At 44.7% G+C, this 50,096-nt stretch carries 46 protein-coding genes and 2 pseudogenes (1 of these 48 only partly in view); 33 read left to right on the top strand and 15 right to left on the bottom strand.

Annotation, left to right across the window (positions count from 1 at the left end; translation table 11 throughout):
• Positions 1-191 precede the first annotated feature (191 nt).
• The 5 genes from gatC to HP401_RS17365 all read left to right on the top strand — a co-directional run bounded on the left by gatC (position 192) and on the right by HP401_RS17365 (position 6,817).
• Entirely contained in the window at positions 192-482 is a 291-nt protein-coding gene (gene gatC / locus HP401_RS17385; RefSeq protein ID WP_007717539.1) for an Asp-tRNA(Asn)/Glu-tRNA(Gln) amidotransferase subunit GatC, read from the top strand.
• 32 nt (positions 483-514) lie between these two features.
• On the top strand, positions 515-1,987 hold the full coding sequence (gene gatA / locus HP401_RS17380) for an Asp-tRNA(Asn)/Glu-tRNA(Gln) amidotransferase subunit GatA (RefSeq protein WP_173605895.1): 1,473 nt from the start codon (positions 515-517) through the stop codon (positions 1,985-1,987).
• A 4-nt stretch (positions 1,988-1,991) separates the two neighbouring features.
• A complete protein-coding gene (gene gatB / locus HP401_RS17375; protein WP_173605894.1) occupies positions 1,992-3,428 on the top strand; it encodes an Asp-tRNA(Asn)/Glu-tRNA(Gln) amidotransferase subunit GatB in 1,437 nt (478 codons plus the stop codon).
• A gap of 133 nt (positions 3,429-3,561) precedes the next feature.
• Complete coding sequence (locus tag HP401_RS17370; RefSeq protein WP_173605893.1) at positions 3,562-5,136, top strand: YcdB/YcdC domain-containing protein; 1,575 nt, start codon at positions 3,562-3,564, stop codon at positions 5,134-5,136.
• 19 nt (positions 5,137-5,155) lie between these two features.
• Positions 5,156-6,817: a YcdB/YcdC domain-containing protein gene (locus HP401_RS17365; protein WP_173605892.1), complete on the top strand. Its 1,662-nt coding sequence runs from the start codon at positions 5,156-5,158 to the stop codon at positions 6,815-6,817.
• Between the two features lie 53 nt (positions 6,818-6,870).
• On the opposite strand, the gene HP401_RS17360 is transcribed toward HP401_RS17365, so the two are convergent.
• A complete protein-coding gene (locus HP401_RS17360; protein ID WP_173605891.1) occupies positions 6,871-8,631 on the bottom strand; it encodes an RNA polymerase sigma factor in 1,761 nt (586 codons plus the stop codon).
• A 224-nt stretch (positions 8,632-8,855) separates the two neighbouring features.
• On the opposite strand from HP401_RS17360, the gene HP401_RS17355 reads away from it, so the two are divergent.
• The 5 genes from HP401_RS17355 to HP401_RS17335 all read left to right on the top strand — a co-directional run bounded on the left by HP401_RS17355 (position 8,856) and on the right by HP401_RS17335 (position 12,683).
• Entirely contained in the window at positions 8,856-9,194 is a 339-nt protein-coding gene (locus tag HP401_RS17355) for a hypothetical protein (protein WP_173605890.1), read from the top strand.
• Between the two features lie 111 nt (positions 9,195-9,305).
• Positions 9,306-9,776: a hypothetical protein gene (locus HP401_RS17350; protein ID WP_173605889.1), complete on the top strand. Its 471-nt coding sequence runs from the start codon at positions 9,306-9,308 to the stop codon at positions 9,774-9,776.
• A gap of 28 nt (positions 9,777-9,804) precedes the next feature.
• The gene (locus tag HP401_RS17345) at positions 9,805-10,533 is read left to right on the top strand and encodes an ABC transporter ATP-binding protein (RefSeq protein WP_173605888.1); all 729 of its coding nucleotides are present in this window, start codon (positions 9,805-9,807) and stop codon (positions 10,531-10,533) included.
• Entirely contained in the window at positions 10,533-11,714 is a 1,182-nt protein-coding gene (locus HP401_RS17340) for an ABC transporter permease (RefSeq protein ID WP_173605887.1), read from the top strand. Before HP401_RS17345 ends, HP401_RS17340 begins: the two co-directional genes overlap by 1 nt.
• A gap of 66 nt (positions 11,715-11,780) precedes the next feature.
• On the top strand, positions 11,781-12,683 hold the full coding sequence (locus HP401_RS17335) for a DMT family transporter (protein ID WP_173605886.1): 903 nt from the start codon (positions 11,781-11,783) through the stop codon (positions 12,681-12,683).
• 72 nt (positions 12,684-12,755) lie between these two features.
• Here the strand turns inward: HP401_RS17335 and HP401_RS17330 are convergent, their stop codons facing one another.
• Positions 12,756-13,760 carry an ROK family glucokinase gene (locus HP401_RS17330; RefSeq protein WP_173605885.1) on the bottom strand — a complete coding sequence of 335 codons (1,005 nt, stop codon included), beginning with the start codon at positions 13,758-13,760 and terminating at the stop codon, positions 12,756-12,758.
• Between the two features lie 112 nt (positions 13,761-13,872).
• Here HP401_RS17330 and HP401_RS17325 point away from each other — a divergent pair, with 112 nt between their 5' ends.
• The 5 genes from HP401_RS17325 to HP401_RS17305 all read left to right on the top strand — a co-directional run bounded on the left by HP401_RS17325 (position 13,873) and on the right by HP401_RS17305 (position 20,096).
• The gene (locus tag HP401_RS17325) at positions 13,873-14,763 is read left to right on the top strand and encodes a diacylglycerol kinase (RefSeq protein ID WP_173605884.1); all 891 of its coding nucleotides are present in this window, start codon (positions 13,873-13,875) and stop codon (positions 14,761-14,763) included.
• A gap of 118 nt (positions 14,764-14,881) precedes the next feature.
• Complete coding sequence (gene rlmD / locus HP401_RS17320) at positions 14,882-16,327, top strand: 23S rRNA (uracil(1939)-C(5))-methyltransferase RlmD (RefSeq protein WP_173605883.1); 1,446 nt, start codon at positions 14,882-14,884, stop codon at positions 16,325-16,327.
• Between the two features lie 1,196 nt (positions 16,328-17,523).
• Positions 17,524-18,078, top strand: a complete 555-nt coding sequence (locus tag HP401_RS17315) for a GIY-YIG nuclease family protein (protein ID WP_173605882.1) — start codon at positions 17,524-17,526, stop codon at positions 18,076-18,078.
• A 523-nt stretch (positions 18,079-18,601) separates the two neighbouring features.
• Positions 18,602-19,207: a hypothetical protein gene (locus HP401_RS17310; protein WP_173605881.1), complete on the top strand. Its 606-nt coding sequence runs from the start codon at positions 18,602-18,604 to the stop codon at positions 19,205-19,207.
• A 313-nt stretch (positions 19,208-19,520) separates the two neighbouring features.
• Positions 19,521-20,096, top strand: coding sequence for a sce7726 family protein (locus HP401_RS17305; RefSeq protein ID WP_173605880.1), 576 nt, complete (start codon positions 19,521-19,523; stop codon positions 20,094-20,096).
• Here HP401_RS17305 and HP401_RS17300 read toward each other — a convergent pair.
• A complete protein-coding gene (locus HP401_RS17300) occupies positions 20,065-21,144 on the bottom strand; it encodes a beta family protein (RefSeq protein ID WP_173605879.1) in 1,080 nt (359 codons plus the stop codon). The genes HP401_RS17305 and HP401_RS17300 overlap by 32 nt on opposite strands.
• A 485-nt stretch (positions 21,145-21,629) precedes the next feature.
• Entirely contained in the window at positions 21,630-22,142 is a 513-nt protein-coding gene (locus tag HP401_RS17295; RefSeq protein ID WP_173605878.1) for an SMI1/KNR4 family protein, read from the bottom strand.
• Between the two features lie 421 nt (positions 22,143-22,563).
• Here HP401_RS17295 and HP401_RS35790 point away from each other — a divergent pair.
• A pseudogene (locus HP401_RS35790) lies at positions 22,564-22,689 on the top strand (IS256 family transposase); the annotation flags it as partial.
• 188 nt (positions 22,690-22,877) lie between these two features.
• Here HP401_RS35790 and HP401_RS17285 read toward each other — a convergent pair.
• The gene (locus HP401_RS17285) at positions 22,878-23,063 is read right to left on the bottom strand and encodes a hypothetical protein (protein WP_173605876.1); all 186 of its coding nucleotides are present in this window, start codon (positions 23,061-23,063) and stop codon (positions 22,878-22,880) included.
• A 501-nt stretch (positions 23,064-23,564) separates the two neighbouring features.
• Positions 23,565-24,008 (bottom strand): SMI1/KNR4 family protein, encoded by a 444-nt coding sequence (locus HP401_RS17280; RefSeq protein ID WP_309145135.1) that lies wholly within the window; start codon positions 24,006-24,008, stop codon positions 23,565-23,567.
• Positions 24,009-24,546: 538 nt separating this feature from the next.
• Between HP401_RS17280 and HP401_RS17275 the strand changes: the two genes are divergently transcribed.
• From HP401_RS17275 to HP401_RS17265, 3 genes are all read left to right on the top strand, one after another.
• Complete coding sequence (locus HP401_RS17275) at positions 24,547-25,200, top strand: lysozyme inhibitor LprI family protein (RefSeq protein WP_173605874.1); 654 nt, start codon at positions 24,547-24,549, stop codon at positions 25,198-25,200.
• A gap of 522 nt (positions 25,201-25,722) precedes the next feature.
• Positions 25,723-26,919 carry a hypothetical protein gene (locus tag HP401_RS17270; RefSeq protein ID WP_173605873.1) on the top strand — a complete coding sequence of 399 codons (1,197 nt, stop codon included), beginning with the start codon at positions 25,723-25,725 and terminating at the stop codon, positions 26,917-26,919.
• Positions 26,920-26,925: 6 nt separating this feature from the next.
• Positions 26,926-29,121: a tetratricopeptide repeat protein gene (locus HP401_RS17265; protein WP_173605872.1), complete on the top strand. Its 2,196-nt coding sequence runs from the start codon at positions 26,926-26,928 to the stop codon at positions 29,119-29,121.
• A gap of 139 nt (positions 29,122-29,260) precedes the next feature.
• Here the strand turns inward: HP401_RS17265 and HP401_RS17260 are convergent, their stop codons facing one another.
• The 3 genes from HP401_RS17260 to HP401_RS17255 all read right to left on the bottom strand — a co-directional run bounded on the left by HP401_RS17260 (position 29,261) and on the right by HP401_RS17255 (position 32,381).
• Positions 29,261-30,796 (bottom strand): thiol-activated cytolysin family protein, encoded by a 1,536-nt coding sequence (locus HP401_RS17260; protein WP_173605871.1) that lies wholly within the window; start codon positions 30,794-30,796, stop codon positions 29,261-29,263.
• Between the two features lie 667 nt (positions 30,797-31,463).
• Complete coding sequence (locus HP401_RS29925; protein WP_234126487.1) at positions 31,464-31,766, bottom strand: transporter; 303 nt, start codon at positions 31,764-31,766, stop codon at positions 31,464-31,466.
• A 171-nt stretch (positions 31,767-31,937) separates the two neighbouring features.
• A complete protein-coding gene (locus HP401_RS17255) occupies positions 31,938-32,381 on the bottom strand; it encodes a cell wall hydrolase (protein ID WP_173605870.1) in 444 nt (147 codons plus the stop codon).
• Between the two features lie 53 nt (positions 32,382-32,434).
• Here HP401_RS17255 and HP401_RS35715 point away from each other — a divergent pair, with 53 nt between their 5' ends.
• A complete protein-coding gene (locus HP401_RS35715) occupies positions 32,435-32,626 on the top strand; it encodes an Imm53 family immunity protein (RefSeq protein WP_173605869.1) in 192 nt (63 codons plus the stop codon).
• Positions 32,627-32,733: 107 nt separating this feature from the next.
• Here HP401_RS35715 and HP401_RS17245 read toward each other — a convergent pair whose 3' ends face one another.
• Positions 32,734-33,819, bottom strand: a complete 1,086-nt coding sequence (locus HP401_RS17245) for a glycosyltransferase family 28 protein (protein WP_173605868.1) — start codon at positions 33,817-33,819, stop codon at positions 32,734-32,736.
• A 326-nt stretch (positions 33,820-34,145) separates the two neighbouring features.
• Between HP401_RS17245 and HP401_RS17240 the strand changes: the two genes are divergently transcribed.
• From HP401_RS17240 to HP401_RS17225, 4 genes are all read left to right on the top strand, one after another.
• Positions 34,146-34,940, top strand: a complete 795-nt coding sequence (locus HP401_RS17240) for a glycosyltransferase family 8 protein (protein ID WP_173605867.1) — start codon at positions 34,146-34,148, stop codon at positions 34,938-34,940.
• Positions 34,941-35,221: 281 nt separating this feature from the next.
• Positions 35,222-36,439, top strand: a complete 1,218-nt coding sequence (locus HP401_RS17235; protein ID WP_173605866.1) for a macrolide family glycosyltransferase — start codon at positions 35,222-35,224, stop codon at positions 36,437-36,439.
• A 166-nt stretch (positions 36,440-36,605) separates the two neighbouring features.
• Positions 36,606-37,040, top strand: a complete 435-nt coding sequence (locus tag HP401_RS17230) for a HEAT repeat domain-containing protein (protein WP_173605865.1) — start codon at positions 36,606-36,608, stop codon at positions 37,038-37,040.
• Positions 37,041-37,170: 130 nt separating this feature from the next.
• Positions 37,171-37,671, top strand: a complete 501-nt coding sequence (locus tag HP401_RS17225; protein ID WP_173605864.1) for an SMI1/KNR4 family protein — start codon at positions 37,171-37,173, stop codon at positions 37,669-37,671.
• A gap of 63 nt (positions 37,672-37,734) precedes the next feature.
• On the opposite strand, the gene HP401_RS17220 is transcribed toward HP401_RS17225, so the two are convergent.
• Entirely contained in the window at positions 37,735-39,057 is a 1,323-nt protein-coding gene (locus HP401_RS17220) for an esterase-like activity of phytase family protein (protein WP_173605863.1), read from the bottom strand.
• A 322-nt stretch (positions 39,058-39,379) separates the two neighbouring features.
• Between HP401_RS17220 and HP401_RS17215 the strand changes: the two are divergent.
• The 5 genes and pseudogenes from HP401_RS17215 to HP401_RS17195 all read left to right on the top strand — a co-directional run.
• A pseudogene (locus HP401_RS17215) lies at positions 39,380-39,592 on the top strand (nucleoside transporter C-terminal domain-containing protein); the annotation flags it as partial.
• Between the two features lie 97 nt (positions 39,593-39,689).
• Positions 39,690-40,352 (top strand): CPBP family intramembrane glutamic endopeptidase, encoded by a 663-nt coding sequence (locus HP401_RS17210; RefSeq protein ID WP_173605862.1) that lies wholly within the window; start codon positions 39,690-39,692, stop codon positions 40,350-40,352.
• Between the two features lie 119 nt (positions 40,353-40,471).
• Complete coding sequence (locus HP401_RS17205) at positions 40,472-41,047, top strand: GNAT family N-acetyltransferase (RefSeq protein ID WP_173605861.1); 576 nt, start codon at positions 40,472-40,474, stop codon at positions 41,045-41,047.
• A gap of 103 nt (positions 41,048-41,150) precedes the next feature.
• A complete protein-coding gene (locus tag HP401_RS17200; protein WP_087349325.1) occupies positions 41,151-42,026 on the top strand; it encodes a radical SAM/SPASM domain-containing protein in 876 nt (291 codons plus the stop codon).
• Complete coding sequence (locus tag HP401_RS17195; RefSeq protein ID WP_173605860.1) at positions 42,016-42,261, top strand: hypothetical protein; 246 nt, start codon at positions 42,016-42,018, stop codon at positions 42,259-42,261. The genes HP401_RS17200 and HP401_RS17195 overlap by 11 nt, the downstream gene beginning before the upstream one ends.
• 304 nt (positions 42,262-42,565) lie before the next feature.
• Here HP401_RS17195 and HP401_RS17190 read toward each other — a convergent pair whose 3' ends face one another.
• The 4 genes from HP401_RS17190 to HP401_RS17175 form a co-directional block, all read right to left on the bottom strand.
• Entirely contained in the window at positions 42,566-43,426 is an 861-nt protein-coding gene (locus HP401_RS17190) for a copper amine oxidase N-terminal domain-containing protein (protein ID WP_173605859.1), read from the bottom strand.
• 95 nt (positions 43,427-43,521) lie between these two features.
• Positions 43,522-44,826, bottom strand: coding sequence for an MFS transporter (locus HP401_RS17185; RefSeq protein ID WP_173605858.1), 1,305 nt, complete (start codon positions 44,824-44,826; stop codon positions 43,522-43,524).
• A gap of 22 nt (positions 44,827-44,848) precedes the next feature.
• A complete protein-coding gene (locus HP401_RS17180; RefSeq protein WP_173605857.1) occupies positions 44,849-45,460 on the bottom strand; it encodes a TetR/AcrR family transcriptional regulator in 612 nt (203 codons plus the stop codon).
• 146 nt (positions 45,461-45,606) lie between these two features.
• On the bottom strand, positions 45,607-46,392 hold the full coding sequence (locus HP401_RS17175) for a class I SAM-dependent methyltransferase (RefSeq protein ID WP_173605856.1): 786 nt from the start codon (positions 46,390-46,392) through the stop codon (positions 45,607-45,609).
• 266 nt (positions 46,393-46,658) lie between these two features.
• Here HP401_RS17175 and HP401_RS17170 point away from each other — a divergent pair, with 266 nt between their 5' ends.
• From HP401_RS17170 to HP401_RS17155, 4 genes are all read left to right on the top strand, one after another.
• Positions 46,659-47,360 carry a response regulator transcription factor gene (locus tag HP401_RS17170; RefSeq protein WP_012684491.1) on the top strand — a complete coding sequence of 234 codons (702 nt, stop codon included), beginning with the start codon at positions 46,659-46,661 and terminating at the stop codon, positions 47,358-47,360.
• 16 nt (positions 47,361-47,376) lie between these two features.
• Positions 47,377-48,492: a sensor histidine kinase gene (locus tag HP401_RS17165; protein ID WP_173605855.1), complete on the top strand. Its 1,116-nt coding sequence runs from the start codon at positions 47,377-47,379 to the stop codon at positions 48,490-48,492.
• Between the two features lie 118 nt (positions 48,493-48,610).
• Positions 48,611-49,549 carry an ABC transporter ATP-binding protein gene (locus HP401_RS17160; protein ID WP_173605854.1) on the top strand — a complete coding sequence of 313 codons (939 nt, stop codon included), beginning with the start codon at positions 48,611-48,613 and terminating at the stop codon, positions 49,547-49,549.
• Between the two features lie 15 nt (positions 49,550-49,564).
• On the top strand, positions 49,565-50,096 hold the beginning of the coding sequence (locus HP401_RS17155; protein ID WP_173605853.1) for an ABC transporter permease. The gene runs 599 nt beyond the window's last position; the window shows 532 of its 1,131 coding nt (coding positions 1-532); the start codon lies at positions 49,565-49,567; its stop codon lies off the right edge, out of view.

The following is a 50,096-nucleotide window of genomic DNA, read 5'->3' as shown; positions in this document are numbered from 1 at the left end:
GCTAAGCGTTTTCTCCTGTTTCCTCCCCACCACAACAGCCGGACAGAGTGTTTTTACTGGTTATAATCGATCAATATTTTTTTGCCGAAAACATTATTTGTTTTCCCTGACGAAATCCCCGTGAAAATTGACTGAACCCGCTCTTTTCAAGTAAGATCAAAGTTATGTGATACGATTCGGAGGTGGAAAGAATGAGTGCCATTACTCGCAAAGAAGTGGAACACGTAGCTAATTTGGCCCGTTTGCAGCTCACTGAGGAAGAAGCGGAGCGGTACACAAAAGACCTGAATGCGATTCTCGATTTTGCAGCCAAGCTGAATGAGCTCGATACATCCAATATTGAGCCAACCAGCCATGCTACAGATGTGAAAAACGTCATGCGCGAAGACGTAAACAGACCGTCCCTGCCGCGTGAGGACGTGCTGAAAAACGCACCGGATCACGAAGACGGACAGTTTAAAGTACCGGCTGTATTCGAATAACCTACTGGATAACGAGAAGGGAGGAACCCACTGTGTCGCTGTTTGACAAGCGATTGTCTGAGATACATAGCGCTCTGCGCGCAAAAGAGATTTCGGTAACGGATCTGGTGCAGGCTTCCATCGCTAGCATCAAGGAGCATGACGGAGAAATTAAATCCGTCCTGCATGTAGATGAAGAGGGAGCCTTGGCTCATGCCCGTCAATTGGACGAGCGTCTGGTTAAGGGAAATGAGGAGCTGGGTCTTCTCTACGGCTTGCCAGCCGGACTGAAAGACAACCTGGTTACAAAAGACATTCGCACGACTTGCGCGAGTAAATTTTTGGCGAACTACGATCCTGTCCATGACGGGACGGTTTCCAAAAAGGTGAAGGATGCCGACTCGGTTATCGTTGCGAAGCTGAACATGGACGAGTTTGCGATGGGCGGCTCCAACGAAAATTCCGGCTTTTTCCCAGCGAAAAACCCGTGGAACACCGACTACGTTCCGGGAGGCTCTTCCGGTGGCTCAGCGGCGGCAATGGCTGCACGTCATTTCTACTTCACACTTGGCTCTGATACAGGTGGCTCCATCCGTCAGCCTGCTGCTTTTTGTGGCGTTGTCGGCTTGAAGCCTACATATGGACGTGTATCCCGTTTCGGGCTGGTTGCGTTCGCGTCCTCGCTGGATCAAATCGGGCCTGTGACGAAAAACGTTGAGGATTCTGCCTATGTGCTGCAAGCGATTGCGGGACATGATGAATACGACTCTACCTCTGCCAATGTGGACGTACCGAATTACTTGTCCGCATTGACTGGAGATGTAAAAGGTCTGCGTATCGGGGTACCGAAAGAGTTGATCGGAGAAGGGATTGACCCTGAGGTTCGCGATGCTGTTTTGGCAGCATTGAAGCAGCTGGAGAGCATGGGTGCTACATGGAGCGAGGTTTCCATGCCGCACACAGAATATGCAGTGCCAGCTTACTACCTCTTGTCTTCTTCTGAAGCTTCGTCCAACCTGGCTCGTTTTGACGGCGTTCGATATGGTGTGCGTGCAGACAATGCGGCCAACCTGATCGAGCTGTACAAGGAATCCCGCAGCCAAGGTTTTGGTCAAGAAGTGAAGCGTCGCATCATGCTCGGAACCTACGCGCTCTCGTCTGGTTATTACGATGCTTACTACAAAAAGGCGCAGCAGGTGCGTACCCTGATCATCCAGGACTTCAACAGCATTTTTGCTGACTACGATGTCATCCTGCACCCAACGACGCCTTCTACGGCTTTCAAAGTAGGCGAAAACGTAGATGATCCGGTGAAAATGTATCTGGAGGATATTTGTACCGTTCCTGTAAACCTGGCTGGTTTGCCAGCAATCAGCGTGCCGTGCGGATTCTCCAAAAACGGTCTGCCAATCGGTTTGCAGATCGTAGGTCGTGCATTTGACGAATCCACCGTATTGCGCGTAGCCCATGCGTATGAGCAAACCGCAGGCTTCTACGGGCGCAAACCGGAATGGGTGAGGGGGTAAGAGCATGAGCAAGTACGAAACCGTCATCGGCTTGGAGGTTCACGCCGAGCTATCGACCAACAGTAAAATCTTTTGCGGCTGCCCGACTGAGTTTGGTGCACCGCCGAATACACATACATGCCCGATCTGCTTGGGACATCCAGGTGTACTGCCTGTAACGAACAAGCAAGCGGTAGAGTTCGCGATGAAAGCAGCTCTCGCCCTCAACTGCGAGATTTCCCGTGAGACCAAGTTCGACCGCAAGAACTACTTTTATCCGGATTCCCCAAAAGCGTACCAAATCTCGCAGTTTGACCAGCCGATCGGCTACAATGGCTGGATCGACATCGAAGTAAACGGTGAGACGAAGCGCATTGGGATCACTCGTCTGCATCTGGAAGAGGATGCGGGCAAGCTGACGCACAGCGATTTTGGTGGAGAGTCTCTCGTAGACTTCAACCGCGTCGGGGTACCGCTCGTCGAGATCGTTTCCGAGCCGGACATCCGCACACCGGAAGAAGCACGTGCGTATTTGGAAAAGCTGAAAGCGATCATCCAGTACACCGAAGTATCTGACGTTCGCATGGAACAAGGCTCCCTGCGCTGCGACGCCAACGTATCGATTCGTCCGTATGGTCAAGAAGAATTCGGAACCAAGGCCGAGCTGAAAAACATGAACTCCTTCCGCAATGTGCAAATGGGCTTGGAGTACGAGGTACTACGTCAAACGGAGGTAGTTTCTTCCGGTGGCAAGGTCGTTCAGGAAACGCGCCGTTGGGATGAAGCGAACAAGAAGACATTGACGATGCGTTCCAAAGAGGAAGCACACGACTATCGTTACTTCCCAGACCCGGATCTGGTTCGCATGCAGATTTCCGAGGAGTGGATTGAAGCGGTTCGTGCAACCATTCCTGAGCTGCCAGATGCTCGTCAGGCACGCTATGTGAACGAGTTTGGCTTGTCTAAGGATGATGCCGGAGTCATTACGATCTCCAAAGAGACGGCTGATTTCTTTGATGAGACGGTGAAAACAGGAGCAGAGCCGAAGTCAGTAGCAAACTGGCTGATGGTTGACCTGTTGGCACACCTCAACGCCAACAACCTGGTGTTTGCAGATGTAAAAATGACACCAAAAGGCTTGGGTGAGATGATCAAGCTGATCGAGGAAGGAACCATTTCCTCCAAAATCGCCAAAACCGTCTTCAAAGAGATGGTGGAAACCGGCAAAGAGCCGAAGCAGATCGTCGAAGAAAAAGGACTCGTCCAAATCAGCGATGAAGGCGCTCTGCGTCAAATCGTCGTCGATGCGGTCAATTCCAACCCACAAGCCGTGGCAGACTTCAAGTCCGGAAACGAAAAAGCAGCTGCTTTCTTCGTTGGACAGGTCATGAAGCAAACCAAAGGGAAGGCAAACCCGGGAATGGTAAACAAGTTGATTCAGGAAGTATTGAACAGCCTGTAGGGCAAAACATACGACAGCACTTTCTCTGTAAGGGGAGGGTGCTGTTTTTTTGTGTTTTGATCTATGCTAAATAGTGGGAAAAAAGTAAGATAGAATGCATAGCTATCATCATAATTGATTAGGAGAAATGTTCATGACACAAAAATGGAAAAGTGCGACGGCTGCTTTTGCAGTGACAACCATGCTGTTGGGAACAGGGGCCCAAGCATTTGCTGCAAGTCCGGAAATGATTTTGAAAAATGCTGAAAATCCATCCAAAGAACAAGTCAAGCTGCCTGCTCGTGCGGTAGAGATTGTCGCTGCACTGGAGAAGCTGGAGCCTGCTTTAAAAGCTCTGACGCTCCGAGAGGTCGTTATTTCTGATTACGATGAAAATCAAGTGGATTTGTATATAAGCCATCCTGACGATACCGAAATGAGTGCATATCTGCTTTTTGATCGCCAGAGCGGTGAATTACTTGGTTACGAGGCTTCCCCATTCATTTGGGAAGAGAATGAAAAGGTAACGGACGAAGCCATCGTGCAAAAAGCTGAGAAAGCTGTGCAAGAGTTGTTCGGAGAAAAGAAGCGAGAAATGACAGATGCGCCTCAATTGTCGAAAACGGTATACGATGAAGAAGAGTTGTTTATATACCCGAATGTGTACTTTCCGATTCTGCTAAATGGTCTGGAAATAGACGAAACGCGCTTTGGTATCGATGTGGACATGGATTCAGGCGGGCATTTGTTAGGCCTATCTTTTCAACCGCTCGATTTGACGGGGATACAGGTTGCTGATCCGAAAAAAGCTGTGGCAAAAGAAGAGATTCAGAAGCAAATATTTACGCCCGAACGCCTTCGTTATGGCTATTATGTATGGGAAGGAACAGATGGGAAACCCGGTATTGAATATACCATGAGGACGTCACCAGTATTTGATGCATTGACGGGAAAGCAGATCGAAATGGAATGGGGAGCAGGGGAAGGGGATGGAAAACTCCATACATCTGATATCAAGGACATTTCCTTGAAACCCCAAGGAAAGCCATTCATTGCAAAAGACGCAACCGATCAGCAGATTTTAGAGAATTTGTTTGAGGTTGATGCCAAGAAGCTGTATACAACCTATCGAAAAGATGAACAGCAGGGCGAAATCACTTATGATTGGTCGAACCCTATCGACTTTAATCGGGCCTCTATTATGGTGAACAAAGTGACTGGCGATATCGGTGGATACGTAAATTTGGCACATATCGAAAATCTCTCAGTGCCCCTAACAAAAGAGCAATCCTTGCAAAAGGCGATTACGTTCATTGAGCCTCATGCTAAAAAAGCCGAGTGGCAAGTCGAAATGTATGAGGAAAGCAAGAAAGAGGACAAGAAATCCGTCGAGCAGTATGGCTTTTTATTTTTCGAAAAACAAAATGGGATACCGCTCATGGAGTATTCCTACGGAGTAGTAATTGATCCAAATAAGGGACAAGTCGTTGAATTCGTGGCATCAGTTCCAGCAGAGGATCGTAAATATCCTGTGCTCAAACCATCTGTAACAGCCCAACAGGCAGCAGAGATTGTTTCCAAACAGGTACCGGTCAGGTTGACCTATATCTGGCCGAGATCAGGAGAGAAGAATGCACCCATTCTCGTTTACAAACTCGATACGAGCAAAGGCTGGCCAACTGTAGATGCCGTAAACGGATCGTTTAAATGGGGAGAGTACGAGGATTAAGAAAGAAGGAGGAGATTTTATGAAACGAAATGGAAAACGCACAGCAATCGCATTGACAATAGCAATGATGTTGCCAGGAATAAGTGGAATAGCTATGGCTGCAAGTCCTGAAATCCATCCTAGCTACACTGCATCTGCAACAAAAAGCGAGGAAAAGCTCCCGGAGCGGGCCACTCAAATCGTAGCTGCTTTAGAAAAGCTGGAGCCTGCATTGAAAACGTTGACGAAACGAACGATTGTGAAAAGTGAGATGGATGAAAATCTGTTAAATCTCAATCTGGAAAGTCCCGAATCCAATGACATGAGTGCCACTGTTGTCTTTGACAGAAAAACAGGTGAGTTGTTCATGTACAGCGCCAGTTTGCATATTTGGAAGCAAGGTGAAATTGCGACAGACGAGATTATTTTGCAACGGGCAGAAAAAGCAGTGCTTGAGTTATTAGGGGCAGACAAAAGAAAACAAGCAGGCTCGCCTACATTATCCAAAGCTGTTAACAAGGAAGACCCTGAAGATTTGACTGATAACTCAACAATATACCGCTCCGTTTATTATCCAGTTGAACTAAATGGGCTGGAAATATTGGGGAATAGGATGGGCATATATGTGTCGACGGATTATGCTGGTCATATCTTGGGTGTATCCAGTGAGCTACTTGATTTGAAAGAGACCAAGGTCCCAGATCCGAAAACGGCACTGACACCAGAAGCTGTCAAAAAGCAGTTTTTCACTCCTGATCGTCTTGAATTGGGCTATGTGCTGGAAGGGAAAGATGCCAAGCCGGGCATGCAATACTTATGGATGAATAACGCTTACATCGATGCCGTGACAGGAAAGCAGATTGACTTCACTCATGGAACTGAATTAGCCGGGAATGGAAAAAGAAATCCTGACAACCTGAAGAATATTACGCTATCGCCAAAAGGAGAGCCGCTTATTGTCAAAAGCAGGGCAGATGGAGAAAAAGTCACGGCGAGCCTGTATGGCGTAGATACGAAGAAGATGTTCACAGAATACTATACAGAAGAAGTTGATGGTGAGGTCATACATTCCTGGAGAGATGATGAGTTTGGGTATGAAGGCGTTTCTATTTCGGTGGATGTTTCTACGGGAGAGGTCACTAGTGCGGATATTTTTATGGAAACAAAAAGCTTGCCTGTCCCCTTATCGAAAGAAGAAGCCTTGAAAAAAGCAATTTCCTTCATCGAGCCATATGTCGATAAATCCTCTACTGAATGGCAGGTTGAGATATTTGATCCATATAAACAGCCGAAATTGGCCGATTGGATGGTCGAGTTGAATGAAGGAGAGGGTAAAGAGGAGGAGGATACAGGAACAGGAACGTATACTTTCATTTTTTATGAACTGCACGATGGTTTGCCTGTGTTCGACCGTTACTATTGGATGAAGATCGATATAGAGAATGGACAAGTATTTACTTTCATTGTAAATTTGCCGGAAAAAGAGGGCACTCTTCCCATCCTGAAGCCATCCGTAACGGAGCAACAAGCTGCTGAAATCGTAGCTAAAAATCTCCCTGTAAAGCTGTCCTACTTCTTGCCAACCTACGAAGGCAAACAAGCTCCTTTTCTCACCCTTGTCTATACGGTTGACAAGAGCAAGGGCTGGCCTTACGTAGATGCTGTAAAAGGCACACTTGAATGGGGCGAATACGAGGAATAATTCGAACGAAAAAGAACGCAGCTTTTCTGACTGCGTTCTTTTTTCTGTCCCTTTTATGTGGATGCCTGATTTGCAGTGAGTCCCGTCTGTATTTGTTCCAGTACCGATACGGCAGCACGCTCATCTCGCTCAATAGCCTGCAACAATGCAATAGCCTGCCTGCCCTTCTCCGCATCATTCGGCTCGCCCCCAGCCGGGAATGGGAAAAGCTTGCTTAACGTGTCAAAGCCATCAGCAATCGCCCCGTACAAGCCAGCTGCTTCTTTCATCAGCGGACGAACCTCATCAAATACAGAATCTGTCCACGTATCAACGATTTCGCTCCAGAAAAGAGAGGCGTAGCGACGTGCATCCCCGTTCACCACGGTCGTATACGAGTTGCCATTCCGCTCAACCGTTCCCTTTTCATAGGCTTCCTGCCAAGCAGCATAGGCCGCTAGACCATTGACGCAGCTCGGGTCCTGCGGTTCTTCTCCACGATAATGAACGAGTGCAGAGTGGAGAGCATTTGTAAGCATCGTGTGTTGGTCGACCGGAAGCGCACGGTCGATGGCAAGGACAAATAACTCCTCGACGATACCCCGCCCCAAGTTTTCATAGGGAATGGTACTGTCGTTTCGGCAGTTGTCTCCTGCGTAAAACACTCTTTTTTCATCATCATAGCCGTAGATCAAGCCGAACTCCGGCATGAACAGATCCCAAGCAAGCACAGGATGCCCTTTGTCGATGGAGCGGTGAACCAGCTCTAACGCTTCCGGCAAGAGGACAGACAGCTGGCGCTTTTCACGGGCCTCTTGGCTTAATAGCGAGGGAGCAACTTGATTGGCATTCATGCTTGGTTCGCAGGAAAGATGATACGAGGTGACGGCACGAGATTCAAAGCCCATGTTTTTCAAACCCTGCTGCAAGACTCGTTGAAAGTGAAACATTGTCGGGCCCGCAATATGGATATTTCCAGGAACGATCGTCAAGCGAAAGGCATGGCCGCTCAGGCCAAGTATCATCGGCAAAGACATTTTTCGTTCGGTCGATTCTACCATTCCGTATAGTGCCGCTGCGCAAGTAACCCAAGTAGGCATCGTGAATGCTTCTGGCTTATTCAATACTGCTTGTTTCATACTCCCCGCAACCTTTCTCGTCTTCATGTATTGATCAACAACGACACGAGTTTTTTCCTGAATCAGTTTTTTGCGAGAACGCGATAGCACTTGATACACATTTGCCTGGGACATCTGGAACATGTGGGCGATCTCATGAGGGGCCAAATGATCAAAAAAATGAGATTCCACAATGCGTCTCTCCCGAGGATTGAGGCAGTACAGCAGGCTCCTGATCGTCTCAAACAGTTCACGCCGCACCATGACCTCTTCGGGATTGGTGTTCTGCGCAGAGTTCGACCAAGATCGTCCCAGCCTGTGCAGGATACTATCGAGGTCCTCCCAGTCAGTCGGTTCCTGCTCATGCGTTTGTTTGCCCATACTCGAGAAGACTGTTTCCCTTTTTTGCGGCCCCTTCGAAAGCCGTGTGTACGCCTGATTGCGCACAATCCGATGCAGCCAAGGAAGGAAACGTCGGCTGTCCACCAGCGTTCCCAGGTGCAAAAAAGCACGAATGAGAGCATCCTGAACGATGTCTTCGGCAAGAAAGGCTTCTTGTGTATACGACCGTGCATAGCCGTATACTTTGGAGCGATGACGCCTGACCAGCTCGCTAAACGCCTCCTGATCTCCTGCTTTCGCCTGCTCTACCAGAGCCTCGTCTTCTATCTGGGTGTGTTCCTCATGAGTCTTAGGCTTGATTATCAAGTGATCCATCGCAAAAACTCCTCGTGATTTGTTGATTTACTGTGTAGACTTCTGGTTCACGGATTTTCTGACACGGGATGTAAAAAAAATTCGGAGTTTTTTTAATCGTTCTGTCTAGTGTATCAGACAAATAAAGGCAGTAGTTTTCCAATGGCAGATGACAAAGCAATTTGTAACAATTTCCACTCTCCCCTATAATGAACGTACAGGAAGAAAAAGGAGGATGGGAGTACATGAAGCTCATTTCTGTTGCAGGAGAAAGTGTGGCACCTGGAAAGGGTGGTTCACCGTCTGATACATTTGATCGTTCCATTTCTACGTGGCAAGAAAATGGCCAAGAAAAAACAATAACCGTCACCTATGTGCGTTATTTTGGCAAAGTGCTCGCTGAACGGGGCATTTACGATCAAGAGGCAGAAGGTGTTCCTGTCAGCCATTTGGTAGCGACGCTGTTTTTAGAAAAGCACCCTGAGGCAAAAGAAACCCGTCATTATATTAACGATACGGAAACTTTCGTCGCGCTGTTTGAAGGCTTTTCCCTGACCAAGTGGAAAGAGCGTTATCCTTTGTAGGATACGAGAGTTACAACTTTCAAAGTCAAAAGATTCTGATTCGCCTAAGACACATACGGGTAACTTTTGTAAGGGCATGCTAAGGGCAACCAATTATTGGAGGGAATTAGCATGTTTTCTATTTGGTTGCCACTGGTTATGACGTCTTCTGCACTTGTGTTTGGTGCAATACCTTCGCATGTCCCTGCGACTATGGTTTCCTCGGCGGCGTGGATGGTTGCTGTGCAGGAGTTTGACGCGTTTTTGCAGGACTGGAAAAAAGGGCAGACGCTTGCGAACCTACGTCACCCGCTTTTTGACCTCACGGGAGTGTCAGCGGTGTCAGGAATGATGGAGATCATCCGTTTTTCGGGAGAGGCACACGGACAAGCGGGAGAAATCACTCTTTCGTTTTACACACTGGAAGGCGACAAGGTCTTTTCGCCCCCAGGCTCCGTGTCTGTCGCGCGAGTCGATGAGAAGCGGCGGGAATTTCAGGTCACTGGCGCCATACCCCGGGTTTTGCGCGGGCGGACGGGTGTCGTACAGGTGACGTTTATGGGAGAAAAGCGGGCGTCGTACTTACTGAAGGTACGATTCTAGTGAAAATACGGGAGAGGAGGGGCTGCTGTTGATTGAGGTCAAGGATGTTAGCAAGCGATTTAAGGAAATCGCAGCGGTCCAGCATGTATCGTTTCGGGTCGAGGCAGGCGAGGTTTACGGACTTCTCGGCGAAAACGGTGCGGGTAAGACAACGACGATGCGCATGATGGCGACGGTTTTGAGCCCGACCGAGGGAGATATCGAGATTAGCGGGTTTTCCGTTCGGCAGCAACCGCTTGAAGTGCGCCGCAGAATCGGCATTTTGTTCGGGGGAGATGTGGGTCTATACAGCCGTTTGACAGCGCGGGAAAATATCGCGTATTTCGGTCGTCTATACGGTTTGGAGCAAGCGAGGCTTGAGGAGCGGATTGGCAGTCTGAGCCGGATGCTTGAGATGGACGCTTTTTTAGACAGGCGAGTGGGTGCCTTTTCCCGGGGAATGAAGCAAAAGGTAGCGATTGCCCGGACGCTCGTACACGATCCCGATGTCATTTTGTTGGATGAACCGACGACAGGACTGGATGTAACGGCTGCCACAATCTTTCGAAGAATGGTCGGAAAGCTGCAAGAAGAGGGGAAGACGATTCTGTTTTCCAGTCACAACATGGGCGAGATTAACAAGCTGTGCAAAAGAGTTGCGCTCATGCACAAGGGTAAGCTGCGGTTCGCCGGAGGCTTGGATACTTTACGCGAGCAGTTTGGGACAGAGGATCTGGACGACATTTTCATGGCTGTCGTGGAAGGGAGCGAGGGCTGATGGGCTTGCATGTCGTTTGGACCGTATTGAAAAAAGAGCTGATGGACTTGTTTCGCGATCGCAAGGCGTGGATGGGGACGCTCCTGGTGCCACTGCTCGTCATTCCGTTCGTCTTCTTTTTACTGGGGACGTCGTATAGCAATGTGGAAAAAGAAGCGAGGGAGTACATCCCGTTAGCCGTTCAAGGATCATCTTCATTGATTGCTGTTTTGCAAAAAAATCCCGCTGTGCAAATCTTGGAACCGTCCAATCCGGAACAAGCACTGCAAGCAGGTCAGCTACGCGCTATTTTGACAATTCCGGCTGGCTTCGATGAAGAGATCGCGGCGGGTAAAACAGCGCAGTTATCAGTTGCCTATGACTCGACCAATCAAAAATCTGTCTATGCCCGTACGTTGATCGAGCAGACAGTAGAGGCTTACAGCAAGGAAGTCGTAGCGAAAAGGTTGAACCAAGCTGGCTTGTCTGAGCAGACGATTCAGCCGATTGTCTCCACCTTTCAAAATACAGCCTCTGAGGAAAGGAAGTCTGGAGGGATGCTGGCTGGCATTATTCCGTTGATGTTGGTAGTCTCACTCGCATCCGCAGGAATGGCCGCAGCGAATGATCTCGTAGCTGGTGAGAAAGAGCGGGGAACGCTCGAATCGCTGTTGACGGCACCGATTGCAGCCCAGCACATCCTCACGGCAAAGCTGTTGGCTGTCATGACCATGAGTACCATGGGGGCAGTAGCATCGCTCATTTCTGTCACCTTGGCCATGCGTCTGGGACCAATGGCGACGGAAGGAGATCATTTTACACTCGCGTTCTTCTCGCCTGTCACTTTGTTGGTGCTTATCGTGACCATCTTGTTGTTGGCGGCGCTTTTTGCAGGGTTGGAGCTTGTTTTGAGTACGATTGCCAAGTCTTTTAAAGAGGGACAGACGTACATGAGTGCTGTCCTGTTTTTGGCGATGGTCCCCTCGTACATGCTGATGCCAGTCAGTCCGGTCGACATCCCTGCACATTATTACGTGATGCCTGTGTTCAACGGCGTCGCACTGTCCAAGGAAGTGTTTTATGGCAAGGTCGATCCGATGCATGCGCTTCTGGGGATTGGCTCCCTGCTTGTCTATGTCGTTTTCACTATTTTTCTCGCGTCGCGCATATTCCGCAGAGAAGGAGCGGGGTTAAAGCACTAACACGGAAATGAACCTGCCCTGTTGCTTCTTTTGTCGCTGTCATTTCGAGAAAGCTGGTGAAATGTTGTGAATCCGCTGTATGTCGGTGTGTTATATATTTTCGGATCGGCGGCTGGCTTTGGCGTCATGTCTATTTTTGCTGTGTACGCCTACGAAGCGGGTGTGTCGGTTTCGACGCTCTTGTTTTTGCGATTTTTATTGGCGACTGCCCTGTTTTTTGGTTTGTTGTTCTGGTGCAAGGAGTCGTTTCGCTTGGATAAAAGACAGGTGCTCGCGATGTTTTGTCTCGGCGGGATTTTGTACACGCTGCAATCCCTTAGCTTTTTCTCGGCGGTGCAGTACATCCCGACCTCAATGGCGGCCTTGCTGCTGTATACATTTCCGGTGTTTGTTGCCATATTGAGCTACTTCGTCGAGAAAGAGCGGCTGACGAAAAAGACTGTCATCGCCATGCTGATTACACTTGTCGGACTTGGACTGGTGCTCGGCTTGTCATTTGGCGGGATTCAGCCAGTTGGCGTATTGTTGGCTCTTGCTGCGGCGCTGTTTTATTCCGTTTATATTGTGGTGGGGAATCGGGTGGTAAAAGGTGTTTCGTCCTATGTAACATCTGCGTACATCGCCCTGTTTGCTACCATTTCTACGTTTTTCATTGCGCTAAAAGACGGAGGGGTCGACCTGACTTTTGCGGTGCAAGGGTGGTGGGCGCTTTTGGGGATCGTCGTTTTTTCCACGGTAGTCGCCATCAGTTTTTTCTTCCGCGGCTTGCAACTGATCGGGTCAACCAAAGCGTCCGTGCTAAGCACGCTGGAGCCTGTTGTCACGTTTGGGTTTTCGGCGTTGTTGTTTGGCGAAGCTTTTAGTTTGCTTCAGTTGTTGGGGGGATGTGCAGTGCTAGTCGGTGCTGCGCTGATTGTTTCGGGGAAAGGCGGGGAGCCAGAGCTGGCACCTAGGCAGGCTTCTTCATAAAGCTATACCAAAAAGACGCTCTTGCTGTGAGGCTTCACGTGCAGGAGCGTCCATTCTATTTATGTGGCCTGATCAGGATTCGTGCAGCTGTGAGCGGATTAACCAGCCCGCACCGTACACACCTGCATCATTACCGAGTGCTGCCGGAACGATCTCTGTGGACTCGACGACGTAGGTGAATGGAACGAAGCGTTTGAATGATTCGCGGATTCGGGAAAAGAGGAAATCACCTGCTGCGGCCACGCCTCCACCGACCATAAACTTCGCAGGATTGAGCACATTCGCCAAGTGAGAGAGAGCGAGACCGAGATAGAGCGCCACTTGATCGATAATCGCGAGAGCTGCTGTGTCTCCTGCTACGGCTGCCTCGAGGACATCCTTCGCTGCAATGTTTCCTTTGGCGGCTAGTACAGCGGCAAGCGCCGGGCTTGATCCATTGGTAGCGGCAAATCGCCCTTCACGAATGATGGCAGTCGCCGACGTATATGTTTCGAGACAACCTGTTTTGCCGCAATTGCAAGGGGCACCGCTATCCGGGGTCATGGTGATGTGACCGATTTCGCCGCCCACACCGTTAATGCCATGGATGACCTTTCCATTCAAAATGACGCCTCCACCTACACCTGTACCGAGTGTAATGAGAACGAGGTCTTGTGCACCTTGGCCTGCACCTTGCCACATTTCCCCGAGGGCAGCGACATTGGCATCGTTGTCGACCGCTACCGGCAGACCTGTAAGGGCTTCCAATTTTTCCTTTAATAAAACGGGTTGGCGCCAGTGAAGATTCACCGCTTGGAAGACGATTCCCTTCCTGCCATCGACGGGTCCGGGTACGCCTACACCGATTCCGCATACTTGTGAAAGAGAATAGTCATGCTGCGCAAGAAGATCATGAGACATGTCTACGATTTTTTGCAAAATGCCATCCTCGCCGTCCGCAACTGGCGTCGGTTCTTGCATTTTTGTAACCAGCTCGCCGTCTGGCGTAATCAAAGCCATCTTGATTGCAGTGCCACCCACATCTACTCCCACGATGATCTTCTTCACAAGCGTCTCCCCTATCTCCCTGATTTCCATCTTTTTCTATCTTATCACGCTATATGGAGCATAGCGATTCCCAAAAATGGCTATACAGGATATGATGGAAGAGAGTACCCCCGTGAGCGAGGGAAGGAAGAAGGGATCTGCCTTGAAACGAGCCAGATTAATCTACAATCCAAGCTCCGGCCGGGAGATCGTGCGTCGGCGATTGCCGGAAATCCTCGATTTAATGGAGTCGGCCGGATATGAAACTTCATGCCATGCGACCAGAGGGGAAGATGATGCGACAGAAGAAGCTGCTCGTGCAGTAGCTCGCGGTTTTGACGTCATCTTGGCCGCTGGTGGAGATGGAACCATATATGAAGTAGTCAATGGGATGGCAGAGCACAAAGCACGTCCATCTCTAGGGATAATCCCCTGCGGAACGAGCAATGATTTTGCCCGAGCGGTCGGTATACCGAAATCGATCACACGTGCAACGGAGATTATCACCAAGGGCAAGAAGAAACGTATTGACCTGGGACGCATCAATAACCGCTATTTTATGAATATCGCAGGTGGCGGCTCGCTGACGAATTTGACCTACGAGGTCCCAAGCAAGCTGAAAACGCTAATCGGACAAATGGCGTATTACGTCAAGGGATTGGAGAAACTGCCGTCGCTTCACCCGATCCGTGTTCGTCTGGAGAGCCGCAAAGAGGTGCTGTTGGATGAAGAAATCATGGTGTTTCTCATCGCCAATAGCCGATCTGTAGGCGGCTTCGACAGGCTCGCCCCAGATGCGGACTTGTCAGACGGCAAGCTGGATGTCATCGTCGTGAAAAAGATGAATATTGCGGAGTTTATCCGCCTGGCGACACAGGCAGTTCGCGGCGAGCACTTAAAGGACCCGAACATCCTGTATTTCCAGGCAGATTATATCAAAGCCACTTCGCCGGGCGGAGAGAAGGTTCAGCTCAATCTGGACGGTGAGCTGGGCGGACAGCTGCCTTGCGTGGTGGAAGCATTGCCGGGGCATATCGAGTTGTTCGTCCCGTAAGAAGATAGTAAAATGAATAGCAATAGCCGTGGGGATGCCGCTTTTCGCTGTGCATCCCTGCATGTTTCCTAGAGCGAAAACGAAAACCTATAGAGCAAGATAAAAGGAGCAATAGATAGTGGCGAAGACAACAAAGAAGCGGCGCGGTCCGCACCCGACAGCCAAAGTGGAGCTGGACGTCCCTGTACGTGTCGGACAAACCGTGGAAGTGGAGATAACCGGACTGAACCACGAAGGAGCAGGAGTCGGCCGGATTGAAGGATATACGCTGTTCGTGGATGGTGCACTTGCAGGAGAGCGGGTTCATGCGCGTGTCGATCATGTAAAGAAAAACTTCGGCTTTGCCAAGCTGACAGAAGTAGTAGAAGCAAGTACCCATCGCTTCCAGCCGCCCTGTCCGCTGTACGACCGTTGCGGAGGCTGTTCGTTGCAGCATCTCGCATACGAGGAGCAGCTGCGACACAAGCAGCAAATCGTGCGGGACAACCTGCGGCGCATTGGCGGCTTCCAAGTCGATGGGGAAGGCGCGATTACCGTTCATCCGACACTCGGCATGAGCGATCCATGGCGCTATCGCAACAAAGCACAGGTACCAATCGGCGAGGAAAACGGGGCGTTGGTCGGCGGCTTTTACGCGGAGAAATCCCACTCGATCATCGACATGAACGAATGCCTCATCCAGCATCAGGTGAATGATGAAGCGGTGGCAGTCGTGAAGCAGGCGGCAACCAAGCTGAATATCACGGCATATGACGAGGTGCGTCATTCAGGCTTGTTGCGTCATGTGGTTGTAAAGGTTGGCGTCAAGACGGGAGAAGTCATGGTCGTGCTCGTAACGACGGAGGAGCAGATTCCGCAGCGCGATCAACTCGTAGAAGCGATTCGTGCACAGGTAGCTGGCGTGACGAGTATCGTGCAGAACATCAACCCGGACAAGACCAATGTTATTTTTGGCAAAAAGACCGTGACGCTCTGGGGTAGCGATGTGATTTACGATTATATCGGTCCGATTAAATTTGCCATTTCGGCGCGTTCGTTTTATCAGGTTAATCCTGCGCAGACAGAGGTGCTGTACAACAAGACGTTGGAGTACGCGGGTGCGACGGGTACGGAGACCGTGATTGATGCGTATTGCGGTATCGGGACGATTTCGCTGTTTTTGGCGCAGAAGTCCAAGCATGTGTATGGGGTAGAGATTGTGCCGGAAGCGATTGAGGATGCGAATCGAAATGCGCAGCTGAATGGCGTGGAGAATGCGACGTTTGAAGCAGGGCCTGCGGAGGTTGTCATTCCTGCTTGGAAAGAGAAGGGCATACGGGCGGATGTGATTGTCGTTGACCCGCCGCGCAAAGGCTGTGATGAGGCGCTGTTGACGACGATTTTGGAGATGCAGCCGGAGCGGGTGGTTTATGTTTCTTGTAATCCTTCTACGTTGGCGAGGGATTTGAAGGTGCTGGCGGAGAGGTATGAGGTGAAGGAAGTGCAGCCGGTGGATATGTTTCCGCATACGGGGCACGTAGAATCAGTTGCATTGTTAGTTAAGAATGATGTAGAGAAGCAATAAACCTTTGATATTCACAATAAACACCTGACAAAATCAGAAAAAATCTTTGCCAGAACACCAGAGCAAAAAATCGGGGGAAAAGCAGAATCCAATCGGATCAAGCCTTTCTCCTCTTTTTGTATCAATATTTTATTCTCACAACAATAATGTTTTGGTTGAAAAAATGGAGTCAAAAATGGAGAAAAAGCGGGAAGTGAACCAGGACTTTATTTTAACGGGCAACGGAAGAATGCGGGTTGAGACGGGGTAAAAAAGCAGAACTATTTTTTGTCTGCACAAATGAAACAAGGAAATAGAAGCTTTGTTATATAAGGATTTATTCATTGTTACCAGCAATCCTGATTTATATGTAACAGTTCAATTTATTGCCTGTTGATGTAATTTGATGTGAAAACATAGCATAAGAGACAGAAAAGCATTCGACCACAGGATAAACAAACAAAAAGAAGGTGCTGGGGGTAAGTTCGTCCCTAGTGCTTTTTCATGCTCTGTTTTTTGTGTTAAAAGGAGAGAATATTCTCAAACTTGTCTGCTGCTGTTTGGTCAGCAGATCGCAAAGCATGGCCGTCGCGGTACAAATTTAAAGACATGGTACGTCGCATTGCATTGAGGGCGCGGGGAATTAAGTTTGAGGAACTGCCACGAACAAATAAGGAACGAAAAATAAACTTCAGCGTGAACAAACTTAAGTAGTCACGAACATGCCAATTAGCTGACGACTAAACACCCACAATTGTCACCGGAAAAAACCATTTACGGAGCTGGTTTTCAGTGTTTAGTGACAAAGGTGACAGTACTCTTCTTCTTTACTCTAAGAAGTAGATAGTGAGAGGGGGGAGGGGATGAGGGTAGTACCCCTAAATAAGGGGGAGTATTGTCACTGTCACCACAGACTAGATGAATGTAGTAACGGCACGGGTTTTAGTGGTGACAGGAGAATTTTTCAGATTGTCATATTGGTTGACAAACCTGTGGACTTAATTGAAAGGTGGGAAGGTGAGTGGGGGTAGGCGGATTGCTTTTAGGAAGGGTGTCCTTTTTTGAAGACTGGATATATCTTGATCTTGAAAAATATAAAACGGATACTGGTCCATGTGCCTAAAACGGGATAACATTAGGTTTTCTGCAGGAAATAATATAATGGACAGGTAAATAAAATGAGGGGTTAAAAACATATTCTAGTGGAGGTGCAGAGTTTGATTATTCTTGATCCAATTAATGTATGGTCGAAAGTTTATTTCATTCAAGAAAAAGATAAAAGAATAATAAAAATTGGGCATGCTGACGATGTTTATAGTCGCATTAAAGAATTACAAACTGGCAATTCTGATGAGTTAGAACTCCTACATTGGACTACTGGGGGGCGAGCGCTCGAATCATATCTTCACGAAAAATTCGAGGGATTAAAGAAACGCGGGGAATGGTTTTATCCTGACAATAAGCTGCTAGATTTGATTGAGGAGTATAAATATGAGGATAACAGGTTTGGAAGAGTAGCATCTATTGTTCAGTTTGTTGAATCGAAAGGCATGCTGTTAGATGAAAATGAGCGGGAAATTCTCGTTCTATTAACTAGAGGCGGATATTTACAGGTCGAAGACGAAGAAGATAAAGCAAGGTATTGGAGCATTCTACAATCATACCGTCAATATCTTGAAACATTTCCTTTGAAAATGTGTCGAAACCGAAGGATGGAATGCAGAATAAGTAGTTTAAATCGACCAGTTGAAAAATTTCATGCATCAGAGTAATGAATCTTCTTCTGTGGTGCGTTTACTGTTTACGAGACGAACACGGTAAATAGAAGGTGGGGTGATGCATGGACGGTAGAGACGTTCGAGGAAGTTTCGTTCCAGGGGGCAGATCGCCAAGGGGAACAAGGGTAATCACAATCCGAAGTGGGGAAACAAAAACGCGCGGAAACATGGTTTCTATGCTGGTATTGATCTGCTGGAGGTCTGCACCGATGGATGGCTCCACATTAGGTTCATCAACAGCAAGCCCGTATGTATCCGAATCCATCCAGAGGCATTTATAAGAGATGACAAAGGTATACAATACATTTGAGGATTGATGTGATTAATGTCTTGGAGCTTAAAGTATCGTCTACAGGCGTTCACAAAGATGAGGACGATAAAGCATGTTCACGGACCTATTGAATGTTTACGTATCTATTGGAACGGTTTACGCTGGAAAGAGATTATGCACCAGATGAGAGGGACTTCCGATTTTTAGGAAAATGTGTAGATGAAGAAAATAAGAAGGGGTGTTTAGATGACGAAACAAAAAGAACTAATTTTTAAAAGATCCCAAAAAGGCAATCACAACAAATTGCAAGAGGCATTAAAAATCTTAGAATATAGCTTGATAATGGTAGAATTTTTTGATATTAAGGAATTTAATAATGTTTTAGCTATTCAACTGAGGATCATTTTATGTGATTGGAATGATGGAAGAGATAATTCATTATTAAAGAAGGTACAATCTGATCCAACTTTATATCCGATAAGTAACACATTTATCAAATTAGATAATAAAGGCAGTTCATTTATACCTGGTGATTTATTGTTTGATGTCACTAAACCTAGGGTTGGATTAGATCAATGGCTTAATCAGGTAATCTATAAAATCCAGCTAGGTGAAAACTACCATAAGATAACAATAAAGAATTTCATAAAACTTACTGCAAATAAAAGCGGTGGTGCTCATGTGGATTCCGAACTACCTGAAAAAGCATTTATAGTTGATGTCCATCACGAAAGAGTTCTGAACTATATTGCCAGAGGAGTCTTAATGTCGTTAGGAAGAGATATTGAGAAGGCAAGTTCGGAAAATCTAAAACACATATATGGTAAGATTACTAAGGCATTAGAGTCATAAAAGTGATCGTCACATTAAAAGCACACAAGGGATCCTATTTCAATTTAGAGACCCCTAATCTTATCGTACAAGAACTTGGAATTACGGGTAAGAATTGCACCGATAGCTAGGGAGATCGCCAAATGGTAGAATTAAAGAGTTATCCATAAAACTAACAGAGATATACTGTCTTTTGTGGGATTTTTTTACTGGAATAATCAACGCTTTTTGTGATAAAATAAACGACACACGCCCAGTATCTACCTGTAGAAAGTAGATAAAATGGTCGTGTTTTGCATGTTAGCTACTTGATTCTTGGGAGGGGTGGACTTAGGTGAAAACTAGAGATATCGATATTCGCACATCTCTCCACTTCGTTTTAAAAAAAGAGCATAAAGAAGAACCGGATACGTTAATTCTTGATGAGCTTGGTCTCTGCCAAGGTGATGCAAGAATTGATGTTGCAGTTGTAAATGGTGCTATTAATGGGTATGAAATAAAAAGTGAAAGTGACACATTGGAGAGACTGCCAAGACAATGTGAGGTATATAATAAGGTTTTTGATACTGTTACAATCTTAACCGCTTCTCGTTTTATAGAGGGTATAATTGACATTATTCCTGAATGGTGGGGAGTAACTCGTGTGGAGATGGAAGAGGATGGGGTAGTGTATTTTTACCCATTTCGAGAACCTCAAAGGAATACTCAAATTGATCCTTTTGCTGTAGCTCAGTTATTGTGGAGAGACGAGGCTTTAGGCATCTTAAAAGAACGGGGTTTGCAAAAAGGATTGATGAGCAAACCCCGAAATATATTATGGGATGCATTGGCAAAACAATTGCCGCTTAAAGAGTTACAAGACGAAGTACGAAGATGTCTTAAGGCAAGGCCACGGTGGAGAGCTCATTAACTACTAATGTTAAGTGATGATTCGTACCTGCTCTCCGCCATGTCGCTGGATTACCTGGAGTGGTTGATTGATTTGCAACTTCTTGAATGTAATGATCACCAGCAGAGAATCCGGCACCTTTATACTCTTGATGAGCGACCGCTTGTGCTGCAAGTTGATAGTATTGATGATGACCGTATTTTCTTAAGTCACGACCTTTGAAGATGATGAATTTATCATCTCCAGTATAGCGAATATTTGCACTCATTCTAATTAAACGGGGATCAGCTTCAAACGGCTCGGGATTCGCAATAGCATAATCACCAAATGTAAGAGTTCTATTAACTCTATTTGTTTGAATGAGTCTTTTCCAAATAATCCATTCTGATCTCTCGATTTGATCAATGGTGTTACTCCCTACATCCGAAAGGTCTTTCGGAAATGCTGTTCCGCAAAGAATAAGATTTCTCCAACTATTCAGATAAGGTAATCCATTTATAAGACCTGAAATAAACAGTGCAGTTCTTGTTCTGTCATTGGGGTTGACGTATTTATAATCAATAACTAAGTCTATTTCGGTAGTGTCTACACCCAATGTAGTCAACAATGAATCAATATTTACTTGTAGGTCGTCAAAATCTTCTTCTGTTAATCGAATGCATATACCTAATTGATCCCGTTGATGAGCTGAGATAACTTCTATTTGATAAGCAGAATCTCGATTAGTTCCTGTAACTGGAATGGCATTAATTCCATCAGTTCGTAATTGGTTAAATATATAACCTAATGGATGCTGACCAGATGCCATGCGCTCATTTGATTCTATAAAGTTTAAATCAAGATATAATGGGCGATCTAATCCCCAAGAACGTGAAAGGGTTTCACTTACGTTTGCAAGATGTTCGTCGATTGTTTTCTTCGGAGCTTCGTTTTCAAAATCCCAATCAATTGGTGGAATTTCTAATAGAGGTGTTAGGCCTTGTTTTACGGTAAGGGGAAGTAACTCTATTGCTTTCTGCTCACCTTGCTTCCATTTTAGAATAGGTACATAGTGCCTTTTTTCAAACATCCAAACTCCTCCTCCATAGTATAATGGTCTCGACAAAATTCATTGTATTTCTATTTGGAAAAATAAACAAGTGTACCCAAATGTAAGTTATTTTGTAGAAGAATGTAGCTAGAATGATGAAATGGTTTAAAAAATTTTTGCAGTATGGTGGGGTATAATATTTGGGGAAATTTTTTTTCTGACTGATGTGAATTTGATGTGAAATGCTAACATCACACAGTAGATTGAGGTTTAGAAGAACATGAGGGTAATAGAAGAATCTTTGACTTTAAAGGATTAGATTAGATTGTAACAGTAGGTGGGTAAACGAGGTGTGACCCCGCATACAGGGCATGTGGAGTGCGTAATATTGATGAAATTAAGGGGCTAGCCGATTTAAGGCTAAGCCCCTTTCTTAGTGGGTTTTGGAAGTTGTAACTGATTTCAGTAGAACCATTAATTATTCGTCCGTCCTGAAGACACACTATAAAAGGCGTCCTTTTTTCTTACTCTTCCTCCTCAATAGGTCGATCCCAAAACTCAATTCCGTCATGCTCAATAAGTTGTTCCAGCAACTCTGTGAATGTCAGGTCTATGTCGATAGTATCGTCTGGTAGTATCGATCCAACCCATGTGAGGTAACCTTTACCACTATGTATTCTGTCTTGATCCACACATATACAGCTATTTGAGATATCGCTCCAAACTATAGGATAGTAAGGATGGTCGATGCTGTAGCCTTTCCAGTACCCAATGACGAGTTCGGTACTTAGCACATCATAACCCCCAGAGTTATGCTTGGCGCTCTTGAATAGTGTTGCACTTTCGTAGTGGCTTAAAAAACTGACGTAATCCCCTGGTAACTCAAACGATTTTAGTTTCTCCTTTGTGTCTGTGATAGACTCGTTCGAGAAGTAGAATGTAAATTGATATTTTTCGTTTTTGATATGAACGTTCCCGTCTACACTTGTCTTACTTCCCCTGATCTTACTAATGAGGGCTTCAAAAGGATTACTCACACGATCACATCCTTCAATGAGAATAGGGACTATCAATTGAATGACAGCCCAATTTTACGTTAATTTCTGCGATAACTTCTCCACCAGTCAGTGACATCATCATGATACAGGATGTTAGAGTTGCTGTTGGATATCTGAGAAGAGGAATCAACTTACTCATATCATTCGATCCATAGCATTCTAGCGGGATCATATGATGGATTGAAACTTCATCCCAAGCCAAAGTGTTGAGCGAGACCATAGTTCTTTTCGTAGTTATCTATAACATTATTTCTAGAGTTATTATCACTCACCCAGTTGTTCGCAAGCTTGCGAGGATATATACTCTGCTTTTCCTCTAAACTACAATTAGTTTTAAAAAGGTTGGGAGATTTTTGTGATGTCAAAAGAGCAGATCAAGTAGTGGATCAAAGAGAAGTATATGAAGTCGGTAGACGCCGTGAAATCAGCGTTAAAGGAATTGTTTGCAGAAACGATCCAAGAAATGCTCGAAGGAGAGATTGAGTCCACTCTTGGGTATGCCAAGCATGTCGCCAAAATTAAGCGGAGATGGATTGGCGGACTGAAAAAGTGGGGCGGAGAACCTCTCTTTTCTGTACTAATATGCTACCTACTACAAATGAAACATTATCCGTTGAAAGTAGAGAGTGGGTCATGGCTGCTACCAAGTAACTGAATAGGTGCATCTATTCGGAATGTCTTGTATGTATCTGGTTTATCACCAGACATGTTCCCCTAACCAAAAATAAGATTCACCAACGATTTAATAATCCAAATGCTTATAACAATAGCAAAGTATTCAAGAATAATAAATTTCCAAGTGGCATTATGCTTACTTAATCCATACCTAAACAAACTGAAAAAGAATATGCCTCCAGCAATTTCAAGCAGCTCTATGAAACTAAAGACAGCTTCGCTCATATTCCTTTACCACCCCATTACCTAAATTATACCAAAAATGAAAAAACACCCATAAGACATCTCTTCTTAGTCTTCAGCTCTACTAATTCACTACCCTATGGTCTACTTTAACTGTTCCATCCTGCTCAACCTGAAAACTAGCACGATACTCCCAGCTTAGCTGAATCTTCTAGAATGTCAGGGCTATTCCACGTAGTATCTACTATGGTTACTGCTTTTTTGGCGTATGCGTCAACGGGATACTTTGCGGCGGATTAAGATTGGGATTATTTGGAAAAATGGGCGGAGGGGACAAAAAGTATAACTGTGCATAGGAGAGAGAGTATAAACTAATGCTATTAACAAATTTTAAATATTTCAACACAAGAGTCAAAAGCGGCGCTGGGATTACCCCCAACTTACAGAAAAAAGCTGAGAGCTTAGTCCCGGCTTTTTGGCAGTCATGCATTAGGCGTCCGATTCATCCTGAAGACGCACTATAAAAGGCGTCATTTTCTCTTACTATTCCTCCTCCTGGAACGGAATCCAGAATTCCTTGCCCTCGTGTTCGATGAGTTGATCTAAACACTCAGTAAACGTCAGGTCTATGTCTATCGAGTTGTCGGGGTCAATCGTTTGAATCCATGTGAGGTATCCGTGCCCGCTGTGGAGTCTGTCCTGATCAACGCATACACAGCCTACTGAGTGGCTGCTCCAAACGATAGGATAGTACGGATGATCGATACTATATCCTTTCCAGTATTCAATGACGAGTTTGGTACTTAATACATCGTAGCCGCCAGCGTTGTACTTTGCATCTTTAAATAGGGCTGCACTGCTGTAGCAGCTTAAAAAGCTGATGTAATCCTCTGGCAGCTCAAACGATTTCAGTTTCGCCTTTATGTCCGTGATAGATTCGTTCGATGGGTAAAGCACAAATTTATGTTCTTCGTTTGTAATGTGCACGTTTCCATCTATAGATGTCCTACTCCCCTTGATCTTACTAATGAAGACTTCAAAAGGATTACTCACGCGATCACATCCTCCAGTGAAAATTAAGGACTGCCAGTTGAATGACAGTCCTTTTTTACGGTTATCTTCGGTAATTCAACCACCAATCCTCCGGAGGAAGCAACAAAATCGACTGAGACAATCTGAGAGCCTTTGAGGGGCTGTATAAAGGACTAATAGAAGCAGAGCCACCCACCAAAATGGGCGGCTCTTTTATTGTCCTCTACAGGGCATGTATAGTCTTCTAATTAGACCCCACCCAGTGCCGAATGATTTACATTTTAATGTTGCGGCAGAGTTTACCCTCGTTTGCTCCGTACCAAATTATTTAAGAATTTGTTGTACGCACAAGGTCCTTTCTTAAAGTTAGGGGCAGGATAGTTCAAAAGTTTTCGAGAATACCCTATATATGGGATTATTTACGAAGTTCGTGAATAAGACGTTATGCGCCATTACCGGTAAATAGTAAAGATAATAGTTAAGGAGATAATTTATGAAAGGTAAGATACTCTTATTACTTTTTATTACGATAATAATTTCATCTTGTCAAAATATTAGTCAATCGACTACTTTGAACGGCGAAACTAAATCAAAAATGAATTCTGAGCTGCCTCCTGATGTAGGGAGTACAGGTAATGGAACAGAATCGAAAGAAATAACTGAAGGTCGATCAGCTCCTTCTAACAATGAAGTGTTATCTATGAACATTGGGAACTATGAATTGAAAGGAGAATTTTATGATGAAATGCTTCGAAATCCTATCGATCATGATTATGAAGTGGAATTTAATGAACTTCAAAATTCCAAAGAGATTATTACAACATTGCAATGGGGGGCTTTGGAAAGCAAATATACAGAGATTTGGGATAAAGAGTTGAATCAAATATATAAAAAGCTTCTTTCTAAGTTGGATAGAGAACCAAGAGAAGCACTAATTGAATCGCAGAAAGAATGGTTACAGTATCACTTAAGGGAAACAAAATTTGTAGAGAAGACATTTATTGATAATCGTTACCTTGGATCACAAGGATCGGTAAGCCTGGGCAGGGCTATACGGGAGAGAATTAGGGAAAGAACAATGCAATTATTTGAATATCGATATTTGCTAGATCGTGAAGTTGAGTTTTTATACCAAAGTAAAAAATAGAGTTGGAATCTTGATCAAAGGTTTTTAGGTGTTAGTACGGAAAAATGAAAGCAAGAAGCATTGGTGTCTAGACCCTTCCGAAATGTGGAAGGGTTATTTTGTAATAAATTTGATTCATCATGGAAGCGATAAGACTCTTATGATACAAAGGGTGGAGTAATGTGGGAGATTAGAAAAGAATCCTAATTTACCTACCTTCGTTTTCTTATATTTTTCCTGAAAATATTTTATTTTCAAAAAAATCAAAAGATTGTTGACAGTCAGAAAAATACAAGCTATCATTACCAGTATATACCATACATTCGCGAATATGGTATAAATAACAATTTATCGGAGGCCATTATTATGAAAAAAATTACTGTGCAAAAAACCGAACCTGTAAAATTGACTTCAGTAGCTAACACAATGTACGACTGCACATGTGAGCAGGCATAAAATATTTGTCAGTAACATGGAAAAGTGGGGCATTTGCCCCTCTTTTTCAATTATGAAGATAGCATGACAACATCCGGGAGGAAAGTCATGAACGAAAATCGCATGATCCAATTACACCCGTTAACATTTCTGGAGGATAAGCAAGGAGTCCTGATTGGGCGGTTTGGAACGGATACGTTTGCTGTTTTTCCTGAGGATGGAGCAGCACTTGTACGAAAACTGCAAGAGGGCATGGGGGTTGCCGAAGCGCATTCCTGGTATCAAGATACCTATCACGATGAAGTGGACATGGATGATTTTTTGCAGACATTACGTGACCTGACATTTATTTGTGATGTTGAGGAAAAGGAAACGAAAGCGCAGAAAGTATCGGGGCAATGGTTGGGTAAGCTAGCTTTTTCTCCACTTGGTTGGCTGATTTATGGTGCCATCATAACCTGTGCCTTGTGGTTATTATACCAATATCCACAGATTCGTCCGGGTCGATTAAGCATCTTATTTTCCGAATACGCCATGGTGGTTTTTCTTGGCATGACGATCGGTCAGATTCCAGGGATCTTGTTTCATGAATTGATGCACATGCTTGCCGGACGAAGACTGGGCATCCCGTCAGAACTAAGTATAGGCAGAAGAATGTACTTTTTGGTCTTCACTTCTTCCATGCCAGGTATTTGGGGATTCCCAAAACGAAAGCGTGTTCTTCCCTTTTTAGTTGGAATGTTCGGTGATATTTTGTGGTATTCCTTATTAGTGATCGTTGCTGGTGCAATTTGGATAAATACAGGTGAGAAGACAATCATAGCTGCATATTGTATGGGACTAGCATTTACAACACTGTTGCGTTTCTTCTGGCAATTTTATTTTCATCTTCAAACAGATATCTATTATTTAATGATTACGATGTTGGGGTGTGTAAATCTTCAGGAGGCTACACGTTCCTATTTGAAAAATAGATGGTATGGACTAATTGGAAAAAAGAACAAGATGGTCGATATGTCCAAGTATACGGAACGGGATCATCAGGTAGCAAGATGGTACAGTTTTTTTTACGCAACTGGCTGGCTGATGATGACAGGAATGATGCTCTATATGATTCCGGTCGCTATTCAACTTTTAACGAATATTTTTCTCTCCATATTTACAGGAGAAGATATGAAATTCTTGGATTCCGTTGTTTTCTTGTCTATAACGGGAATCCAGTATGGAATTGTATTTTATCTATACCTAAAAGAGCGTAGAAACAAAAGGGAAATTCGGAATTTATCAATGGAACAGAGGGGATGAGTCGAAATGAAACAATTGATGACACACCAATGGCTGATTGGATCTCGGCGCAGCGACCGAGAAAAGAAGTACTTCGAAGAGCAATACTCCACATGTTATGTCAGCAATTGTCATTGCAATCTCCGAGGACCCTATACAGGTACTGGTGACCTTCTGCGCCAGATTATTCCGGAAGCTTATTCGAAATGGCCAGACCTGATTTTATCACACTGTATTGAGATCTTATCCATAGCACCAGAACTGAAAGCAGTCATTCCTGTTAGTGTAGAAACACTTACCTCTCTTGCTATTCCGAAAGAGAGAACACGTTATTATTCGAAATTGCGTACACTTCGCATGTCGAATGGTTTGATCGATCTTTTATTGGCATTAGCGAATCGGGAACGAATGGGAAAATTGACCCTGGTTTTTGAAAATGTGCAGGCCTGTGATCAACTTGATGCAGAATTTATAAGTACACTTCTGCGTCGTGCGAAGTCTGACCTGATTCAGGTGATCGTAAGTTCAAGTGAAATAGCGGAAAAGGAAGCCCTGAAAAAGGCGTTACAAACGTATACGGAGCCTACTACTATTCTTTCTGACATCGAACAAGATAGGGGGATAGTAAATCTATCTGACGAACAGCGACTTGAGCTAACGAAACGATACATATTTTCTGACTGCACATCAGATTGTGAGCAGGAATTGCTCGCCTATGAAGCAACTCCTATTGAAATTCGTCAGAGCCTTCACGAAGAGCGTGCAGAATCTCTTATAAAAGAAGAGCAGTGGTCACTGCACTTAGGCGCCATTCCGTTTCATCTGGAGCGCGGTACTTCAGAGAAATCAGCAAGCGAAGCGTTGTTTAAAGCAGTTAGTTATAGCATTAACATGGGTTTTTACGATGCGACTATCGATATGAGCCTACGTGGCCGGAAACTGACGAATTGGAGCAGCGAATTTGATAATAGCCGGTATTTTACAATGAAAATGGCTACGTCTCTGGCTGCATTGGGTGAAACTGATGATATACCGACGCTTTTAGGAGAAGTGTACGCAAACACTGATGATTTTAGAGTTCATATGCAAATTTCATATGGATTTTCGATGTACTATACGAGGCATCACCGAGAACGAGAACACGAGAAGGCGAAAGAATGGATACAAAAAGCCATTGATTTGGCAGAATTGATTAAAGATGAAAAAGAGCGTGCATTTCAACAAGTATTTAACCAAAATGGATTGGCTTTAGTAGAGTTACATATGGATAATCCTGAAGAAGCGCTTCGATTGGTTACGGAAGGATGGCAAAGGTTAAATCAGGATCTTGCTCCTGATGAACATATGTTGCATCGCTCGGTGTTGCTTCATAATAAAGGGCTGATTTACGTAGCTTTAAAAAGGTTTGAAGAAGCAGCTGAAACATTTAGCCAAGTGATACAGATTGATTCCAATTATCCAGAATATTACTTTGATCGTGGAAACCTTTATAGCCGAATGGGGCGACTGAATGAAGCCATTGAAGATTATAACCAAGCGATAAAGCTTAGTCCTCCGTTTCCAGAGGTTTATTTCAATCGAGCTACTGCCTTCAATCGTCTTGGAGATGTGGAGAAAGCAATGGCGGACTATGACTACTTGCTTGATATAGAACCCGAAAATCTTGATGGATTACTTAACAGAGCTACATTATTGTATCAAATGGAGAAATTCGAAATGGCCCGAAAAGATGCTGAATTCGGTTTAGAAATAGAGCCTGATCATGCGCGGCTCCTGTGTACACTAGGTTTAATTGAAATGTCGGATGGCAATAATGATCAAGCACTAAAAACGTTTACCGCTGCCCTAAACAAGGATAGGGAAATGATGGCCGCTTGGACAAATAGGGCTGTCCTGTACTATGAGATGGGGGAGTATGACAGGGCCATAGCTGATCTAACTGAAGCTATTGCACTAGAGAAAAATGCAACCGTCCTTTACAACCGTGCATGGGTCTATGAAGCACAGGAGGAGTGGCAATTATCCATTTCTGATTATACAGAGGCCTTAGCGTTTTCTGATGCAGACGAACAAGATATTTACTATCGGAGAGGTTTGTGTTTTATCAAAATGGGTGATAGGGAACTTGGCACGGAAGATTGGAACAAGCATCTCATGTTTGGAGAATCACCGCATGTGGATGAAATGATGCAACTGTTACCCTCCCTGTTCGTTTCGAAATAATGAAATATTTTGTGTGAATTGAGATGATATGTGACTTACATTTGCGGCACAAAAGGGTGTTAGGACTGGTTTAGGAATAAGAAAAAGAAAAACGGCTGAAGTCCTCGATAAAAAGGATTTCAGCCGTTTCTCTTCACAACTACTTAAATGTAATACCACCCGTTGGGTTTAATGTCGTTCCGCCAATTTCAACCTTAATCTCACTCGATAATGGAATGTTGTACTCATCAATAACGGTTCTCCACCATTCCCAAGCAAGGCCGGTACATTCTTTCGCAAAAATCCTTATGTTTTTTGCATTAGGTGGCAGAGGAATGACTGTAGTGAAAGGAGCTGTTCTGTCTTGGTTGCTTCCTTCCCACGTTTTATGTGTGAGTACTTCTTCCCCATTTTTATCATAGGAAACTTCATCCCAGGATACATCAAATTGAGCGACATACCAGCCATAATGGCCAAGTGATATTTTACCTTTCGAATATTCGGTAGCGGTAGTCTCAATATAATCTGTATTGTTATGAACGGCAGCAATGGCATTGTCTTTTAAGAAAACACTGGTATAGGAGATTGGATATGCTGGGTTCTTCAGGCTAAATTCCGCATTATCTTTGATGATATTCCGGATTTCACTAAAGTCTTTTGTAACGACCTTGTTATGCTCTTGTGAATCTCCGCCTAATACTACAGCTGTAAAGGAACTGTCTTCAAAAATATCTTTGTACTCGGCATTCGTTTCTACATTGGCAGTATTCTGAAGCAAGGCTTTAAATGCTGCTTTTACGTCTTTGCTCTTAGAGGTTGTTTCTAATTTCACATAAATGGTTCTACCATATGCGACATTGGATACCATAACAGGTGGGGATTGATCACTTACCCCTTTGCGTTTCAAATCTTTAAAAGTAACACTATCATCAAAAAGATCGGATGGATCGTTAGGCAGCTCCGCATTTACCGTATAAAATATTTGTTTATAGGCCGCGACCATTACTTTTTTCTCTCCATTAGCAATCGCATTAAAGTCAATTCCTAATGTAGAATCAAGATATTTCGCGTTAACATTCAGAGCACTTCCGATTTGAGATTTGCTATAAACCATTGATTCTGCATACTGCAATCGTGCAGGTAAAGTATGTGTTGCTGAATACTCATCGCTCCATTTAGATACAAGCTCATCTACTGCTCCAGACACACTACCGTATGTTGGATTATCCACAGTAATGGAGTTTTCTTTTTTCAAACCTGGTAAATCAATACTAATCGTCAAAGGTTTTCTTGGTACCAGTAATACACTCGGTTTATTTTCTGCAAAAGCTTGATTGGCAAGCTGTAATGCACCTGGGTACGTGCGATTAGCCATAGAATCGATAATGGAAATATCTACTGGAGAAGTGGAAAGTGACTTTTTCTTGCGTTCTACGACGATAAACTTACCATGTGGGTTGAGTGCTTCTTTTGGAACAAAACTATCTATTTCATCTCCACTTACTGCTAAAACTTCGTCATTATCATAGTCTAACTCTGCTATACCGGAATTAATGTCATCGGCGTTACTTGTTTCACTGACTTCACTAGAATCAACCGCTTCGGCAAAGGAGATAACTGGATAATTTACAGTAGCGAAAATAACAGATAAACTAGCGATTACTTTTAAAAATCTAGTATGATTTCGAATCCTCATAAGATATTCCCCTTTGAGATGTGAGCATAACGCCAATCATTATACTCCCATTAAATATATTTTTTGGAATACTAACTATATCGGTAGTTTCCGAAAGAATCGTTAGACTGAACCAGAAAAGTATATCGTGGGGCACATCTTGAAGCTTGTTCATACTGTAAAAATATCTTTACCAAAGTGGCTGAATAGGTTCCTCTAACCAAAAATAAGATTCACGAATGATTTGATAATCCAAAGGCTTAGAACAATAGTAAAGTATTGAAGAATAATGAATCTCCAAGTAGCATGATGCTTACTTAACCCGTACCTAAACAAACTGAAAAAGAATATGCCTCCAGCAATTTCAAGCAGCTCTATGTAACGAAAGACGGATTCGCTCATATACCTTTACCACCCCCCTTGCATCCCCAAATTATACCAAATGAAATTCACGACTCCTTACGTTTTCTTATCCCGTTCAAATTATGTGTGTTTTAAAAGAGGGATTCATTTGAAGTGTAAACTGCTTTTTTCGCATGGAAGCATAAATAGGCTGCACAATTAACGACAAAGGTCGTGCAGCCCATGAAATCGCGCGCAGGCTGAATCTATTTGGGGCTTGTGTTCCTAATTTCAAAGGAGCGTATCTTATGCATCGAATCGGTGTAAAGGAGAAGAGAGTTGCGCCTTAGCATGTAAATGCAATAATTAACCGTAGATCAAATCCAGTTCGTCTCCAAGTCCTCCCCGTCCATCTAAACCCTGCAATTGATCTAGAACCTACAAAAACGGGGAAAAACCAGAACTGCTCTCCATTTGCAAGCCAAAGATACGTAAAACGGAACAAACAACCTTCAATTGCCCCTGGATCAATTCTAAAGGGAGCGGGTTGTGGGGGGATGAACGACGGTGGAGGAGTTAGCGGCTGTGGTACTTGCTGTGCTCCTGGCGGCTGACCCGGAGGTGGCCCTAGAGGCGGTCTAAATGCCATTGAAAATCACTCCTTTTACAATGAATTCTCAACATTGTATGTTCAGCCGAAAAACAATGATTGGGCAGACGACATAGCCAATATGTATAGTGATCCGCACGAGCATATAAAAAAACTGCCCCTTTCTTCGCTTGGGGCAGTGTAATGTCTGGGCTGTTTTCGTCCATAACATTAAAAAGTATTATATACATTTTGACATTCTTTCGCGGTCGGCTCATAAAAACAATGAAGCTTGTATCTTCCCACGTTCGGCTGATTATACCAGGTCGGCGGACAAGGCAGGGGATTTTGCGCCGTTCCCGGACGAAAATACCAGAGGGAGAATTTCCCGGGCCAATGGCGCTCCCCATTCACAGCCCGTCGTGCCAGACGGCGTTCTTTATCTCTAGACCTTTGGTAGAACATACCATGTTGTAGAGCTTCAAACGCATGCGGCTGGTTGATCATTTGAGGAATTGTCCGTAGTCCTTTAAAATCGGAGCAATTCGCTCTTATTCGATTGATTCCAACATTCCCCACAAGGAGCATACCCATTTCGCCTTCACCTACAGCTTCGGCTCGAAGCAACCTTGCCAACATGTCAATATCACTGCTCCTGGCTTTTACGACTGCCATCGGCTCACCTCTTTAGATTGTTCTAGGCACATCATATTGTAAATGTAGCAAAAATGTTACGCTTCAAATCGGTCTATAGAGAAATACTAATCGGTGGACATATTTCCCGGTTATTTTATGTTGTAGATAGAACCGAGAATGATTGGGTACATTGCAGATTGAAAGACGGATGTTTTGAGGCATTTGGTGGTCCGAAAAACCTGAATGAAATACTTGCGTTTTTTAAGCAATGGGCAGTGAGCTAGCGAATGAAATGTACGTAAGTGATTACAGAATAACGCGCAAGTAAGAGGACTGTCTTAAGTAGAAATTGCTCTTCTACCTAAGACAGTCCTCCTTGTTTACTTCAAAGTCATCCGCCCTTATGTCCAAAGGAGCTATACGGCGTCAAGCGCAGGAGGTCTTCCTGTCTTTTTGCCAATTTCGATAGCGGGATCCGGTATGCCATTTCGATAATTTTGCTTGCGACCTCAGCGCCGTTGGTAGGGATAAGGCTAAATCTTTTTTGAATGACCTCTTTATTTGCTAACACATACTCAATCTTTGGTACAATCTCTTCCGGTTCCTGGATCGATACCTTATCACTGTTGACTATTTCTCTTAGCATATCTATTTTTTGCTCGCGTTCTGCATCATCCGGCGGAAGGAAAAGCAATGGGGTTCCTGTAGAGATGCAATCTCCTAAAATGCCCATGCCCGGTTTGCTAATGACCAGACTGGCCGCCTGTACAAGATTTTTGCCATTCGGAATGAGCGGGGCTTTGATGATCCTTTCATCGAACTGGTAATCTTCATCTGCCAATTGCCCAGCGACAACAAATCGATAGCGGCCAGCAAGTGAGTTTATTTGATCATACCACTTCACGATCTGTTCATAACGGTTAGCGAGTCCGCCGCCCATGTGAACCAGAATAAAGGACTCGTTCTGCTGAAGGCCTAACATGCGTCGCACTTCTTGTGGGGATTGGCTGATTTCCCTGGTGATTAAAGGAATAGGGATATAGATGCAGTTCATGTGCGGATGGGTCTGCTTAGGCGGTATAAGGTTCATGTGCAAAAAGATATCGGATTCATTGGCGATTTCTACAATGCGATTTTTGTATTCCCGCATCGGAGCTGAATCATTAGTACCGATAATAAAGTCACTGTGGTAGAGGGTCACGAGCTTTGTGTTTCCACTGACTTTCCCCTCACTGCGAAATCGAGGCACATCGGAGCGCCAATCATTTATTAATAGTGTGGTTTGTTTACCATCCTCGAATTTTTTGGATTTAAAGGCTTTCAATTGGACGTCATTGTGCAGGTTTTTCGATAAATAGCCATGTGTTTCACGAAAAGCAAACACGTGAATAGGAAGGTGGTGCTGCTGCAATTTTTCCGATATGCTAATGCATCTACCGAGATGGCCCATCCCTCTGCCAACCACAAAGGAGATCATATTTCATCACCCTTTTAAATAGGTACTTTCTTTGTGCCCAGTCTGAAGCTTGGACAAATTACCCTCATACCGCCACTTATGGGATAAGGTCATTGCCGAATTCGAGTCGCTCTTACAGCTTATATATTTTATGGGGACCGATGGAACATGCTCTAGTCGTATAACGGTTTTCTGATCGAACACAGAAAAAAGCGGCATCAGCGGAGGGGTGTAGCTGTGAATTGTGCTCCCATCTAGAAATAATTGGGTATTTTCATCACACAAACCAACGCTGTCCATGAATAGTGTGTATATATAGCTCAATTAGGATATGGGGTGGGAGAATAGTGGGCACGATTCATATTGTAACAGCCGTTAATGATGGTTTTGCTATACATCTCGCAGTCATGTTATATTCCCTTTTTGAAAATAAGGTTTCGAAAAACCCAGTCATCGTTCACGTTATTGACAGTCAAGTCTCTGGGGAAAATAAATCCATCTTAACGAAAACTGTGAAACGATTCCATGCTCAAATTAAATATGTCACTATTGATCCGACCCTATATGATGGATTCCTCGTCCGTGATCATCTAACGCAGGAAACCTATCATCGAATTTCTATTCCAGACCTGCTGGATAAAGAAGTTGAAAAAGTGATTTATTTGGACAGTGATATCGTTATTAAAAAAGACATCACTCCATTATGGAACACAAAAGTTGATCAATATTACCTTGCAGCGGTGATAGATTCTTGGCAAGGATTAAACAAGCTAAGACATGCCGATCTGGCTATTCCGGATGACTGTGATTACTTTAATGCAGGAGTATTAGTCATGAATTTGAAAAAATGGAGAGAGCATAACATCACAAAAAAGATTATGGATTACATGAGAAAGAACCAAGGCATTATTCGGTATCCCAGTCAAGATCCGATGAATGCGATTCTTCATGATAATTGGCTTAAACTTGACACAAAGTGGAATTATCAGTCCAAGCATCTTTATAAAAGCAACCTGCGAATAGATCCGGCCATTATTCACTACACAGGGGAAGATAGCAAACCGTGGTTGAGTAAAAAGCACCCGCTTCGAGAGGAGTATTTTAAATATCTAAAAAAAGTAAAGAAGTTAAACTCCTTGTAGGACCGGGCTTTCGGGGCTTTGTTAATTAAATAATATGGATGGAATCCCTTCACATGGAGAAATGATGGCTGAAGGGATTTTTGCGTTTTAAAAACTCGTGGATGTACAAGCCGGTTCCTGAAATCATTTGACATATGGGTTTATGCACAATACTAAACATCTTCATATAAAATATTGAACAAATTATGAAATATTTGGATTTTAACCATTTTTACCAACCATCTGACCTATAATAAAATGGAAACATTTTCTAAGCGAATATTCTTTTGGAGGTGGAGTGAGTGGCACGCGTATTGTATGTTACGATTCCAGCAGATGGTCACGTAAATCCTACATTGGGTTTAGTGAAGCAGCTAGTCGACAACGGAGAAGAAGTCGTCTATATGTGTTCAGAAGAATATCGGGATAGGCTTGCCCAGACTGGGGCGCAATTCCGCGCTTATCACAAGGATGAACAAGTATCTCGTGATTTAGGTTTTAACCCAACAGAATTCAGACACCCTCTTCATTTTAACGATTTTATGCTGCGAGGTATTATTGAACCCCACATTCCTGAGATTCTCAGGCAGATCGAAAACGAATCATTTGATTACCTGATTTTTGACTCCTTGTTTGGGTGGGGAGGGGCGATTTTAGGGGGGAAGTTAGGAATCCCGACGATCTGCTCCGTAACCAATTTCGCCTTTGCTGAACCGCTCAGCCAAATTGTCGAAGTGCTTGATGCAAGTGATGCTGTCGATGTGGATGCACTTTATGAACGAGTGACGCAGACTGCACAGAGCATCGCTCGTATATGCAACGTAGAGGTCCCTGCCATTGAGGATATTACCCGTCAATATGGGGACATGAAGATTGTCTTTACCAGCCGTGAATTCCAGCCAGATGCCGACAAGCTGGACGATAGCTACATTTTTACAGGACCGTCAATTACTTCGCGCCCTGATTCTCCTCCGTTTCCGTTTGAAAAGCTACGTGCTTCATACGATAAGGTCGTGTACATTTCCATGGGCAGTATTTTGACCAAAGATGTGGAATTGTACAAACTGTGCTTTGCAGCCTTTCAAGATATTCCAGTTCAATTCGTACTGTCTTGCGGGAGAGATACGGAGCTGGAGTCTCTTGGAGAACATATTCCACCAAACTTCATCATTGAGCCGTACGTTCCGCAACTGGAAGTGCTCCAGCAGGCCGATGCTTTTATTACACATGCTGGCATGAACAGTACGAGTGAGGCTCTCTATTTTTATGTGCCCCTCGTCATGATTCCATTAAGCTCCGATCAGCCGATTGTGGCAAAGCGGGTGGAGGAGCTGGGAGCGGGTATTATGTTAGATAGGGGAAAGCTCACACCGACAGCATTGAGGGATGCTTTGCTGCAAGTGTTGAACGAATCGACCTATAAACAGCACGCGATACAAGTAGGGGACTCTTTCCGTAACGCTGGCGGATACCAAGAAGCTGCAAGATGTATCATGTCTTTGTATTCCGTGCCGAATTAAAAATGAAAAGCTTCTTGCCTCATCATCATGAGCGGCAAGAAGCTTTTTTACTATAATTTCTTCGCTCTCCACACTTTTTTCAAGGAATTTATATGTGGGAAGGGGGTGTTATTCATATGATGTAGTGCCATAATAGAAGGATGATAGTCAGAAGGAGATAGATTTGATGAATAATACTGTAATCAAAAATGAGTTTCCTCCGAATTTTGAGGAATTAAAAAAAGCTGCCAATCGAACGTCTAATTGGAGAGAGCGTTTAGAGGCTGTTGAAGAATTGGGTCAGTGGAAGCATGAAGAAACAATGAAATTACTGACGAGAATCATGGAAAACGATACGGTGTACAAAGTGCAAGAGACTGCTTTTCAAAAACTGAAAGCATTTGGGGAAGGTGCTCGATTACCTGCTCAGAAAAAAGGCGACTTGATCAAAGGCGCAACGAAAGCCTTGGTAAGAATTAAGAAGAGCTTGCCAAAAGGTCATACGCTCGAGGAATTCAAAGAGAAACTGCAAAAAATGAGAAGCGATATCTATGATACGTACGAGGGAGAAAAAGGTGCTGATTTTGATCAGTGGCTGGAAAACACCTGGGCCTCGTTATAGAAAGAGCAGTAGAGATGGAATGAGTGGAGAAGGAAGGGGGATCAAGCCCCTTCCTTTTTTTATCTCAACAAAATGTAAAAATTACCGATATTAGTAAAATAGAACGAAATTATTAACAGGGAGCAATGACATGACAATTCCAAAGCATGTAACATTTGAAAGCTGCACAGAGAAAATAGACATCAGAGATATCGAAGAAGTAGAAGCTGCCTTAGGCGTACGATTTCCCAAAGATTTTGTAGAGTGCATGCTTGAAAATCATGAGGGATGTCCGGTTCCATGTGTTTTTGATTATGGAGATGTAGAAGGTAAAGTATTTAATACATTCTATAGCCTTAGCAGTAAGGTTGGTAGTTACTATATTTTGACAGCATTCGAGGACGTTAAGGATTATGTACCTGATGGATTGATTCCTATCGGATACGATGCTGGTGGTGGTAACATTTGCTTTGATTATAGTAAAGGAAAACATGCTGAACCAATCATTGTTTTCGTAGACCACGAATTCATGTTTACAGAGAAAGACCTGACTAAAGAGCAACTAGAAGAAAAATCACTAGAAGAATGGCAACGAGAGGGAATTACTCCAATGGCCTCTACATTTACTGAATTTTTATCAAAGCTGTATTAATGAGAATACGAAAGACAATGAAAAGCCTCGTGGATACGAATCCATCCACGAGGCTTTTCATTCTTATTTCAAATCCTTACCCACTTTAATCACATACATCTGCGTTGGATTGCTGTTGATTTTAATCTTGCCCTTCTCATCATAGCCATCAACGCCGAAATCATTGTCATTCACAATGGCAATCGTATTTTTATCTACAATCGCTAGTCCTTCCAGCTTTTCATGCGGATAGTTCAGCTTAGCTACATCCACCAGCAATTCCTTGGAAACAGGCACAATTCCTTTTTCTTTCACTTGGGCGACGGTGAGTTTTTCGAAGTCATGCTCACTTGTTGGCGTACCGAGTAAATTGGTTGCTTTCGAAAAATCTGCTCTGTAAATTCGCTTAATTTGTGCGTTTGCACCGGCATTTTTGTCTCGCTCGTCAATCAGTAACACATCCTGACTAAGTGCTGCCAAGTCGCTGATGACGACGTCTTTCTGTTTTACTTTCACGAAGTCTTTCGCGTTCTCTGCGATGTACATGTACTCGCCTACGATTTTTTTGGTAGCGAGATCCATCTTTAAAATACGCAGATTACGGGAAGCTTCTCCTGTCTTTTTATCAGGGATTGCCATCGGGCTTTGGATCGAAGTATACAAGAACTTGCCGTCTGGCGAGATGGTGACGCCTTCAAAGCCACGGTTTGCAATGCGCTTGGAATAGACGGCTGGCAGCGTATCAAAAATCTCCATCTTTGCACCTGCTGCAACCAAGGCTTCTTTGGAGCCTTTTGGTACATAGCGGCCCAGGATCGTGCCGTCACGCTTTAATTGAATGATGGATGGGCGGTATTCGTCGGATAACCAAAACGTATCGTCCACCGGGTTGTAAGCGATGCCTTCCAAATCCAAACCGTCTGGATCGTAACTAATCTTTTTTGTTCCTGTCGCATCGTAGGGAACTTCATCAGGGCCAGCGAGGTTCGGCAATCCACTGATATAGGCAGTCTTCGTAAAAACATCGATTTTGCCCTGTGGCAAATGCAGCTTGATGGTTTCCAAAACATGAATGTTTCCGTTCTCTACTTTGATTTTGTACAAGCGTGGTGTGTAGTTTTGGTCAGGGAACGTACGCAGCTCGTCCTTGCCGTATTGCCCATTTGGTCCACGGTCAGCCAATGTATAAAAGATAGAAGGAGGATCATTAGGGAGATGCACGAGACCGGAGAAACCGCCTTCTTTAATACCTTCAGCGAGAACAGGGGGATTTTTCCACTCATGAATTTCGGCTACAACGGGTGCTTCCGTTACATTTTGAGTTGCCCCTGCCCCTTGTGTTCCGATTAAGGATAGAGCCGTGATTGTTGCGATCAGCAAGCTTTTCTTTTGAAAATGAATCTTCATCATATCCCTCCGAATGAAAAAACGACGTAGTAAACCGCTTTTGTTAGACTACCCGAACTATATTGGGAAAATATGAAGATAAAATATTTGTTTTGTAAAAAGTACCAATATAAGATGCTGCTATCAAGTTCGGACTAGTCGAAAATATGGAGTTGCCACCGCGACGGTTTCCGCGATGTTAGGCATGGAATGCGTGATCTATATGGGCGCGGAGGATACGAAAAGACAGGCCCTGAATGTGTTTCGAATGGAGCTTCAGGCCCTACCTTGACCAAAGGGTTCCAGCCGTCATACATGGAGGCCGTCCGGAAGGGATAGCCCCATGATCGGGGTTCCATGGGAGGAAGCGCTAAAGGCCTGTTCTTTCATCGGGCAAAAGATTGTCCTCAACGAGTTTGTTGCGTACACGGCTTTTGCACCTGAGATTGCAAATTTGTCGCAAAAAAGTGTGGTGATCATCAGCTTCGCCCTTTGCGGCTTTGCCAATTTGGCTGCGCTGGCTATGGTCATTGGCGGCTGGAGTGATCCATGCCCTCGTTTTTTTGGTACTACGCGAAGTTAGTACTACTCGCTTTTGGTGTTCCTCGCTACAATCTTGTTAGTAAAACAAGCCATGATTTGGTGGGGATACGATGAAGCATGTTCTGTTATTTCTAGGGCCAACGATTATGATCTTTTTGGGATTACAAGTCATGAGTAGCGTCCCAGTCACGTTTTTGCTGTTTTACGGGTGGCTGTTTGCGGTTCCGTTTGTAGACATGATCGTTTTGAAAGGAAACACGTGGCGGGACACATTCAGGCAAATAGGATTGGGAATCAACCGCCCCAATATGTATCACGGCATTTGGACTGGACTTCTTTTCTTTCTCACCATGATTGTTGCAGGATATTTCTTTCACAGCGCGTTGTTTGATAAGGATGATCTGCAAATTTTATTGGTACAATGGGATTTCACAGGCAATCTTGTCGTTTGGCTCATCCTTGTTTTGCTAGTGATCAATCCGTTTCTTGAGGAAATCTACTGGAGAGGATATGTATTCAAAAAGCTGGAAGGAAGACGAACAAAGCGAACCATGATTTTGCTGACGTCATTGTTTTACAGCCTGTATCATTTCCTCTCCATCATTCCTTTGTTTAGCTGGCCGTATAATATCGCGATGATTTTTCCAGTCTTTTTGGCGGGAATAATTTGGGGATATATGCGAGACAAGAGCAACTCACTGATGGGTTCGATCGTCAGTCATATCCTTGCAGATTCAGGGATTATGGCTGTTTATCTACTATTCTTGAAATGAATGATGCGGGTATGGAGGCGAGCTTCCATACCTTTTTTCTATTAGGTGGATAAGAAGGAAAATGAGCCCTGCTGGAAAAATTAAGAAGGTAGAGAATATCAAAAGATGGAGCTGAAATCATGAACGTTGACGTACTGTTTAACCAGTTTCCCATTCTAAAATCAGATCGGTTCACCTTGAAGAAGATTGAAGAGCAGCATTTGGACGAAGTATTTGAAATCTACAGCAATGACCATGTATTTACATACTGCGGGATTATCCCCAAGCATAATAAAGCGACAGTGAAAAGCATGATCGGGCATTTTGAGAGAGACTATTTGAAAAAATCCAAGATCAAATGGGGGATATTCGCCAATGATAACCCCGATCACTTGCTTGGTATTATGGAAGCTTTCGACTTTCAACAAAAGGTAAACATGGTGACGATTGGCTACTTCTTGTCCGAAGCGCATTGGGGAAAAGGGGTTGCGACAGAAGCAGTAAGCCTATTGCTCCACTTTTTGTTCATGGATGTCAACGTCAACAGAATACAGGCGGAAGTGATGCCTCAGAATGAGACCTCTAAAAAAGTATTGTTGAAGAATGGCTTCATAAAGGAAGGAACGCTTAGACAAGCAACGCTGTGGTCGGGCAAAGGGATTGTGGATCTGGAGATTTACGGAATGCTGAAAGAGGACTATGAAAAAGGAACGTGAGATTTCGTCCAAACCACCAGAATACACCGTTACCTGTAAAAGCCCTCCTATGTTACTATGATGGGTATGATCAATCATAGGCATCGGGAATGGGGAAAACATCTTGAAAAACTTTAAAAAAGTCTATATAGAAATCACCAGCGTTTGCAATCTCGCCTGTACCTTTTGTCCGCCAACGGAACGCGGTAAAAGTTTTATTAAAGTAGAAGACTTTGCGAAAAGGCTGGATGAGATCAAACCGCATACTGATTACATTTACCTGCACGTCAAAGGGGAACCGCTTCTGCATCCCAAAATTGATGAGCTGCTCGATATCAGTCATGAGAAAGGCTTCAAGGTCAATATCACCACGAATGGTACGCTCATTGCGAAAAATCGGCATAAATTGCTGGGCAAGCCTGCGCTTCGACAAATGAACTTCTCACTTCACAGCTTTGACGGACATATCGGTTCAACCGACCGTGAAGGTTATTTGCGCGAAATTCTTTCATTTGTTCGGGAAGCGCAAGAGCATCAGGTGATTTTTTCTTTCCGTCTGTGGAATTTGACACAGGACAACGCTACGAACATTCAAAAGAGTAGAAACCGCCAGACGCTCGAAGTAATTGAGAAAGAGTTTGGGCTGGACTATCGAATTGAAGAGAAAGTAGTGGCAGGCAGTGGGGTAAAAATCGATGACCGCGTTTATTTGAACCAAGATTACGAATTCCAATGGCCGAGTCTAACAGCGCCTGAAGATGACGGAAAAGGCTTTTGCCATGGCCTGCGCACACAAGCGGCGATTCTCGAAAATGGAACCGTTGTGCCGTGTTGTCTCGATGGGGAAGGGGTTATTAATCTGGGGAATATCAATCAGACCTCGTTTACTGATATTGTGGATGGCGAGCGGGCCAATAATCTGATAGAAGGATTCTCTCGCAGGGAAGCTGTCGAGGAATTATGTAGAAGATGCGGGTACCGCCAGAGGTTTGGAGCGTAGAAAAAGCAAAACGTCCGGGTCAAATGATTCGGACGTTTCGTTCATTTTTAAAACTTCACTACTAACAACGGCGGCGACGCCTGCGACGGAAGAAGAAACAAAAACGACAGCGGCGACGCCTGCGACGGAAGAAGGAACAAAACCGGCAGCGACGACGACGGCGGCGGCGACAACCACAACGATCATGGTCGCATTCAAAATCTTCGTCCACGTCTCTATCGAAATCCCTGTCTAAGTCTGGATCACAATCGCTTTCAATCCCGTGTTTTTTTTCTCGATCCTTACAACCACAAGACATACATCCACCTCCTTCGTGTTCATACCATATTTTATGAATGCCGCTTGGACATGACTGGACGAACTATAGGGGAAAAAAGCTTGTTTTCAGGCGTTGAAAATTAGCGGATGCCGCTATCCCCCCACAAACTCATGGGTAAAAGTGATGGTAAACATAAAAAAAGATAGCGGATCTCATAGCCAAGAGGAGCTAATGGGAACCACTATCTTTTTTCTATGCCAAATGAAGACTTCTTGTTGTATTACTTTGTAGATGTATCGTTGGAGTCTGTATCCTGCTCGGATTCTTTAGGGGCTTGAAGGTCGTCAATGATGACGATTTTGCCTTCTTCTTGCCATTTTACTTCCGCGTTCAACTGTTCACTGATGAAGCGCAGAGGCAGGAAGACACGTCCATTTTTCAGGACAGGTGCAGTGTCCAGAGAGATGGTTTTCCCGTCTGCAGTTGCTTCTTTTTTATCGAGGTACAGCGTGATAGATTTTTCGCCACGCGTAATTTCTACGCTACGAGTCTCTGGCTTCCAGTTCACTTCCGCTTTCAATGCGGAGCTGATCGCACGCACAGGCACCAAAGCTCTTCCACCCTTTACAAACGGTGCTACATCCGCTTTTACCTGTTTTCCATCTACGAATGCTTTCACTTCTGTCGAGCCTGTATCCTCAAGGAGTTCTCCAAGCTTTTGGAAGGGTGTGTGGTCTCCTTTTTGGTACGTGCGCTGAAGAAGCTCAAGCTGTACGTCCAAAGCTCCATGCTTGTCAGTGGTTTTTTCCAGATCAGCTACCAGTTGCTCGTATTTCGCTTTTTGATCTTCCGTGATTTCAGCCGTATGCTTGAGCTCTTGGCGAAGCTCGATTAGCTGTTTTTTCAACTTTACGTCTTTGATGTTGGTTTCTGTGCTAGCTTCGGTTGAGTTCTCATCGTCGCTATCTGTATCGGTATCAGATTCTTTGACAGAAGTTTCTTTCGATTTATCTTTTGCTTCTGCCTTTACTTCGGGCTTGCCTTTCCCATTTCCTTTGCTCTCCAGGTTAGCCGCCAGAGCAGCAGGTACACTGGTTGCGAGCAGAATAGCAACCAACGAAGTAGATATTGCTTTTTTCATTTGAATCTTCCTCCTTCTAGGTGTAAGTCTCATGAACTCGACATTCAAGACGGAGGAAAATATGAATAGGTTGCATAGTTTTTGAGAAAATATTTTTATTTGTAAGAATGTTTACCTTTCAGTGTTATTCCTTCCAAATCCCGTATTTTCCTCACACGCCCGATTACGATTCCCAGTAGCGCCACGAGTATGCCAGAGAGGACAAACAGAAAGCCAATTCCTCGGCCCGCCCCCGTTCCGATGACCTGACCGACCGTTTGACCCAGCAATCGATCTGGATCAAATAACGGATTGAATACATGGTCCGCCAAAAATCCTGCCGACCCAAATGCCAGCACGAAACCGATTTGTGAAATAGCCGTGATCATCGCCCACACTCTGCCTTGTCGTTCATTTTCTACATTCGTTCGGATGAGAACCTCGAGGCTGGTGTTCACAAAGGGAAGCGTGATGAAAAAGAGGAAGCCAAAAACCATAATTATCCAAACGGAAGTAAACACACCCATCAAGGCGTAAAACAAGCCAGCAAGTACGAGAGAGAAGGACAGCATGAATACCTTTCTCTTTCCCATACCGAAGAGTCCGATTAACAGGCTGCTGACGAGCATACCCGATGCAGATACAGAGAGGGCGATACCGAGTGTCTTGGAATCAGTTAATGTCAGCATCATAGGCCCAAAAAGCGATTGCAGCAGCCCGATGTAAAAGCACACGACAGACATTAACAGAACGAACAAGAAAACGCCTTTCTTTGAAAGGAGATAGCGGAAGGCTTCAGACATTTCGTGAAAAAAGCTTTGTCTTTCATGTTGCTGGGGGGTGGTATCGTGGTTCATAATCATCAGCACGGCGCCGACAGCTAAAAGGAAGGTCATCATATCGATAAGTAAGACGAGCTGGATATCAAAAGTACTGAGAAGAAGCCCTGCAATCAGTGGGGAAATAAGATATTGAGCGGAGCTTGCCAGTTGGATGAGCCCGCTTGCCTGTGAGTACATCTCTTCCGAAACCAGATCGGAGACGGCTGCTTTATAGGCTGGATTTAGGATAGCGGCAGAGATCGAGCTGATGCCGACCCCCAAATAGATGTGCCATAATTCCATACGCCCGGAGAGCATGACATGCAAGATGAACAAGATACCAGCTATGGAGCCAATATCGCCAATGATCATCATTTTCTTGCGGTCAAATCTGTCTGCCAGCACCCCGCTAAAGGGGAGTAAAAGGAAGGAGGGGAGAAAAGAGAAGAGAATGATGAATGAATAGCTCATGGTAGATTGGGTCTGCTGAAAAACAAAGACACCCAAGGCAAAAGCGGTAAGTCCACTACCGATAGCAGAAAGCAACTGCCCTGACCAAATGATCAGAAATCTGCGAAAGGCTTTATCATGAGCGTTCATTGTCTTTCCTCCTTTTCAGCCATTATAGAAACGAGAAGGACCCCGGCGCAGCTCCTAGTGACCGTTCAATAATCATCTGCAAGGCCTGTAGACGTTTTGTCTGCTCCTCTTGCTCCCAATGAAAAATGCCTGATTCCAACAAAAATTGCGAGCCAGCAAGGAGAAACTGAACGGTCTCCAAAGCATTCTCGACATGAAAGACAGCTTCTTTATTTCCTTGTTCAATGACTTGCGCAAGGACAGGAGCAATTTTTAAGATAATGGCGATGTTCAGGCGCTCGTGAAGCTCTCTGTTTTCAGGGCGATGCAAGCTTTCCATCCATTCGGCTTGCTTATCGAGGTGGTAGCTTTGGCTGCGCAGCATCTGGCGCACCTTTTCCATAACGGGTAAGGTAGAGTCAGCAGCGATTTTTTTATATTCTTCGCAAAGCGTATCGACCATGGAGTGGACAAATGCTTCAAGGATTTCTTCCTTCGATTTGAAGTAGTAATAAAAGGTTCCTTTCGCTACGCCCACCTTTTGAATGATCGTATCCACGGTTGTATGGACATAGCCCTGATTTCGAAATAGCTCTCCGGCGGCTTCCAATATTTCTGCTCGCCGTGTTGTGGGGTCTTTCACGATTCTTTTCATCGGCGCCTCCTTCGGTTGTCAGTAAGTGGTTGGATAAAGATTACCATATGACTGACCGTCAGTCTATAAGTATGTAAAAGAAAAAGAGAAGGGAAAGCCTCCTCTGTTCGGTAGTAGGAATGTAATAAGATGATGGCAAACGTTCATTATAATTTCTCGGCGATAATCGTAAAGGTTTTCGGGATTCCCTTGTCAAAAACCTCCGAGGAGAGATTCGGTAGCTCTTCCAGCATTTTTAGGCACAGCCCTTTGCTCGCAATGGCCGTAACAATTTCTCCTAATGTCCAATTGCGCAACAATACTTTGGATTCAGCGACATTTGTGCCGTTCGAGAGGAATTTGGAGAAAGCAATGTCCTTTTCCTCAAGCGAGGTATCGAAATAATCGCCTGTTACTTTATGTTTGCGGATATTCGCAGTCGTTCCGCGTGAGGAGATGAGTTTTGTAGATACCGGATGGAAATCTTGGAGGACGAGCACGCCGCCTTTTCGCAGGAGCGAGTTGACCACCTGGAATAATTCGGTTAAGTCCAAAAAGTAATGAAGAATACCGAATTCCATAAAAACGAGATCATACTCACCAGCCAATACATCTGAAGGGAGCTGCAATACATCCGAAACGATGTAAGTCAGGTCAACGTCGGCAGATGCAGCCAGTTCTTTGGCGTACTGCTCATTCTCAGATGAGAAATCGGCGATGGTCACGTCGGCACCTAGCAAGGCGAGCGCAACGGCTTTGTTTCCATTTGAGCCGAGTAAATTGATAATCTTTTTGCCGCGAATGTCGCCCATGTGTTCATATACTTTGCCGATTCGCTTTTGGGGGTCTTCTTGAATTTTGACCGCTGCCTCAGCGGGGGTTCCAAAGCGTTTCAGCCACGCCTGGTAAGCCCCGGTGTTCCAAGCCGTTTTATTTAGTTGTGATGTTTCCACAAATTCCCCTCCATAGAGTATTCCATTCAAAAAATTGGCCCCGATAGGTTGGTAAGAGGGCTTAGGTAATATATCATACTGACACATATGATTGGTGTCTATATATTTTCGAAGTGTTAATTTTTCCATGTGTGACCGGAAAGTAAGAACCATTGGGGCGAGATTCTACAATTGTGAAGCAAAGCAGGACAGTGGTAATATTGGGAAAAAAATATACGTCCGCTCTTTATGCGGTCGAGGGTCTGTTCGACGGGAGGCAAGCTGCTTTGAAAATCAAAGTGTTGATCGCAGACGACAATTCGTTTATACGGGAAGGTATGAAAATCATCCTGACGAGCTTTGCGGAGTTTGAAGTAGTGGGGAGTGTGGAGGATGGGGTCGAGGCGGTGACGTTTTGCAAACAGAACGAGGTAGATGTCGCGCTTTTGGACGTTCGGATGCCGAACATGAATGGAGTGGAAGCGACTCGTGTGCTGACTACGGAAACTACAGTCAAACCACTCATCTTGACTACGTTTGACGATGACGAATTTGTCCTCGAAGCCATTCAAGCGGGGGCACGCGGTTATTTATTGAAAAACAATGATCCCAACCGCATCCGAGATGCCATCAAGAGTGTCTATAACAACCATCATGTGCTGCAGGATGTCGTCCTAGATAAGATCAAAATGAACCTGAATACAGGGAGGAACGCGGCGGATACCGTGTCCACTTCCCCATCTCCCAAAGCGACAGCAGGCATCCCTACCGAAAGCAAAATCGACAAAAGCTTATTTACGGAACGGGAGCTCGATGTCATGAAGCAGATCGCCAAAGGGCTATCGAACAAAGAAATCGCCAAGAAGCTGTTTATTTCCGAGGGAACCGTTGCGAATTACATTACTTCCATCTTGAATAAAACGGCGCTTGAACACCGTACGCAGATCGCCATCTATTATTTGACGGGCGAAACGAACATGTCTGACTGAAAGGAGGTTACTACCGATGGAGTTATGGACAATGGCGAATAAGGCAGCGGTGCTTGGGTTTATCATCGTGACTTCTTTTCTGGTTCATCCCACTTCTGAAATGGACCCGTGGCAAATTCTAGTGTACCTGTTGTATTTGGCTGGTAATCTCACTATTCTCATTGTGAAAAAGAGGAATCATAAGCAATTATTTATGGGAATATCCATCGTGTTCGTGGTAGCAAGTACACTTGTGTTGGACCCGTTACTTGTGTTGCTCTTGCCCGTCCACATTTTGGAGATCGTATTCTTGGTGAGTAAGCAGAGGGTGGTCGTATTTGGAGGTATGCTGTTGCCTTTGTTCATCGTGTTGCCTGAATGGATGCCCTTGTATTTACTAATGGCCTTTCTTAGCTTTTTGCTGTATAGGTGTGGCAGCATGCTAACTGACAAGCTTCGTAGATTGGAGGCAGAACGGGAGAAGCTGAGGGAGGATTTACAAAGCTTGACCCGCTCCTTGAACGAGAGCAGCGAATACTTCCGCCAGTCAACTTATACGATTCAATTGGAGGAGCGCAATCGCCTTTCTCAACAAATTCACGACGATGTGGGGCATGCAGTGGCAGGTGCGCTCATTCAGATGGAAGCATCACGACTGCTGATGGCGACCGATCAGGACAAGGCATCCGAGCTACTTCGCAATGCGATCGCAATATCGAAGGAAGGGCTGGAGCGAATCAGAGTGACACTCAAGGATGTGAAGCCACGGCCGGAGGAGCTGGGAATCAATCGACTCCGGTTGTTTGTCGATGAGTTGTCTGCGAGAGAGACAGTGACAGCCACGCTTACTTTTAACGGGGACATCGATGTCATTACACCGATTCAGTGGAAAATCATCCAGCAAAATGCGACGGAAGCGGTCACGAATGCACTCAAATATGCGAAGGCGACAGTGATTTCCCTAGAGGTACGAGTGCTGAATACATTCATCAAAGCAGTGGTTACAGACAATGGGACCGGTGCAGAAAAGGTTGTAAAAGGGCTTGGCATTCTCGGGATGGAGGAGAGAGCCGCTTCCGCTGGTGGAACAGTGATTGTAGACGGTACGCGAGGCTTTAGCGTGACCACTCTGCTACCTTATCGCAACGAATGAAAAAAATCATGGGAAACAACATGAGAAATCTCATATGCCGAGGGATGAACTTATGCACTGACATAGGGGCATCCTTTTTTATTACAATGCAGACATAACCACGAAGGGAGTGAGGTACGTGAGTCATGTATTGGAAATTCGTCAGTTAACGAAAAAATTCGGTGATTTCGTCGCCGTCGACAATATGTCTCTGAATGTGCGTGAAGGAGAAATCTTTGGTTTTTTGGGGGCCAACGGAGCGGGAAAGAGCACGACTATCAATATGATCGCTTCCCTATTGCGCGTAACAAAGGGCGAGATTACCCTTCTGGGAAAAAACATTGAGAAGCACAGCAAATTCGCCAAAATGAACATCGGCATTGTGCCACAAGATATCGCCATCTACGAGGATATGACTGCCTATGAAAATGTGAGGTTTTTTGCTGGTTTGTACGGACTGCGTGGATCACTGCTTCGCGAACGGACGGAAGAGGCGCTTGAATTCGTAGGCCTCGGTGACAAAGCTACTAGCTTTCCCAAAAACTTTTCTGGCGGGATGAAGCGTCGGTTAAACATCGCTTGTGCCATTGCCCATCGGCCGAAGCTGATCATCATGGACGAACCTACTGTCGGGATTGACCCTCATTCACGCAATTATATCTTGAATTCGGTACGCAAGCTAAACGACATGGGCTGCACGATCATTTATACGAGCCATTACATGGAGGAAGTCGAAGAAATCTGCACCCGCATTGCCATTGTCGATCATGGAAAAGTCATCGCAGAAGGATCGAAAGAGGAGCTAAAAGCGATTATTACGGACGCAAAGGAAATTTGGATTGGGTTCAGAGCAGATGAACCATTAAACCTCGAAGGTATTAAGGCGATTCCTGGTGTGAATGCGGTGCTTCAAGAAGAGAATACGATCAAAATCGTATCGAAAACGGAGATCAACAACCTGAACCGGATCATTCAACAATTCATCAAGGATCAGGTAGAAATCCGCTCCGTTGAGGAGCAAGCACCGAATCTGGAGACTGTGTTCTTGACCTTAACCGGTCGAAACTTGCGAGACTAGAGGAGGGGCTTTGCCATGAACATATGGAATATCGCTGTAAAAGAAATCAAGTCCAGCCTTCGCGAAAAAAGAACGTTTATGTTTATGCTAGCGCTTCCCGTCATCCTGATGCTGATATTAGGCTCAGCCCTTTCCAATGCATTCGATGATACGAGGACTGTAGGAGACATGCGCTTGCTGTATAGAAGCAACGGGGCGAATGCGCAAATGTCTACGGCGTGGAACTCGTTTATCGAAGCATTGGATGATAAAGGAGTGAAGGTCGCGCAAGCAAGCTCAGGCATGGATGGGCAGGAGGAAGTTCGGGCGGATCGCTATACGGGGTACGCAGTCGTCGGCGATGCGGGGATTGAGTTTTATGGAAGCAGCAAGAATGCGATAGGAAGCAATATCCTCGCGGGGATGCTAACCGTTTTTGCAGATCGGTACTCGCTCGCATCCGCAGCTTATCAGGTAGATCCCGAATCTGGTTCGGCAATAGTCAAGGGTATCGAACATCGTGATGATTTTATTCATGAAACGGCCTTGAATCCCAATAAAAAACCGG

The sequence above is a fragment of the Brevibacillus sp. HB2.2 genome, from assembly GCF_013284275.1.
Classification (GTDB): domain Bacteria; phylum Bacillota; class Bacilli; order Brevibacillales; family Brevibacillaceae; genus Brevibacillus; species Brevibacillus brevis_D.
Note: the sequence above shows the minus strand (reverse complement) of the source record. Positions and strands in the feature narration are given on the sequence as shown.

What these genes read in the sequence shown, in the direction of transcription:
- gatC (WP_007717539.1), top strand. Translation starts at nt 192, where the DNA reads ATGAGTGCCATTACTCGCAAAGAAGTGGAACACGTAGCTAATTTGGCC.
- gatB (WP_173605894.1), top strand. Translation starts at nt 1,992, where the DNA reads ATGAGCAAGTACGAAACCGTCATCGGCTTGGAGGTTCACGCCGAGCTA.
- HP401_RS17370 (WP_173605893.1), top strand. Translation starts at nt 3,562, where the DNA reads ATGACACAAAAATGGAAAAGTGCGACGGCTGCTTTTGCAGTGACAACC.
- HP401_RS17365 (WP_173605892.1), top strand. Translation starts at nt 5,156, where the DNA reads ATGAAACGAAATGGAAAACGCACAGCAATCGCATTGACAATAGCAATG.
- HP401_RS17360 (WP_173605891.1), bottom strand. Translation starts at nt 8,631, where the DNA reads ATGGATCACTTGATAATCAAGCCTAAGACTCATGAGGAACACACCCAG.
- HP401_RS17355 (WP_173605890.1), top strand. Translation starts at nt 8,856, where the DNA reads ATGAAGCTCATTTCTGTTGCAGGAGAAAGTGTGGCACCTGGAAAGGGT.
- HP401_RS17350 (WP_173605889.1), top strand. Translation starts at nt 9,306, where the DNA reads ATGTTTTCTATTTGGTTGCCACTGGTTATGACGTCTTCTGCACTTGTG.
- HP401_RS17340 (WP_173605887.1), top strand. Translation starts at nt 10,533, where the DNA reads ATGGGCTTGCATGTCGTTTGGACCGTATTGAAAAAAGAGCTGATGGAC.
- HP401_RS17330 (WP_173605885.1), bottom strand. Translation starts at nt 13,760, where the DNA reads ATGGAAATCAGGGAGATAGGGGAGACGCTTGTGAAGAAGATCATCGTG.
- HP401_RS17310 (WP_173605881.1), top strand. Translation starts at nt 18,602, where the DNA reads ATGACGAAACAAAAAGAACTAATTTTTAAAAGATCCCAAAAAGGCAAT.
- HP401_RS17300 (WP_173605879.1), bottom strand. Translation starts at nt 21,144, where the DNA reads ATGTTTGAAAAAAGGCACTATGTACCTATTCTAAAATGGAAGCAAGGT.
- HP401_RS17285 (WP_173605876.1), bottom strand. Translation starts at nt 23,063, where the DNA reads ATGAGCGAAGCTGTCTTTAGTTTCATAGAGCTGCTTGAAATTGCTGGA.
- HP401_RS17275 (WP_173605874.1), top strand. Translation starts at nt 24,547, where the DNA reads ATGAAAGGTAAGATACTCTTATTACTTTTTATTACGATAATAATTTCA.
- HP401_RS17270 (WP_173605873.1), top strand. Translation starts at nt 25,723, where the DNA reads ATGAACGAAAATCGCATGATCCAATTACACCCGTTAACATTTCTGGAG.
- HP401_RS17265 (WP_173605872.1), top strand. Translation starts at nt 26,926, where the DNA reads ATGAAACAATTGATGACACACCAATGGCTGATTGGATCTCGGCGCAGC.
- HP401_RS17260 (WP_173605871.1), bottom strand. Translation starts at nt 30,796, where the DNA reads ATGAGGATTCGAAATCATACTAGATTTTTAAAAGTAATCGCTAGTTTA.
- HP401_RS29925 (WP_234126487.1), bottom strand. Translation starts at nt 31,766, where the DNA reads ATGGCATTTAGACCGCCTCTAGGGCCACCTCCGGGTCAGCCGCCAGGA.
- HP401_RS17255 (WP_173605870.1), bottom strand. Translation starts at nt 32,381, where the DNA reads ATGGCAGTCGTAAAAGCCAGGAGCAGTGATATTGACATGTTGGCAAGG.
- HP401_RS35715 (WP_173605869.1), top strand. Translation starts at nt 32,435, where the DNA reads ATGTTACGCTTCAAATCGGTCTATAGAGAAATACTAATCGGTGGACAT.
- HP401_RS17245 (WP_173605868.1), bottom strand. Translation starts at nt 33,819, where the DNA reads ATGATCTCCTTTGTGGTTGGCAGAGGGATGGGCCATCTCGGTAGATGC.
- HP401_RS17230 (WP_173605865.1), top strand. Translation starts at nt 36,606, where the DNA reads ATGAATAATACTGTAATCAAAAATGAGTTTCCTCCGAATTTTGAGGAA.
- HP401_RS17225 (WP_173605864.1), top strand. Translation starts at nt 37,171, where the DNA reads ATGACAATTCCAAAGCATGTAACATTTGAAAGCTGCACAGAGAAAATA.
- HP401_RS17220 (WP_173605863.1), bottom strand. Translation starts at nt 39,057, where the DNA reads ATGAAGATTCATTTTCAAAAGAAAAGCTTGCTGATCGCAACAATCACG.
- HP401_RS17210 (WP_173605862.1), top strand. Translation starts at nt 39,690, where the DNA reads ATGAAGCATGTTCTGTTATTTCTAGGGCCAACGATTATGATCTTTTTG.
- HP401_RS17205 (WP_173605861.1), top strand. Translation starts at nt 40,472, where the DNA reads ATGAACGTTGACGTACTGTTTAACCAGTTTCCCATTCTAAAATCAGAT.
- HP401_RS17190 (WP_173605859.1), bottom strand. Translation starts at nt 43,426, where the DNA reads ATGAAAAAAGCAATATCTACTTCGTTGGTTGCTATTCTGCTCGCAACC.
- HP401_RS17185 (WP_173605858.1), bottom strand. Translation starts at nt 44,826, where the DNA reads ATGAACGCTCATGATAAAGCCTTTCGCAGATTTCTGATCATTTGGTCA.
- HP401_RS17180 (WP_173605857.1), bottom strand. Translation starts at nt 45,460, where the DNA reads ATGAAAAGAATCGTGAAAGACCCCACAACACGGCGAGCAGAAATATTG.
- HP401_RS17165 (WP_173605855.1), top strand. Translation starts at nt 47,377, where the DNA reads ATGGAGTTATGGACAATGGCGAATAAGGCAGCGGTGCTTGGGTTTATC.